This window comes from Ornithinibacillus caprae (assembly GCF_009728145.1).
GTDB classification, from domain to species: domain Bacteria; phylum Bacillota; class Bacilli; order Bacillales; family Amphibacillaceae; genus Ornithinibacillus; species Ornithinibacillus caprae.
On sequence record NZ_WOCA01000004.1, the window covers coordinates 115,344 to 173,014 of the forward strand.

The 57,671-nt window shown below is 33.1% G+C and carries 52 protein-coding genes and 1 pseudogene (2 of these 53 cut by a window edge); 31 read left to right on the forward strand and 22 right to left on the reverse strand.

Features of this window, described 5'->3' with window-relative positions:
* The 10 genes from rplI to GMD78_RS07195 form a co-directional block, all read left to right on the forward strand.
* Positions 1 to 248 carry the 3' portion of a 50S ribosomal protein L9 gene (gene rplI, locus GMD78_RS07150; RefSeq protein WP_155668144.1) on the forward strand. It extends 199 nt beyond the left edge of the window, so the window shows 248 of its 447 coding nt (coding positions 200-447); its start codon lies off the left edge, out of view; it ends in the stop codon at positions 246 to 248.
* 44 nt (positions 249 to 292) lie between these two features.
* Positions 293 to 1,663, forward strand: coding sequence for a replicative DNA helicase (gene dnaB, locus GMD78_RS07155; RefSeq protein ID WP_155668145.1), 1,371 nt, complete (start codon positions 293 to 295; stop codon positions 1,661 to 1,663).
* Between the two features lie 323 nt (positions 1,664 to 1,986).
* Complete coding sequence (locus tag GMD78_RS07160; protein WP_155668146.1) at positions 1,987 to 3,276, forward strand: adenylosuccinate synthase; 1,290 nt, start codon at positions 1,987 to 1,989, stop codon at positions 3,274 to 3,276.
* 407 nt (positions 3,277 to 3,683) lie between these two features.
* Positions 3,684 to 5,147 carry a peptidoglycan DD-metalloendopeptidase family protein gene (locus GMD78_RS07165; protein ID WP_343042176.1) on the forward strand — a complete coding sequence of 488 codons (1,464 nt, stop codon included), beginning with the start codon at positions 3,684 to 3,686 and terminating at the stop codon, positions 5,145 to 5,147.
* 199 nt (positions 5,148 to 5,346) lie between these two features.
* Positions 5,347 to 6,051: a response regulator YycF gene (gene yycF, locus GMD78_RS07170; RefSeq protein ID WP_343042177.1), complete on the forward strand. Its 705-nt coding sequence runs from the start codon at positions 5,347 to 5,349 to the stop codon at positions 6,049 to 6,051.
* 5 nt (positions 6,052 to 6,056) lie between these two features.
* Positions 6,057 to 7,889 (forward strand): cell wall metabolism sensor histidine kinase WalK, encoded by a 1,833-nt coding sequence (gene walK, locus GMD78_RS07175; RefSeq protein ID WP_155668147.1) that lies wholly within the window; start codon positions 6,057 to 6,059, stop codon positions 7,887 to 7,889.
* On the forward strand, positions 7,886 to 9,187 hold the full coding sequence (locus GMD78_RS07180) for a YycH family regulatory protein (protein ID WP_155668148.1): 1,302 nt from the start codon (positions 7,886 to 7,888) through the stop codon (positions 9,185 to 9,187). Before walK ends, GMD78_RS07180 begins: the two co-directional genes overlap by 4 nt.
* Positions 9,188 to 9,189: 2 nt before the next feature.
* Positions 9,190 to 10,122, forward strand: coding sequence for a two-component system regulatory protein YycI (locus tag GMD78_RS07185; RefSeq protein ID WP_155668149.1), 933 nt, complete (start codon positions 9,190 to 9,192; stop codon positions 10,120 to 10,122).
* Entirely contained in the window at positions 10,119 to 10,904 is a 786-nt protein-coding gene (locus tag GMD78_RS07190) for an MBL fold metallo-hydrolase (protein WP_155668150.1), read from the forward strand. The genes GMD78_RS07185 and GMD78_RS07190 overlap by 4 nt, the downstream gene beginning before the upstream one ends.
* 140 nt (positions 10,905 to 11,044) lie before the next feature.
* A complete protein-coding gene (locus GMD78_RS07195) occupies positions 11,045 to 12,259 on the forward strand; it encodes a S1C family serine protease (protein WP_343042188.1) in 1,215 nt (404 codons plus the stop codon).
* A 233-nt stretch (positions 12,260 to 12,492) separates the two neighbouring features.
* On the opposite strand, the gene GMD78_RS07200 is transcribed toward GMD78_RS07195, so the two are convergent.
* Positions 12,493 to 12,858, reverse strand: a complete 366-nt coding sequence (locus tag GMD78_RS07200; RefSeq protein ID WP_155668152.1) for a DoxX family protein — start codon at positions 12,856 to 12,858, stop codon at positions 12,493 to 12,495.
* Between the two features lie 186 nt (positions 12,859 to 13,044).
* Here GMD78_RS07200 and GMD78_RS07205 point away from each other — a divergent pair, with 186 nt between their 5' ends.
* Positions 13,045 to 14,760 carry an ABC transporter ATP-binding protein gene (locus GMD78_RS07205; protein WP_155668153.1) on the forward strand — a complete coding sequence of 572 codons (1,716 nt, stop codon included), beginning with the start codon at positions 13,045 to 13,047 and terminating at the stop codon, positions 14,758 to 14,760.
* A 128-nt stretch (positions 14,761 to 14,888) separates the two neighbouring features.
* Here the strand turns inward: GMD78_RS07205 and GMD78_RS07210 are convergent, their stop codons facing one another.
* The 6 genes from GMD78_RS07210 to GMD78_RS07235 form a co-directional block, all read right to left on the reverse strand.
* Positions 14,889 to 15,353, reverse strand: a complete 465-nt coding sequence (locus tag GMD78_RS07210; protein ID WP_155668154.1) for a DinB family protein — start codon at positions 15,351 to 15,353, stop codon at positions 14,889 to 14,891.
* A gap of 175 nt (positions 15,354 to 15,528) precedes the next feature.
* Complete coding sequence (locus GMD78_RS07215) at positions 15,529 to 16,350, reverse strand: formate/nitrite transporter family protein (protein WP_155668155.1); 822 nt, start codon at positions 16,348 to 16,350, stop codon at positions 15,529 to 15,531.
* Positions 16,351 to 16,627: 277 nt separating this feature from the next.
* Positions 16,628 to 17,617: a phosphotransferase gene (locus tag GMD78_RS07220; protein WP_155668156.1), complete on the reverse strand. Its 990-nt coding sequence runs from the start codon at positions 17,615 to 17,617 to the stop codon at positions 16,628 to 16,630.
* A 9-nt stretch (positions 17,618 to 17,626) separates the two neighbouring features.
* Positions 17,627 to 18,205, reverse strand: a complete 579-nt coding sequence (locus tag GMD78_RS07225) for a histidine phosphatase family protein (protein WP_155668157.1) — start codon at positions 18,203 to 18,205, stop codon at positions 17,627 to 17,629.
* A gap of 19 nt (positions 18,206 to 18,224) precedes the next feature.
* A complete protein-coding gene (locus GMD78_RS07230; protein WP_155668158.1) occupies positions 18,225 to 18,608 on the reverse strand; it encodes a nucleoside 2-deoxyribosyltransferase in 384 nt (127 codons plus the stop codon).
* A 1-nt stretch (position 18,609) separates the two neighbouring features.
* Complete coding sequence (locus tag GMD78_RS07235; protein ID WP_155668159.1) at positions 18,610 to 19,164, reverse strand: GNAT family N-acetyltransferase; 555 nt, start codon at positions 19,162 to 19,164, stop codon at positions 18,610 to 18,612.
* Between the two features lie 181 nt (positions 19,165 to 19,345).
* Here GMD78_RS07235 and GMD78_RS07240 point away from each other — a divergent pair, with 181 nt between their 5' ends.
* On the forward strand, positions 19,346 to 19,900 hold the full coding sequence (locus GMD78_RS07240; RefSeq protein ID WP_155668160.1) for a hypothetical protein: 555 nt from the start codon (positions 19,346 to 19,348) through the stop codon (positions 19,898 to 19,900).
* A gap of 117 nt (positions 19,901 to 20,017) precedes the next feature.
* On the opposite strand, the gene GMD78_RS07245 is transcribed toward GMD78_RS07240, so the two are convergent.
* The 5 genes from GMD78_RS07245 to GMD78_RS07265 form a co-directional block, all read right to left on the reverse strand.
* Complete coding sequence (locus tag GMD78_RS07245) at positions 20,018 to 20,428, reverse strand: bactofilin family protein (RefSeq protein ID WP_155668161.1); 411 nt, start codon at positions 20,426 to 20,428, stop codon at positions 20,018 to 20,020.
* A gap of 29 nt (positions 20,429 to 20,457) precedes the next feature.
* Entirely contained in the window at positions 20,458 to 21,354 is an 897-nt protein-coding gene (locus GMD78_RS21840; RefSeq protein WP_155668162.1) for a peptidoglycan DD-metalloendopeptidase family protein, read from the reverse strand.
* A 35-nt stretch (positions 21,355 to 21,389) separates the two neighbouring features.
* Positions 21,390 to 22,637, reverse strand: coding sequence for a polysaccharide deacetylase family protein (locus tag GMD78_RS07255; protein WP_155668163.1), 1,248 nt, complete (start codon positions 22,635 to 22,637; stop codon positions 21,390 to 21,392).
* 38 nt (positions 22,638 to 22,675) lie between these two features.
* Positions 22,676 to 23,416, reverse strand: a complete 741-nt coding sequence (locus tag GMD78_RS07260; RefSeq protein WP_155668164.1) for a hypothetical protein — start codon at positions 23,414 to 23,416, stop codon at positions 22,676 to 22,678.
* 139 nt (positions 23,417 to 23,555) lie between these two features.
* A complete protein-coding gene (locus GMD78_RS07265; RefSeq protein WP_155668165.1) occupies positions 23,556 to 24,359 on the reverse strand; it encodes a DUF2935 domain-containing protein in 804 nt (267 codons plus the stop codon).
* A 142-nt stretch (positions 24,360 to 24,501) separates the two neighbouring features.
* Between GMD78_RS07265 and rlmH the strand changes: the two genes are divergently transcribed.
* Positions 24,502 to 24,981 carry a 23S rRNA (pseudouridine(1915)-N(3))-methyltransferase RlmH gene (gene rlmH, locus GMD78_RS07270; RefSeq protein ID WP_155668166.1) on the forward strand — a complete coding sequence of 160 codons (480 nt, stop codon included), beginning with the start codon at positions 24,502 to 24,504 and terminating at the stop codon, positions 24,979 to 24,981.
* Here the strand turns inward: rlmH and GMD78_RS07275 are convergent.
* Positions 24,916 to 26,637, reverse strand: a complete 1,722-nt coding sequence (locus GMD78_RS07275) for a recombinase family protein (protein WP_246187594.1) — start codon at positions 26,635 to 26,637, stop codon at positions 24,916 to 24,918. The two genes, rlmH and GMD78_RS07275, sit on opposite strands and share 66 nt — an antisense overlap.
* Positions 26,638 to 27,122: 485 nt before the next feature.
* Here GMD78_RS07275 and GMD78_RS07280 point away from each other — a divergent pair, with 485 nt between their 5' ends.
* The 3 genes from GMD78_RS07280 (at position 27,123) to GMD78_RS07290 (ending at position 28,297) form a co-directional block, all read left to right on the forward strand.
* The gene (locus GMD78_RS07280; RefSeq protein WP_155668167.1) at positions 27,123 to 27,671 is read left to right on the forward strand and encodes a nucleotidyltransferase family protein; all 549 of its coding nucleotides are present in this window, start codon (positions 27,123 to 27,125) and stop codon (positions 27,669 to 27,671) included.
* A gap of 68 nt (positions 27,672 to 27,739) precedes the next feature.
* Entirely contained in the window at positions 27,740 to 28,057 is a 318-nt protein-coding gene (locus GMD78_RS07285) for a DNA-binding protein (RefSeq protein WP_196493747.1), read from the forward strand.
* A gap of 24 nt (positions 28,058 to 28,081) precedes the next feature.
* Positions 28,082 to 28,297, forward strand: a complete 216-nt coding sequence (locus GMD78_RS07290) for a hypothetical protein (protein WP_155668168.1) — start codon at positions 28,082 to 28,084, stop codon at positions 28,295 to 28,297.
* Positions 28,298 to 28,681: 384 nt separating this feature from the next.
* Here the strand turns inward: GMD78_RS07290 and GMD78_RS21845 are convergent.
* The 8 genes and pseudogenes from GMD78_RS21845 to GMD78_RS07330 all read right to left on the reverse strand — a co-directional run.
* Positions 28,682 to 29,060: pseudogene (locus tag GMD78_RS21845) on the reverse strand (DsbA family protein); the annotation flags it as partial.
* A 17-nt stretch (positions 29,061 to 29,077) separates the two neighbouring features.
* Positions 29,078 to 30,559 (reverse strand): recombinase family protein, encoded by a 1,482-nt coding sequence (locus GMD78_RS07300; protein WP_155668169.1) that lies wholly within the window; start codon positions 30,557 to 30,559, stop codon positions 29,078 to 29,080.
* The gene (locus GMD78_RS07305) at positions 30,556 to 30,732 is read right to left on the reverse strand and encodes a hypothetical protein (RefSeq protein WP_155668170.1); all 177 of its coding nucleotides are present in this window, start codon (positions 30,730 to 30,732) and stop codon (positions 30,556 to 30,558) included. The genes GMD78_RS07300 and GMD78_RS07305 overlap by 4 nt, the downstream gene beginning before the upstream one ends.
* Before the next feature lie 549 nt (positions 30,733 to 31,281).
* Entirely contained in the window at positions 31,282 to 32,187 is a 906-nt protein-coding gene (locus GMD78_RS07310; RefSeq protein WP_155668171.1) for an HNH endonuclease, read from the reverse strand.
* Positions 32,165 to 34,051, reverse strand: coding sequence for an AAA family ATPase (locus GMD78_RS07315; RefSeq protein WP_155668172.1), 1,887 nt, complete (start codon positions 34,049 to 34,051; stop codon positions 32,165 to 32,167). Before GMD78_RS07315 ends, GMD78_RS07310 begins: the two co-directional genes overlap by 23 nt.
* Positions 34,052 to 34,270: 219 nt before the next feature.
* Positions 34,271 to 34,537, reverse strand: coding sequence for a hypothetical protein (locus GMD78_RS07320; RefSeq protein WP_155668173.1), 267 nt, complete (start codon positions 34,535 to 34,537; stop codon positions 34,271 to 34,273).
* A gap of 388 nt (positions 34,538 to 34,925) precedes the next feature.
* Complete coding sequence (locus GMD78_RS07325) at positions 34,926 to 35,183, reverse strand: hypothetical protein (RefSeq protein WP_155668174.1); 258 nt, start codon at positions 35,181 to 35,183, stop codon at positions 34,926 to 34,928.
* A 355-nt stretch (positions 35,184 to 35,538) separates the two neighbouring features.
* Positions 35,539 to 35,682 carry a hypothetical protein gene (locus tag GMD78_RS07330; RefSeq protein WP_155668175.1) on the reverse strand — a complete coding sequence of 48 codons (144 nt, stop codon included), beginning with the start codon at positions 35,680 to 35,682 and terminating at the stop codon, positions 35,539 to 35,541.
* 332 nt (positions 35,683 to 36,014) lie between these two features.
* Here GMD78_RS07330 and GMD78_RS07335 point away from each other — a divergent pair, with 332 nt between their 5' ends.
* The 3 genes from GMD78_RS07335 (at position 36,015) to GMD78_RS07340 (ending at position 37,693) form a co-directional block, all read left to right on the forward strand.
* Positions 36,015 to 36,587 (forward strand): HNH endonuclease, encoded by a 573-nt coding sequence (locus GMD78_RS07335; RefSeq protein ID WP_155668176.1) that lies wholly within the window; start codon positions 36,015 to 36,017, stop codon positions 36,585 to 36,587.
* A gap of 167 nt (positions 36,588 to 36,754) precedes the next feature.
* On the forward strand, positions 36,755 to 37,117 hold the full coding sequence (locus tag GMD78_RS21940) for a DUF7695 domain-containing protein (protein ID WP_425495048.1): 363 nt from the start codon (positions 36,755 to 36,757) through the stop codon (positions 37,115 to 37,117).
* A 330-nt stretch (positions 37,118 to 37,447) separates the two neighbouring features.
* The gene (locus GMD78_RS07340) at positions 37,448 to 37,693 is read left to right on the forward strand and encodes a hypothetical protein (protein WP_155668177.1); all 246 of its coding nucleotides are present in this window, start codon (positions 37,448 to 37,450) and stop codon (positions 37,691 to 37,693) included.
* Positions 37,694 to 38,238: 545 nt separating this feature from the next.
* Here the strand turns inward: GMD78_RS07340 and GMD78_RS07345 are convergent.
* On the reverse strand, positions 38,239 to 39,225 hold the full coding sequence (locus GMD78_RS07345; RefSeq protein ID WP_155668178.1) for a replication-relaxation family protein: 987 nt from the start codon (positions 39,223 to 39,225) through the stop codon (positions 38,239 to 38,241).
* 579 nt (positions 39,226 to 39,804) lie between these two features.
* Between GMD78_RS07345 and GMD78_RS07350 the strand changes: the two genes are divergently transcribed.
* From GMD78_RS07350 to GMD78_RS07405, 12 genes are all read left to right on the forward strand, one after another.
* The gene (locus tag GMD78_RS07350; RefSeq protein ID WP_155668179.1) at positions 39,805 to 40,755 is read left to right on the forward strand and encodes a DeoR/GlpR family DNA-binding transcription regulator; all 951 of its coding nucleotides are present in this window, start codon (positions 39,805 to 39,807) and stop codon (positions 40,753 to 40,755) included.
* Entirely contained in the window at positions 40,655 to 41,506 is an 852-nt protein-coding gene (locus GMD78_RS07355) for an ATP-binding protein (RefSeq protein ID WP_155668180.1), read from the forward strand. Before GMD78_RS07350 ends, GMD78_RS07355 begins: the two co-directional genes overlap by 101 nt.
* 223 nt (positions 41,507 to 41,729) lie before the next feature.
* On the forward strand, positions 41,730 to 41,942 hold the full coding sequence (locus GMD78_RS07360) for a helix-turn-helix domain-containing protein (protein ID WP_155668181.1): 213 nt from the start codon (positions 41,730 to 41,732) through the stop codon (positions 41,940 to 41,942).
* Positions 41,943 to 42,194: 252 nt separating this feature from the next.
* Positions 42,195 to 42,461, forward strand: coding sequence for a recombinase family protein (locus GMD78_RS07365; protein ID WP_155668182.1), 267 nt, complete (start codon positions 42,195 to 42,197; stop codon positions 42,459 to 42,461).
* A gap of 313 nt (positions 42,462 to 42,774) precedes the next feature.
* Complete coding sequence (locus GMD78_RS07370) at positions 42,775 to 43,233, forward strand: hypothetical protein (protein ID WP_155668183.1); 459 nt, start codon at positions 42,775 to 42,777, stop codon at positions 43,231 to 43,233.
* Positions 43,234 to 43,251: 18 nt separating this feature from the next.
* Entirely contained in the window at positions 43,252 to 43,554 is a 303-nt protein-coding gene (locus GMD78_RS07375; RefSeq protein ID WP_155668184.1) for a DUF2325 domain-containing protein, read from the forward strand.
* A 72-nt stretch (positions 43,555 to 43,626) separates the two neighbouring features.
* Positions 43,627 to 45,564, forward strand: a complete 1,938-nt coding sequence (locus GMD78_RS07380) for an N-6 DNA methylase (RefSeq protein WP_155668185.1) — start codon at positions 43,627 to 43,629, stop codon at positions 45,562 to 45,564.
* 175 nt (positions 45,565 to 45,739) lie between these two features.
* Positions 45,740 to 47,524: a type I restriction-modification system subunit M gene (locus GMD78_RS07385; RefSeq protein ID WP_155668186.1), complete on the forward strand. Its 1,785-nt coding sequence runs from the start codon at positions 45,740 to 45,742 to the stop codon at positions 47,522 to 47,524.
* Complete coding sequence (locus GMD78_RS07390) at positions 47,514 to 48,845, forward strand: restriction endonuclease subunit S (RefSeq protein ID WP_155668187.1); 1,332 nt, start codon at positions 47,514 to 47,516, stop codon at positions 48,843 to 48,845. The genes GMD78_RS07385 and GMD78_RS07390 overlap by 11 nt, the downstream gene beginning before the upstream one ends.
* 14 nt (positions 48,846 to 48,859) lie before the next feature.
* Entirely contained in the window at positions 48,860 to 51,874 is a 3,015-nt protein-coding gene (locus GMD78_RS07395) for a type I restriction endonuclease subunit R (RefSeq protein ID WP_343042180.1), read from the forward strand.
* A gap of 154 nt (positions 51,875 to 52,028) precedes the next feature.
* Positions 52,029 to 55,673 carry an nSTAND3 domain-containing NTPase gene (locus GMD78_RS07400; protein ID WP_155668188.1) on the forward strand — a complete coding sequence of 1,215 codons (3,645 nt, stop codon included), beginning with the start codon at positions 52,029 to 52,031 and terminating at the stop codon, positions 55,671 to 55,673.
* A gap of 78 nt (positions 55,674 to 55,751) precedes the next feature.
* On the forward strand, positions 55,752 to 57,671 hold the 5' portion of the coding sequence (locus GMD78_RS07405) for a hypothetical protein (protein ID WP_155668189.1). 36 nt of this gene lie beyond the right edge of the window; 1,920 of the gene's 1,956 nt are visible here — the first part of the coding sequence; it begins with the start codon at positions 55,752 to 55,754; its stop codon lies beyond the right edge, outside the window.

A 57,671-nucleotide genomic window follows, 5' to 3' on the forward strand; every position in this document is an offset into this window, starting at 1 on the left:
AATTAAAAGAAACATTAGCAGAACTAACCGTTGAAATAAAAGCTAAATCTGGTGAAGGTGGCCGTTTGTTTGGTTCGATCACGAGTAAGCAAATAGCTGAAGTATTAAATAAAGAGCATGGCCATAAAATCGACAAACGTAAAATTGAATTAGATCAACCGATTCGTGCATTAGGATATACAAATGTTCCAGTTAAACTTCATCCAGAAGTAACAGGAACTGTGAAAGTTCATGTTGTTGAACAATAGAAATCGAACTGGAAAAGGTCTCTCAAGTAAAGGAGGAACAATGAATGAGTGAATGGAATGATCGCACTCCACCACATAATTTAGAAGCAGAGCAAGCGGTTATCGGTGCAATCTTTCTTGAACCAGAGGCATTTTCAACAGCGTCTGAATTACTGGTGCCGGAGGATTTTTATCGTGCAAGTCACCAACGCATTTTTGCTACGATGTTAAGTCTTGCCGATAAAGGGGAACCGATTGACCTTGTGACAGTAACCACGTCACTTTCAAATAGTAAACAATTAGAGGAAGCTGGAGGAGTATCTTATTTATCAGAGGTAGCCGAAAGTGTTCCTACTGCTGCTAATATCGAATATTACAGTAAAATTGTTGAGGAAAAATCCGTTTTAAGACGATTAATTCGTACGGCTACAGATATTGTTACCAATACCTTCGATAAAGAAGATGAAGTAGAAGACGTTTTAAATGAAGCGGAAAAAAACATCTTAGAAGTATCAGGGCGAAAAAATTCAGGAGCCTTTAAAGCAATAAAAGATGTCCTTATTGAAGTGTATGATAGTATTGAACAATTGCATCATAATGATGCGGAGGTAACAGGTGTCCCAACAGGTTACCGGGATCTAGATAAAATGACGTCAGGATTCCAGCGAAATGATTTAATTATTATTGCGGCTCGTCCTTCTGTTGGTAAAACAGCTTTTGCATTAAATATTGCCCAAAATGTTGCCGTAAAAACAGATGAAAATGTTGCTATCTTTAGTTTGGAGATGGGAGCAGAACAACTTGTTCAGCGTATGTTATGTGCTGAGGGAAATATCGATGCCCAACGTCTACGTACGGGGTCATTACAAGCAGATGACTGGAGTAAATTAACAATGGCAATGGGATCATTATCGAATGCAGGGATCTATATTGACGATACTCCAGGTATTCGCGTAAGTGAGATCCGTTCGAAGTGTCGTAGATTAAAGCAAGAACATGGATTAGGAATGATTTTAATTGATTACTTACAGCTAATCCAAGGAAGTTCAAAGAATGGTGAAAACAGACAGCAGGAAGTTTCAGAGATTTCTAGATCATTGAAAGGTCTTGCACGTGAATTAAATGTTCCACTAATTGCTTTATCACAGTTATCACGTGGTGTAGAACAACGTCAGGACAAGCGTCCAATGATGTCCGACTTACGTGAATCTGGAAGTATTGAGCAGGATGCTGATATTGTTGGATTCTTGTATCGTGATGATTACTATGATAAGGAATCAGAAAAACAAAACATTATAGAAATTATCCTTGCAAAGCAACGTAATGGTCCAGTAGGCACCGTAGAACTTGCCTTTGTTAAGGAGTATAATAAATTCGTAGATTTAGATCACCGCTATCAAGAAAGCGATGTTCCACCAGAACCAATTCAAGTTTAAAAACAGCCATATGGCTGTTTTTTTATGCTTTTTTAAGATAGGTTCATTTTTATCTAAAACAGGCGAGAACCCCCCATCTTCAAGGTACAGTACATTACACCTCAAATTTTCACCAAGTTTCTCATACAATAAGTTACTTCGCATTCTACACCCATTACATATCAACACTCACTACGTAAAACCATTTTAAATCGAACAATACCGAACAATAGATTCATATATTAATATATTATTCGTATTTACATTGACTATGAACAAAGATACTGTTAAAATTACACATGGAAATTACAAAAAAACAAATGATTTGAAGGTGGAGGTGCGCTATGTCCTCAGTAGTAGTAGTTGGAACCCAATGGGGCGATGAAGGAAAAGGAAAAATAACTGATTTCTTATCGCAAAATGCAGAAGTAGTCTCACGTTACCAAGGTGGTAACAATGCAGGACACACGATTAAGTTTGATGGCGTTACATATAAATTACATTTAATTCCTTCAGGTATATTTTTCGATGATAAAATTTGTGTACTTGGTAATGGAATGGTAATTGATCCAAAGGCGTTTGTAGAAGAACTAAAATACCTACACGAACGCAATGTTTCAACGGACAACCTAAGAATTAGTAACCGTGCACATGTTATTTTACCTTACCATTTAAAATTAGATATTTTACAAGAAGAAGAAAAAGGAATTCATAAAATAGGTACAACGAAAAAAGGTATAGGTCCAGCTTATATGGATAAAGCAGCTCGCAGTGGAATCCGAATTGCTGACTTAATGGATAAAGAAACATTCCGTAGTAAACTTGAACAGAACTTAAAAGAGAAAAACCGTTTATTTGAAAAAGTATATGAGGTAGAACCTTTACAAGTGGAAGAAATCCTTGAGGAGTACTATGAATATGGACAGCAGCTTGCACAATATGTCTGTGATACATCCGTCGTTTTAAATGAAGCATTAGATGATGGACGTCGTGTTTTATTTGAAGGAGCTCAAGGAGTAATGTTAGACATTGACCAAGGTACGTATCCTTTTGTAACCTCATCTAATCCAATTGCTGGTGGTGTAACAATTGGTGCAGGTGTTGGACCAACGAAAATAAACCATGTAGTTGGTGTTTCTAAAGCGTATACTACTCGTGTCGGAGATGGACCATTTCCAACAGAGCTCCACGATGAGGTTGGAGATCAAATCCGTGAAGTTGGTCGTGAGTATGGTACGACAACAGGAAGACCACGTCGGGTAGGCTGGTTTGATAGTGTGGTTGTTAGACATGCGAAGCGTGTTAGTGGAATTACCGATTTATCACTAAATTCTTTAGATGTACTAACAGGGATTAAAACGTTAAAAATATGTGTTGCATATCGCTATAAAGGTGAGTTAATGCATCAGTTTCCAGCTAGCTTATCTGTATTAGCGGAATGTGAACCGGTATATGAAGAAATGCCTGGTTGGGATGAAGATATTACTAATGTAAAAAACCTACATGAACTACCTGAAAATGCAAGGCATTATCTAGAGCGTATTTCACAGTTAACAGAAATTCCACTCTCTATCTTCTCTGTAGGACCAGATCGCTCACAAACAAATATTGTACGAAGTGTATATAGCAGCTAAACGAAAAGGGATCGCACTAGGTAAAATAGTACGATCCCTTTTCATTTTCCTATTCCATACAATTGAAATAGACAAGCTTTCTAAATATCCTTACATAATTAGCTAAAATTCAGAGCGATTTCATGCAAATCATGATACATTTCGTAATAATTATGTAAAATAAATGTCATATTATGGATTAATCATTGCTTCAAATGTGGATTTTCTACCTCATTCGATGGGAAATTAGTGTCTTATAGTAAAAATATGTAATTTATTATACATTTTCTTTACATTATCTTAAATAAGGTTCCCTAATACTAAGGTCCTATGGTAGATTAGTAGAGGAGAAATTGAGAAAGTCTATTAATCTAAACGATAATTATTTATATATATAATAGGAACAATGGTAAGGGGGAATTACCAGCGTGTTTGATCGAAAAAACAAACCAAAGAGTATGTTTAAACGAATTACAATTGCAACATCGTTAGCATTAATCTTTACATATGGAAGTGTTTATGCTGATGACGAAAAGCTAGAAACGGTTTACCATGTGTATGTTGATGGTGAACATATTGGTAAAGTGAATGATAGAACGATAGTTGAAGATATATTAGAGGATACATTAGCATCTCAAGTTGATAAATATGAAGAAGAAATAGACATCACAATTGGTGAAGATGTCTCTATCGTATCTGAAAAAGTATTTAACCCAAAATTTAATAATGACTATGTTACTAGTTTTCTAGAGGACGAGCTAACGATAAAAGCGGAATCCGTTCAACTTAAAATTGGTGATAATGTTGTAGGTTATTTTAATGACCAAGAAACTGCTAAACAAGTTATAGAAAACTATAAAGCGAAATACGTTGGTCAAGAGATCTTAGATAAGATTCAATCCACTGACCAAGCAGTACTAGATGCAGACGTACCTAAAACTGCTAATGTTCCAAAAGAGATCAATGATCTCAAAGTAGGTGACTCTATTATATTAGACGTTACATTATCAGAAGAAGTTTCATTTTCTGATGAAAAAATTGAACCGGATGAGATCTTAACGGTGAAACAAGGATTAGAATTACTTGAAAAAGGTACGTTAACCGAGGAAACACATGAAGTACAAGAAGGTGAAGTACTTGGTGAAATAGCTAGTAATTATAATTTAACAACGAAAAAATTACTAGAATTAAATCTAGATTTAACAGAGGATTCTCTACTACAAATAGGGCAAGAACTCAATGTAACAGAACTTAAGCCTTTTGTTGATGTTGTTGTGATCAAAGAAGAAAAACAAGAAGAAACAATTAGCTATCAAACAGAAGTAGAAGAATCAGATGAAATATATAAAGGTGAAGAGGAAGTTAAACAAAACGGTTCTGATGGTAAAAAAGAAGTACATTACCAAGTGGTAATTCGAAATGGCAAAGTAACGGAACGTGAAGTACTAGAAGAAAAAACTACAAAAGAGCCAGTAGATGAAGTAATTGTAAAAGGAACAAAAGTCATTTCATCACGTGGTACTGGATCGTTGAGTTGGCCTGCTGTTGGTGGTTATGTTTCCAGTCATGTTGGACAACGCTGGGGAAGAATGCATAAAGGAATCGACATTGCAAGACCGAGTAATCGTTCCATATTAGCAGCAGATAATGGGGTTGTAACGGAAGCTCGTTATGATGGTGGATTAGGAAACAAGATTGTAATCAATCATAATAATGGTCTTAAAACTGTTTATGGTCATTTATCCTCTATCGATGTTAGTGTTGGACAAACGGTTGAAAAAGGTATGAAAATAGGGGTTATGGGTTCAACCGGTAATTCTACAGGAGTTCATTTACATTTTGAAGTATATAAAAATGGATCCCTACAAAACCCAATGGATTATTTGAAATAGGAAACAGGCTAGTTTCAGGAAAGCTGAACTAGCCTGTTTCATTTCATTTTTATCAAGTTATCCGTTCACGAAAACACTTGTAAAATCAAGGAAAGACATTTCTCACAAAGTACGATAAAATAGATACTATACGTGCATAGTAATAACAAACTAAATTCTATAGATAAAATTTTACCTAAAAAATAAAGGATGTGTTATTGTGTCTCAAAAAATATTAGTAGTAGACGATGAGCAACCAATTGCAGACATATTGAAATTTAACCTGGAAAAAGAAGGATATGAGGTTGTTTGTGCTTATGATGGAGATGAAGCAGTAAATTTAGCTAATTCAGAAACACCTGACTTAGTTTTATTAGATATTATGTTACCGAATAAGGATGGTTATGAGGTTTGTAAAGAAATTCGTAAAACCCAAATAATGCCGATTATCATGTTAACAGCAAAAGACTCGGAGATCGATAAAGTTCTTGGATTAGAATTAGGTGCAGATGATTATGTAACGAAGCCATTTAGCAACCGTGAATTGATCGCACGCGTAAAAGCAAATCTCAGACGTCAACAACACGCTCCAGAGGATTCTACTAGTGGAACAAAGGATATTAGTATTGGAGCACTAGTGATTCACCCAGATGCATATACGGTGACACGCGATGGCGTTCAAATTGAACTTACACATCGTGAGTTTGAGCTATTACACTATCTAGCTCGTCATATTGGACAAGTAATGACTCGTGAACATTTATTAGAAACCGTTTGGGGATATGACTATTTTGGTGATGTGCGAACAGTCGATGTTACTGTGAGAAGGCTACGTGAAAAAATAGAGGAGAATCCAAGTAACCCAGTGTGGATCGTAACCCGCCGTGGTGTTGGTTATTACTTGCGTAACCCTGAGCAGGAGTAGGTATTATGCATAAGGTAGGTTTCTTTCGTTCGATACAATTAAAGTTTATCATAATTTACGTTTTACTTTTACTTGTAGCTGTTCAAATAATTGGTTCGTACTTTGGAACACAATTAAAAGAAGAACTAGAAGGCAACCATGAGGAAGCAATTGATAATCATGTTGAAATATTAAGCTATTATTTACGGGATGCGTTTATGAAGGAACGCCCAGAAGATGATAATGTGCCAACACTAGTTGAAGAAATTCAAGGTACAATACGTGATATTGATACAGATAGTAAATGGAGTGTACTGGTAGTAAATAATCAAAGCACAGTACTAGCGACAAATGATTTTTCAAAAGAGAATAATATTGGGAAGAAGATATTTCGAGATATTATCCAAAAATCCATATTTGTAAAAACGGAGCAATCTAGTCGTTATATTGAGCGAGAAACAGATAACCGTTTGTATGTGAAGTCGGTTCCTATTTTAGATGACGAAAATAATGTATTAGGTGCTATTTATGTGGAGTCTTCATTGGAAAATGTTTATAAACAATTAGATAGTATCAATACGATATTTTTTAGGGGATCTGTATTAGCAATTTTTATTTCTGCGTGTATTGGTATTTTAGTTGCAAGAACCATTACAAAACCGATTAAAGAAATGAGAAGACAAGCACAAACTATGTCAAGAGGGGACTTTTCTCAAAAAGTTAATGTATATGGGTTGGATGAAATTGGCCAGCTTGCAATGACCTTTAATGATTTAAATGATCGGTTGAGACTTTCCTATGCAAAAACGGAAGAGGAAACTCGAAAGTTAAATTCTGTGTTAGAAAATATGTCTGATGGTGTAATAGCTACCGATGAAACAGGTGCTGTAACTTTAATGAATGAAGCTGCAGGAATATTATTAGGGCAGAGCCCTGATGAGAGTCACGGCAAGTTTCTATTGGATGTATTAAATTTAGATGAAAAAGTAGTAGATATTACAGAATTGCAAGATAGTGGATCGATGATTATTGATTTTAGCGAAGACGACTCTATCTTTATGATCCGAGCGAATTTTTCAACTGTCACAGATGAAGAAGATGTGATTACAGGATTTATTACAGTAATTAGTGATGTAACTGAACAGGAAAAACTAGAGCAAGACCGTCGTGAGTTTGTTTCGGATGTATCTCATGAATTGCGAACGCCTTTAACAACCATGCGTAGTTATATTGAAGCTTTAACAGATGGAGCATGGCAAAACAAAGAAATTGCCCCGAAATTCCTAGAGGTTACACAAAATGAAACAGAACGAATGATTCGAATGGTTAATGACTTGTTACAGCTATCAAGGATGGATACGAAGGATTATACGTTACAACGAGAGCGTACGGAATTCATTACGTATTTCCACCATATTATTGACCGATTTGAAATGAATATTCCTGAACATATTACGCTTGAAAGAGAATTACCGAAGGAGAGACTCTACGTATTAATTGATCAAGATAAACTAACACAAGTATTAGATAATATTATTTCTAATGCGATTAAATATTCACCAGAGGGTGGAAAAATTACCTTTAACGTAATGAAGCAAAAATATCAATTAGTAGTTGCAGTAGAAGATCAAGGTATTGGAATAGCCTACGATAAACTGGATAAGATATTTGATCGTTTCTTCCGAACAGATAAAGCAAGGACTAGAAAGTTGGGTGGAACTGGCTTAGGATTAGCTATATCTAAAGAGTTTGTAGAAGCACATCACGGTAAGATTTGGGCGAAAAGCAAAGAAGGTAAAGGAACAACTATTTTCTTTACACTACCGCTACTAGGCAAGAAGCGGAGGGTTAAGTCATGAAGTTTGAAACAATAAAAACCTATGTATTATTTTTATTAATAGGAATTAGCTTGCTTCTTACGTTTAGTTTGTGGAGTAACGAATTAGATGGAGATTATTTATCATCTGATGTACTGAATGAGGAAGATTTTAATTTGGGTGGCAAGGAGTTATCCAAAAGAGAAATAATTACTCCTTCTAACATAATATTTGAGAAATACCATCATTATTATGGATTCTCACACCCACAGGATAGTCTAGCACTATATCGTGATATGCAGTCCTGGGTACTGTATGATTATAGAGAGGCTGAAGCAAATGGACGTCCTAATGATAATAATCAAGTTGAAATTATATTTCCAATGGAATTACCAATGGAAATCGTTCCAAGCTTATTTAAGTTAAACGATGATGATGATGAAGATTTGATGCCTTCTTGGTCGTTCCAACGTGCTTTTATTACCTTTGAAAGCAGCAAGACATTGACCATCCAATTTTTATCGGTCGATGGCCGTGAGCAAGTAAAGTTTGATATAAATAGCCCTACAAAGCACGATATGCTTATGGATTATATCACTAACTTAGAGGGACTTATTGAATATACGGTATTACAAGAAAAGGAAATGCCAATTTACTTTCCAAATGGTGAATTAACAATGTCAACCCGTTCCTATGCATTTGATACCGTTGATTCACTTAAATTAGTGAATGCTCTATTTACAAATCCAAAAGAAGTTATAACAAATCCTCGGGGTAGTGAAACGTATTATCAAGATGGACAGCGTACCATGATGATTTCAGAGGATAAAAGGAGTATGGAGTATACGAACCCTCAAGAAACTAGTTATGACATCATAAGTCCAATAGAATTGCTTGATAATAGTATTACTAATATTAATGAATATAAAGGCTGGATTAATAATTATCGGTTGCAATCAATTAATACGGCAGAAAATATTATTCGATATCAAATGTATGTGGATGCTTATCCAGTCTTTGATCATAACAGCGTGCTAAATATTATTGAACAGCAATGGCGTAATAATGGGCTTTATCAATATAGTAGTCCATTAATTTCTCTTAATAATTCATACCCGTCTCTAGAAGAAGTTACGCTGCCTTCAGGTAGAGAGATTAGTCATGCAATAAAAAGCAACGATAAATACAATTTAGATGATATAAGAGATATACAAATCGGTTACCGTATCTATGTTACAGAGAAAACGATCGTAAAATTAGAACCCGCTTGGTTCATAGATATTAATGGGCGCTGGGAAGAAGTTAGTATAGACGATACACACAGTAAAGGGGTGAGCTGAGGATGCAATGGGGTCAAATAAAAACATTATTTATCCTCTGCTTTCTACTTCTAGATATCTATTTACTTTTTCTATTTATTGAAAAGGAGAAAGTGGATAATTTATCGACTTTAGATTCACCTGAATTGTCCATTGAAGAGACACTTGAGTCAGAAAATATAACGATATCAGATGATTTACCAGAAGACCAGCCAGATGAAGCATATTTATCTGTTAGACAAAAGCAATTTTCAGATGAAGAAACAGAAATGTTAATGGACTTAGACAATCAAGTTAGTGAGATTATAAGTAGAAATTTTATCGTTTCACAATTTGAAGATCCAATACCAATCCCTGAAGATTCTACAAATGAAGAAGTAAGTCAAATTGTACAGAGTAACGTTTTATTCGCTGGAGAATATGCGTTTGAAAGCTGGAACAAAGAATTGAATATAATAACTTTCTTTCAAAAGAAAAATGACCGAACCATTTATTTTAATCAAAATGGGTTACTTCTAGTCTATTTGAATGATGATAATGAAATGATTGCTTATTCACAGTCATTGTTGGATGAGCAAGAATCTAATAATGAAAAAAGATCCCTTATTGAACCTCTTTACGCAATAGGAGCATTATATAATGATAATCTATTATATCCAGGTGAAGAGGTAACAGAAGTAGAAATCGGCTATCATACAATGTTGCCGCTAGATAATGGAATTCAAGTATTTGTTCCAACATGGAAGGTTACGGTTAATGAAAATCGAAATCATTATGTAAATGCATCGGAAAGTATTATATTCTCCAATAACGAAGATGAGTTCATTGAAGAAGCGATTAATAGAAGTTTAGAAAAAGTCCGGACAATAGAAGGTAAGACAGAGTTAAAAGAGAGTATGGTACGTATACTCCTCGAAAAGTATGAAGAGATAAATAATCGGAGTGAAGAGGAATGACATTACGTTTTAGTGTATTAGCATCCGGGAGTTCAGGTAATGCTTTTTATATCGAATCGGAACAAGAAAGATTCCTAGTTGATGCAGGACTGAGTGGGAAACAGATGGATCGATTGTTTAGTGAGGTGAATGTCGATCCATCTAACCTCTCAGGTATTTTAGTTACACATGAACATAGTGACCATATTAAAGGGTTAGGAATAGTTGCTAGAAAATATAACCTTCCTATATATGCAAATGAAAAAACATGGCAAGCAATGAATGGATCGCTAGGAAAGCTAACACTGGATCAAAAGTTTACGTTTGCAACAGAAGAAGTAAAAACGTTTGGAGATATAGATATTGAATCGTTTGGAGTTTCCCATGATGCAGCTGAACCAATGTTTTATGTGTTTCATCATAATGGGAAGAAGGTAGCTCTAGTGACTGACTTAGGGTATGTATCTGAACGGATTAAAAAGACGGTAGAAGATGCAGATGCCTATATTTTTGAGTCGAATTACGATGTAGAAATGCTACGAATGGGCAGATACCCTTGGAATGTCAAACGACGGATTTTAGGAGACTCTGGCCATGTTTCCAATGAGGATTGTGGCTTAGCATTAGCAGATGTCATTGGAAACCGTACGAAACGAATTTACTTGGCACATTTAAGTAAAGATAATAATATGAAAGACCTTGCACGTATGTCAGTAGATCATGTTTTGCAAGAGCGTGGAATAAACCTGGACTTATACGATACAGATCCTAACAGACCAACTGCGATGTATGAAGTAAGTTAATCTTTTTCAAAAATAAAAGCGAAGAATTCTAAGTTTAATATAGGGAAGTTAGCGGAATACTATCTCATATAGAAAGCATATGTAATAAAGTACGTAATAGAAATTACGTACTTTTTACATAGTAAAAGGGGATGGTTGAGATAGGCTATTATAATAATCACTACCCTCCTAATCCACACCGTAATAAAGGAAATCGTTGGTTAGTACCATTATTATTAGGTGTAGTGATTGGGATTTTGCTAGTATCTGTCGCACTTCCTGCTGTATTAGATTCTAATCTTGTATCCAACCAGCAAGGGAACCAAGTTGCAGATAATAGTAGTAATAATGGGGAGAGTAATCCTAGTTATATGTCTGTGGACATTACGACACAAATAACGGATATTGTTCAGCAAGTTGCTCCAACCGTAGTAGGAGTAACAAACATTCAAAGACAAAATAGTTTATGGCAACAACAAGAAGGAACAGAAGCGACAGAAGCTGGGACGGGGTCTGGAGTCATATATAAACATGATGGGGAGCATGCATACATTGTTTCTAATTACCATGTGGTAGAAGGTGCAGACGAGCTTGAAATTGTATTATATGATGATACCCATGTGGAAGCGGAGCTGCTTGGCGGAGATTTGTTTTCTGACTTAGCTGTTTTACGTATGGATGGGTCAGCAATCGACCAGACAATCGAAATGGGTACGTCAGCTACTATTAAAGTTGGAGAACCAGCAATTGCAATTGGAAATCCACTAGGTCATATGTTTGCTGGTTCTGTGACACAAGGGATTATCAGTGGAACCCAGCGAACGATTCCCCAGGACTTTGATTACGATGGGCGAGCTGATTGGCAAGCTGAAGTCATTCAAACAGATGCAGCCATAAATCCAGGCAATAGTGGTGGCGCATTAATTAATATGGAAGGACAACTAATTGGAATTAATTCCATGAAAATTAATCAAGAAGCAGTAGAAGGGATTGGTTTTTCCATTCCAATTGATGTTGCCCGACCAATTATTGATGAGCTTGAAAAAGATGGAAGTGTCACTCGTCCGTTTATCGGTGTAGAAATTTATTCCTTAGACGAAGTACCACAAGCCGAGTGGAAAGAGACATTGAATCTACCCAGTGAAGTAGAGGGTGGGGTTTATGTTTGGAGTATTGATCCTGTATCACCAGCTGATCAAGCAGGTTTAGAACGATTAGATGTGATCACCCATTTAGATGATGTTGCGGTTTTAAATATGATTGACTTAAGAAAAATCCTTTATCAAGAAAAAGAAGTTGGCGATGAAGTGAAAATTACGTATTATCGTGATGGAGAAAAACAAGAAACAACACTGAAATTAGGAGTTCAACGATAATAGCAAAAGGCTATCTCTGTGGATGGAGATAGCCTTTTTGGTGCATTTGGAGGTAGATTTATCCACAATTTTAGAAAGTTATTCACAATATGTGAATAAAAAAGAATTAAAAACTATATTTTGTGGCGTATATTTGTTCGGACACAAAATAAATACGAACATTTGTGCATATGTGGATAATATTGTGGATAAGGAATGAAAAAAGAATTTTTTTACCGTTAGCTATGCACAGCTCAAAATGTCTTTCCACGAATATTTTTCCATATGACAAGCAATAAGATTAACATTACAATATCCAACCGAGCATTAAAAGCAAAGGCTAGAATCCCTTGGTTGATTAGGATTGGTAGTTTAGTTAAAAAGAGCGCACCACATATAATAACCGTTAAAGTAATAGCCGCTTGCTTAACATACATGCCACCAATCAGAAGTGTTCCACATGCAATTTCTACAATGGCAACGAAAAATAAGGTTGTTTCTGGAAAGGGTAATCCCAAGTCATAGAATGTTGCTTTAAAGTCTGGAATAAGCAACTTCATTACCCCTGAAGTAATAAATACATAACCAACCGCATAACAAATCCACCTAGACATGTTCATCGAAAATGGAATAAAAATCGCCCCCTATAAAGTAAGAATGAGTTCTATAAATCTTATGCTTTAAATAGGACAATCTTGCCAAGCCATGTAAAGAAACTTATAATTTTCTTTATAGTTTGCAAAGATGTATAGTATATAAGGGTGTATATATAATAATTGATTTGTTACATAAAGGAAGTGCAGGACATGTTAAAACGTTTTTTCTCCTATTACAAACCACATAAGCGGCTATTTATCATCGATTTTACGTGTGCCGTTTTTGTTGCAATCCTAGAGCTAGTTTTTCCAATCGCTGTTCAACGGTTTGTGGATGATTTACTTCCAGCGGGTGATTGGAATCTAATCATTTCCGTAAGTGTATTACTACTATTTGTTTATTTACTCAGTACCTTTTTACAATATATTGTTACGTACTGGGGACATAAGCTTGGTGTGAATATAGAAACAGATATGCGACAAGATTTATTTAATCATGTACAAAAACAATCCTTTCGCTTTTTTGATAATACGAAAACAGGTCATGTCATGAGTCGTATTACTAATGACTTATTTGATATTGGTGAATTAGCTCACCATGGGCCAGAGGACTTTTTTATTGCCATCATGACATTCGTTGGCGCGTTTTTCTTTATGTTTAATATTAATTTTCATTTGGCAGTGACATTGCTAATTATTGTACCGATCTTAATATGGTTAATTGCCTACAGTAATATTAAGATGAACAAAGCATGGAAGTCGATGTATGAAGAAATTGCTGAAGTAAATGCACGGGTGGAAGATGCTGTTTCAGGTGTACGGGTAGTGCAGTCATTCACCAATGAAGATTATGAAATGAAACGTTTTACAAAAGATAATTATAATTTCCGTAAAGCAAAGATTGCAGCCTACCGAGTAATGGCATTTGTCCATTCCAATATTTATATGATGATGAGATTAATGGTGCTTATTGTACTGGTCGTTGGTTCGTGGTTAGTATTTGATGGTCAGTTATCCATGGGTGAACTCGTGCTATTTGTATTGTTTACCAATGTATTAACAAGTCCAATTCAAAAGATCAGTGCATTGTTAGAGTTGTATCCGAAGGGAATGGCAGGATTTAAACGCTTTACAGAGATTTTGGATGTCTCTCCAGATGTGGTAGACCGAAAAAATGCCAAGCATGTAAAAGGGTTAAAAGGCTTTATATCCTTCCATAAAGTTACGTTTGGCTATGAAAAAACACAAGGACCTATTCTAAAGGCAATGAGTTTTAATATCAATGCTGGAGAAACTGTTGCTTTAGTTGGACCATCAGGTGCTGGAAAGACTACAATATCCGCACTAATTCCAAGGTTTTATGATGTAGACAGTGGCGAGATAACGATTGATGGAATGGATATACGTGACATGACGAAGAAGTCGTTGCGAGAGCATATCGGTATTGTGCAACAGGATGTTTTTCTATTTACAGGAACACTCCGGGAGAATATTGCATATGGGAACCTAAATGCATCAGAAAGAGAGATCCGAGAAGCGGCTCGTCGTGCCCATCTAGAAGAGTTTATCAATGAATTACCAGATGGATATGACACCCAAGTTGGTGAACGCGGATTGAAGTTGTCTGGAGGGCAAAAACAGCGTATTGCAATTGCTCGTATGTTTTTAAAAAATCCACCGATCTTAATTCTTGATGAAGCTACATCAGCATTAGATACCGAGACGGAAACAATTATCCAACAAGCATTAACCGAACTTGCAAAGGATCGGACGACTATCGTAATTGCACATAGACTGGCAACAATTAAAAATGCGGATCGCATCATGGTAGTTACCAAGAATGGAATTGAAGAAGAAGGAACCCATGATGATCTATTGAAACGTGATGGATTATTTGCACATTTACATGGTGTACAGATGCGGTAAGGATGAACAGGCTGTGTTGCTACTTTAGTAACACAGCCTTTATTTTTTAATAGATAAGAAAGCTATTTTAAATAGATACATGATAATTTAAGTATCTGTCCTTAAAGGCTTGGCATACGCAAAATCTACTAAGATGAAAACAATCCCCGACCAATTAAATTTGCCGATACCGGATTTAAACCTAATTCTCTCGCCCAAATAGAAAGCTGACCGATATGATGTATTTCATGGGCAATAACATGTTGTAGAACTTCTTCTTTAGTAAATGTATCATCAATCCAAGCTGCTTTAACTGAATGATCTTGTTCGAATGGGTGATTGTTGAAAAATTCCTTGATATCTTCTCGATACTTATGTGAAAGTGACACAACATCTTCTAAGGTGGTAAAGTCATTAAAGTCATGCAATATGTCATCTTTTCCTTGAATCGCCTGGATCCAGCTGTGCTCCACATCAACAATATGAAGTAACGTATGTAAGATACTACCAATTCCACCTACTCGTTGCTTGAGTAGCTCCGATTGATCCAGCTGCTGACACCATTCAAACCACTGATCCCTTACTTGCCAATTATAAAGAAAAAAGGTATACAAGTTTATTCCTCCTCACATAATACTTCTCATATCCATAATAGAACAAATGTTCCTTATAATCAATGCTAAACGGAGGATTTTTTTGAATATATTAAAAAATCAGCGCTTGGTAAAGTAAATAATGGTAGTAGGCACATCAGTGCGGGATCTTGGGACATCTGCTGATCAACAAGATTTACGCACTTTTTTTCGTATTTCCTAATGAAATAGGACGCTTTTGTTTTGTTACAATGTGTAAAACGAAACCAGTTAATATAAAACCACTTAAGAAATTTCCAACAGTGACAGGTATTTGATTCCATAGCCACCAGTCTCCAAAGCTAATATCTGCCCCGATCATCATTGCAGTTGGTATAACAAACATATTTACGACAGCATGCTCAAATCCTTGTGCAAAAAAGATAAAAACAGGAATCCACATGGCAGCAATTTTCCCTATAGTAGATTGGGAAGTAAAGGCCATTACAGCACCTAGGGTAACCATCCAATTACAAAGCAATGCCTTGATAAATAATACGATCATTCCGTCTGACCCATATCCTTTATACTCAATCGTTTTGCTTTCAGCCACAGCTATAATTTTATCAATCATTAATGATTCCTCTACATGCCCAAATTTCGTAATGTAAATCGAAAACAATACACCATAAAAAATACTTCCAATTAAATTTCCTATAAATGCCCAGGAAAAGTTTCGAAGGATGAGAGGAGTAGTAGTTTTACCTCGTAACCTTGCAATTGGTAGCATGGCAAAAGAACCAGTTACTAATTCCAGGTTAAGTAAGAGAATGAGAACAAATCCTGTAGGAAATATAAGTGCTCCAATAATATCTAATCCTGTTTGTGTAGAAGCAGTAAAAGCAAGTGTTGTTGCATACCCAAGAAAGGCACCAGATAATGCTCCTTTAAGTAAGATGTGACTAACTGGTAGTTTAGCCTTTTTTCTACCGGCAATCGCAATAGACTCAACTACCTCATGTGGCTTTACATAGTCCAAAAAAGATCAACTCCTTCAATTAAACGTTTCCATTAGTTTACGTGAAGGAAGGATCCTAACCTATGATGACCATCACTTAATCAAAAAAAATAAAAGATAATTATGTCAACATTGTGTATGCCCCCTATTATCACCATGATAATGAAGAAAAGCACCCTTGTTAGATAACCCATAGATTCGACAAAATCCACGAAGGAAATGTCGATATTTCCCGGGAAATGGAGTGAAAATAAAAAGAGCACCTTTTTATGGTTGCTCTTCAACTAAAATTATAAACTTAATGATGTTCCAGGATCTCGTGCAAGTATGGCAAGTGATCAGCTAGCCAAACCATTTCTTCTTTAAAGCGCTTTGGTGGCCCAGTTTTATACTCTAGTCTTGGATCAATCCACCACGTACTTTCCATATACCATAATAACCTTAAGGCATTTGTTAAGTACATAGACGGAATTGGTTGATAATATCGATATCCCTCTATGAATGAAATGGCAACAGATGTATTCAAGTCATTTCCATCTAAAGCTCCTGATAGGACAGCTCTCCCAACATCAAGCTGAGGGTAATCGTATTTCATTCGGTCAAAATCTAAGATCGCAGAAACATCATTTCTATCAAATAAAACATTATCTACCCATAAATCACGATGAGCCCAACCTGTATCATGTAAATGAAGCTCATGAAGCGGAAGAGATCTGGTTGCGTTATATTGTTTTTCAGCTAAAGATTGAAGCTCCAGATTTCCTATTGAATCGGCATCCTTACAAACAGATTCCCAATACGCTAAACGGTTGTTTATAGTTGGTGCTTGGAACTCAGGGTGCGTTTTTCGTACTAACCTGCCATCATTTAATAGCTTATGCATGAGTGCTGTTTCTTTTCCGAAATCATACATTTGCTGTTCGGTTAATTTACCAGGTTTAACTAAAGATCCATCACAAAATTCCATCAAAATAAATCGTTCACCCTGATCAGATTCTAGAAATAACTGCTCCTGAAAGGATTGTATTTTGGGGCAACGAACCCCTTCGGCATGCAACTGATTTTGATAGGAAAAAACTTTGGAAAGCTCCTCTATAGAATATTTTTTTAATCGATTCCGATTATACTGCTTTAATAAGAAAACACCTTCATCAGTTATTACTTTCCATTTTAAATTTAGCCAACCTCTATGAATGGGTTCAATATCTATTAGTTGAAAGTTAAACAGTTTATTGCAGGCTAATAAAAGATCATCTAAAATAGCCTTTTCTAGTAATTGATTTGTCATGGAATATCCCTACACTTTTTTAGTAAGATGATCGATTTGATTATAATTTTTAATGATCCACTTTTCCTCTTGGTAATGAATATTACTAATACATGTATTTAGGAGCTTGGTTTTACCAGAGCCAATTTCTCCGTTAGACAGTGTATGTAGGATCTGGTTGATAACCGCACCATGAGCTACGACTAATACACGTTTGCCTGGATACATGCTTGATACCCTGTTCACTGCTCCCATAACCCGTTGGTTAAAAGAATGCCGGTCCTCTTTGTTCGGATAGTTACCATCTGGAAATAAGCGTGTTCTTTCTTCAAACGTTAGGCCCTCTCCATCACCAAATGAACGTTCAGCAAAGTCTTCCATCTCAATCATTGGTAACTCTAGATAGTTGTTCATTATTTCTGCGGTAAGCTTTGCTCGTTGTAATGGACTGGTAACCAGTACATCATAATCATTTGGATTTAACGATTCACCGCAAAGCTCTGCTTGTTCCCTGCCTTTTTGATTCAGCGGAATATCTGTCTTTCCTTGCACTCTTCCTTCTGCATTCCAGTCTGTCTCCCCGTGTCTTACTAAACAGATTAATGTCATACACGTTCTCCCCCTATTACTATTTATTGGTTGTAATTATTTTAGTAATAAAATCATCAATCTCTCCAACAAACCTTTCTACACCATCAACGTAATAAAATGTAGTCATCTCAGACAGGTTCATGGTGGTTGGTGAGAAAAGATATACAGGCTTTCCTAATGCGAGAGCCATACCGAATTCGGTGTGCGTTCCCTTTCCTCCAGGAAGTAGAAGAATGAGAAAATCACTTTCGATGACGGCTTGTTTTTCTTGCTCTCCGATCTTACGTAGACCTTCTTCATCGGTCGCACGTTCATTTTTCGTCCAATCATATGTATGCGAAAAACCCACTTCCATTAGTTTTTGGCGTACATAGCGGACTTGCTCCTTGTTTTGTAATCCTGACGCTATATAAATTTTCATTCTAAAAATTCCTTCCAGTATACCAATCATTTGCTAGCATTCCGTAGACAACATGGTCGACAAAATGATCATATAGCCATTCTGCTTGGCGTATCTGTCCTTCTATTTGATATCCTAATCTCTCTGGTATAGCTCTGCTTTTTTTATTTTCATAGGCTGCACGAATATCCATCCGATTTAGTTGAAGTTGCTCGAATCCATAATCGGTTATAGCACTAACTGCTCGTGTCATAATCCCATGCCCTTGGAATTCCATATCTAACCAATAGCCAACAAAACCAATTCGATTTCTCCAATCAAAGCTATTGAATCCTACAATACCTGCAAGCATGCCTTTATAAAAAATCCCAGCATTCAGACCTAAGCGTTGCTCGTATAATTGCTGCGAATGGCGTATAAATTCCCTTGAATTAGCAACCGTTTTATTTTCATCAACCCATGGCAACCACTCACGTAAATAGTAACGAGATTTATCGATAATATGAAATAAGGCAACAGCATCTTGATCAACCAGTGATCGTAAAGAAACTTCCTCATCAACGTGGTAAACAAACATGGAACCCCTCCAGAATGATATCAAATTAGTTAGATAATATGATATCATACATTTAAGTGAAAAGAGTAAGAAAATTAAGAAGACAAGCATTAAAGGTTCAATAAGTAAAAAATAAATGAAATACTTCAAATAGAGCCAGTGACAAAAATTAATACCTTAAAAGAAAGGGGGACTATATTTCGTGTCAACGAAACCATTTAAAAACAATAGATTAAGAGTAATGTATTTTTGGTTTTTGACTTTAATTATTATACTAATCTCAGTGTTGTACATTGCTGAGAAATTTAAGTATGCCAATGAAAAAGAGAAATTAGATAAGGTAAACATGCACCTATATGATATAGAGGTTGAAGATCCATTAAAAGAAATATTACTTTTTTTAGGGACACGGCCAATTGAAACAGTTGACTGGGAGGAACAACAGTTTCGAGAAGAGCTTTCATCTATTTTTAATAATATAGAAGACGGAATAACTAATATAAACAATTCAGAGGTTGAAGCAATACCTGAAAAAATACACGAACTACTTCAAACTTTACAAAAAGAGATTACATCTATTCAAGATAACACCCACATTGAAAAACCTTTAGAACAGCAAACGAAAGAAAAAATCATGGATTTTTCAACATCTATCTCGTCCTGTAAAGTGGATGAATTAAACAGGAATTGGGAGCAAGCTGAATCAGAGGTTGAGTGTTTGAATGAGCAGCTATTATTTAATAACGAAACATCATAAAACAATTTCGTGTAATACGCTGCCAGTAAATTGGAAGATACTTGAAAACTCATAAGTTAGTGACAATGAAAAGAACGTGAAAACCCCCTAGCTCCATGTCTAGGGGGTTTCATTCTCTTATCCGTTAGCAACCTCTTGCTTCGGTTCTTTTGCTTGCTTTTTCTTTTTCTTCGAAGATGTGGCATCACTTTCTTCAATCGTACTGTTACCGTTAAATACGCCACCATCTTCAATAATTATACCTTTTGAAATGGCGCTACCTGATAGCTTGCCACTTGGCTGTATATGTATTTTTTCAGAAGTAACCACGTCGCCGTTTACTTCACCGGAAATAACGATATTCTTTGCTTTAATCGAAGGTTCAGCGTAACCATCTTTTCCAATGAATACATCACCACTACATTCAACTTCACCATAAATCTTACCGTCAATTCGTAGGCTTGTAGGAAGACTTATTTTCCCCTCAATGACGGTTTCCGTCCCAATTATCGTATCAATAACAGTTTCATCCTTCTTTCCCTTTAACATAAAAAAAATTCCTTTCTAAAATTAGCTAGCTATTCATAAATATTGATATATGTTTTTGGATCAACAGGTTCATTATCCTTAATAATCTCATAATGCAGATGGGGTCCAGTACTGCGCCCTGTGCTTCCGATAGATCCAATGGTTTCCCCTTTTTTGACCGTTTCTCCTTGATCAACGTTTATTTCTGATAGGTGCGCGTATATGGTTTGATACGTATCGGAGTGACGGATCATAATGGTATTCCCGTATCCCCCATAGTATTCTGCCTTTGTAACCGTACCATCTGCTGCCGCATATACCGGTGTTCCTATGCTTCCACGTACATCAATCCCACTATGTATGGCATCATTCAAATGAAATGGATCACTACGGACACCAAAATCAGAAGTAATCGTATCAGGAACGGTCGGCCAAGCCGTTGGAATATATCTTAATGCTTCATTTACTTCTTCGACTTCTTTAATGGTTTCTTTATACCGTTCAATTAAGTCAGATGACTGAGAAAATGAAAAACCTTCCCCTTCATCTATATCCATTTCCGGTACTGGAATATGAAGTCCTCCACTTGGTTCAACACTTACTGGTAATTCCGTTATGTAATCTAGCATTTGTGTTTCCAATTGGTTCAGTTCTTCCATTTTTTGTTCTACTTCGCTTGTTTTTTCTTCAATATGTTCAACCTGTGCTAGTAAATCCTCTGATTTACTAGTTTGATGACGTAGCTCCGTAGCCAGTCTATGATTTTCCTGTTGCTGTTGTGAACTAAGTGTCATAAAGTACACTAATAGAATAATAGGAATAACAGCTAAGAAAAACATAAAAAATATACCAAGCTTTGGTAATCGAAACTGTGTGACAGCCTTTTTTGCATCATTTGATAGGATGGTAAAGGTTAGCACACTAAATCTTTGTTTCTTCCTCCTCACCTTCTATAGTACTCCTCTCTCCATGAAAAGGTTGATTAGAGCAAGTTAACAATTTCTAAATCTAATTCTTGTAAATATTCGATAATCTTAGGCAATGCTTGTATTACCGCTGGAGATTCATGCAAAAGGATGATATCACCTGATACGTCGGTACTGCGAATGCTTTCTACTATTTTATCTGGTTGTTGAGATTCCCAATCTTTGGGATCATTATTCCATAGAACCATCTTATGATGATGATCATGGATTAGATTCTCTGTATGTACATTGGTTGCACCATATGGCGGCCGAAATAAAGTTATCGCTTCACCGATGATTGATTCAATTCGTTGACTAGATTCTATTAGTTCATTTTCTTGCTTTTCGTACGACAACGTTGCAACATTCACATGATTCATGGAATGAGTACCGATCGAATATCCATCTGAGTAGATTTGTTGAACATAATCAGGGTGTTTTTCAACATTATGACCAATAAAGAAAAATGTACCACCAACGTTATATTCCTTTAAAATCGTTAATATCTCTATGGAATACTTGGATGGTCCATCGTCAAACGTGAGTGCCACAGTCCCTTCTGGAAGCTTATAGGTGATCTCGTCTTCTAGTTCAACATAAGGAAGATTTGTCTGATTGTCACTTGATCTATCTTCTATCATAACAGATTCTTTGACAAAATGTGACTTCTCTTCTGGTTCATTTATTTCTTTTACCAATGTGGTGTGTTTTATAGGTGTTGCTTCTTCAATGACCGTTTTATCTAAATAAGCATGACTGGAATAACCGAATAGGATAGCTGATATCAAACAAACGGCTGCAATGGCCATCCAAGTCATTTGATTATTCATCTTTTTTGGTCGTTTTTTTTCTTCTGGTACGGCTTCATCTTCTTGATCATGAGAGGTTGGTAGATTCATAGAAAGGAAGTTTAGCTTGTCCAAATCAGTTATGGCTTGAATCGATTTCATTTCTTGCAGTTGCTCTATGTAATCTTCTGAACAAGAAAATGGGGTCCGTTCACTTTGATTACGTTGTGTTCTTGTCAGTATGCTGGTATGTACCTGTTGATCAGAAACGTTGGTGTTGGGATGAAAGGATATCCGATATTTCGCTAGTCCGGAAAAATTCGTCATATCCTTTATACTAGATACAGTAAAATCATCTACCTTCCAATAGGCTTCGATCGAATCTTGCTCGATTGTAAATCTAATATGTAAAAACGAACCTTCATCTTTTTCAATAATTGCTAGTAGTTCAATTAATTTCCTCTGATAAACTGACATGTTTGCCCCCTTTCTCTCCAGTAGTAAGCAGTTACATTTTATGATTCAGAAGAATTGGATGCAGATGCTTTTGGTGAAAATGAAATAGACATTCTCTCTGTGAAGTCATTAATGGTTTGCATTAATTGTGCTTTTTCATCCAAAATTTGTTGATGTTGATCTGCATATTTTTGATTTTCAATTTCTAACTCACGAATGCGTTCTTCTAGTTCATTAATCTTTAACATGCTTTGATATTGTGCGTTTTTAGACTCTTCATGTAGTTTATTGTATTTACTAGTTTCTGTTTCAAGCTGGTCAGAGATTTTTTCGTATTCGTTATTGGAAGTGTTTTGATACTCATTATAATCTTCAAGAAGCTGATCATAGCTCATTTGCTTATTAGTAAGATTCGTTTCTAAAGCATTGATCTCATGATTTTTTTCTTGTATGAGTTGATCTTTTTTCAGATGTTCCTGCTTTAATCGATTAATGGTTTCATTTGCTGTATGTAATTGATCTTCAAGATCGTTGTTTTTATACTGGGTTAACTGACGATCCTTGAGCATGTTTTCTAAAGAAACGATTAAATCCAATGAAACCTTATCCTGGTTTTCTTTTGAAAATACGTCTTTACTAGGTGTTTGTTCATCTTCTTGCTCTTCTACCTTACTATTTTGTTCCTCTTTTTCAGCATAAGCGGTAATCGTTTGTTCAATCATATCCTCTTGCTCTACGGCAGCTTGGCTGCGAGAGTTTTTAAACCAACCGATCCCCTTTTTTTCTATATCCTTTGCCATATTATCATCTCCTATAAACCGTTTAGATAATCTTCTACTATATTACATATCGGTTCATGTCGAAGAATATCAATAAAAGTCGGCGAATTCTTTTGGATATAAGAAAAAGAGAGGGAAAATCCCCTCTCTACGTACGATATTATTCCGTTGTCCTTGGCTTAGTGGGATCACAATCAGGTGGTGTTACGTTCGTGGATTCAGCAAGCTTCATTAAGTAGTAACATTCCTCACGGTACATATGGTCAGCCATGAGGGCTGAAAAGGTGCTTAGCACGGTGTCTGAGAGTTCCATTTCTTCCACTTCATGGAGAAAGGTTTGAAATAATTTTATTTCTACTTCAACATCATTATTAAAGCGATTCAATGATGGGAAGGATTGAATGTTTGCCCGTAAATAACCAGTCAGTTCCACAGCCTTTATATAAAAGTCGTCAAAATGCTTGGCAAACTCATTACTCTTTTCCTTTAGACGTTGTTCTACTTTGTCTAACTCATCATTAATTGCCCCTGCATGACCAGCTGCATCTGCTAGCCAAACCAAATGATGGTGTAATTCGTGGAATATAGGTGGAGCCTTCCCTTCTTTTAAGTAGCTCATCACCAGCTGATATTCTTCCAGCTCATTAACCATATGATTAATAAATGTTGGTGATAAATGAATTCCAATATCCCCATTCAATTGCCGTTTGATGATGGAGAATTTAAATTTCTTTAACTGTTCAGCAGCGGTCTCTGCATTCTTGGTAAATGCAATCACATTATTATTGGTTAATGACTTCGATTGTTCTAATAACATATCAAAGTGTTCTACAAAGTCTTTTGCTATGTCAACATCATTTTCCTCCGTAGGATAAAGAGAATCACGGATAAATCGGGAGTGGTCCCCCAAAACCTGTAACCAAAATTGATGTTCAAACGAAGCACTTTCTAACAAATCTGCCAATAGACATCATCCCCCTTAGATCGTCATCATAGTAAATATATTCATGGCATGCGTGAAATATTAATCGTTGAGTGATTTACATTCCAAATATGAAAATGTATTTGGTAAAATAAGATAAAAAGATGGATAAAGGACGGAAACCATGAATTTAACGATTATTGCAGTTGGAAAATTAAAAGAAAAATATTTAAAACAAGGTATTCAAGAATATTTAAAACGACTAAGCGCATATGCAAAAGTAACTATTATCGAGGTTGCAGATGAAAAAGCCCCAGAAAATATGAGCGAGGCAGAAATGCTGGAAGTCAAGGAGAAGGAAGGAGAACGAATCCTTTCTAACATTGGACAAGATACCTATGTGATCACATTGGAAATAAACGGTAAGATGCTAAGCTCGGAGCAGCTTGCGAAAAAGATGGACGAGCTAGCTACATACGGAAAGAGCAAGGTTGCGTTTGTAATTGGTGGATCCCTTGGTATAAGTGAAGCAGTACAGAAGCGGAGTGATTTGGCATTGTCGTTTTCGAAAATGACATTTCCTCATCAGGTCATGCGGTTAATTTTGTTGGAGCAGGTTTATCGGGGGTTTAGGATAAATCGGGGGGAACCGTACCATAAATAGAGGCAAAAATTGTTGTAGATATGGTGGTAATTTATCATTAGAAACTGTTGTTTGAGGAAGGATTATCCCTTCTTCATCCGTTTCTAAATATAATAAGTGAATTAACGCAAAAGTTTTTGAGATGTTAACCTCTGAGAAATCAAAATCGAGTTCTATTTTATCCACTACTCGTGTTTTATCTTTAGTTAGAGTAATGTTAATGTTTTCTATTAAAAGTTGTAGTAATTGTTTTTGTTTATTTCTAGATGATCGTTTATATGTTTCAATAAATTTTGTTAAAAGTATATCAAGAAGCTCAGGCTGTATAACCTTAGTATCGGTTGAACTGAGTTTAGTACTGAGTTCGCTTTTCCTTTGCTCTAGCATTGACTTTTCATCTGAGACATCCTTTAGTCGTTCTTGTAAAATATCCACAGGAAAGAGGTTTTGTTCATATGCTTCAAAATATTTATCCTGAAGTTCTTTCAATTCCATAATTCTTTTATCAATATTCTCTAATTCTAATTGAATTTCCTTCGTTGAATTAACGGAGTCTTTATTAAGTGAATTGACTTTTAAGGCGAAATCCTCTTTATTATTAATCACTTCCTGAATCTTTTCTATAGTGGTATTTTCCGCAAAATAAGCTTTAATTGAATTAGCCCGACAAGCGGAAGAACCTTTGTTATGAAAATCACTACAAACATAATATCGATGCTTCCTTTTTGTACCGTCTTTACGGGTGTAGGTTGTAATTGATGGAACCATACCTTGTCCACAATCTGGACATCTTAGTACGCTGCTTAACAAAAATGGTTCATTTGATTGTCTTTGTTTAAAGGATTTACTTTTTCTTCTAGTTTGAACAATGTTCCATAATTCATCATTGATAATCGGTTCGTGTTTCCCTTCTACCAGTATAGGGTTTGGATTTTTCCCTTTTCTACGCTTTGTATCCCAATTTTCTACTTTAAGCCAACTAATCTTTCCATTATATACTGGATTGTCTAAAATGGTTGCTATGCCGTTAATTGAGAAGTAACGATCTTTCTTTGTTCGATATCCTTGTTTGTTTACATAGTTGGCAATTGCCTTTAGTCCTTTTCCTTTTGCATACTGATCAAAGATAAGTTGAATAACCTTTGCTTCCTGTTGATTAATAATAAGTTCCTTTTCAATAGAATCGTAGCCAAATACAATTCCACCGTTCCATTCACCTTGTAGTGCGCGTTGTTTCATACCTAGTTTTACGTTTTCTGAGAGTGTGTTTCTTTCCATTTCAGCTATTGAAGCCATAAGCTGTAGAACTAGTCTTCCAATAGGGCTACCAGTATCAAAGTTTTCCGAGTAGGAAATGAATTTCACATTGTATTTTTCAAATTTATCTAGAAGTACAAGTGTATCAAGCATGTTACGTGAAAGACGAGAAATTTTCCACACTAATACAGCTTGAAATTCCTCATTTTCAATGTCGGAAACAAGTCGTTGCATTGCGGGGCGGCCTTTAATCGATTTACCACTGATTCCTTCATCAATATATTCGTGACCTACTTTCCAACCATATAATTTTGCATATTGACGCAGTAAATCAAGTTGAGCATCAATACTATAGCCCTCACTCGCCTGTTCTTCGGTACTTACACGACAGTAGATAGCAACCTTTTTTATTTCTGTCATTTTTGTCCCCCTTTCATCCTTATATTACTATGAAAATTAAAGGAGGACAAAAGTGACTTTTCTATAGTTTAAGTTATGGTGTTAGCATAGAAAATGTAATTAACTACAATGAAGACCAACTTAATTGAGTAAGTAGTTCCGTTTCTGTGGAGAAACATATGAAATAACATACTAATTAGAATACTCAATCGCATAGTGCTTGGTCTCTTATTTTTTCCATATATTAACGATTGCAGGATATTAGCACTTGAATCATACAAAAACGAAACCGGAATATCATAGTGACATTAGCCGTTGTCAAAGCGATTTTCACTCTGTATAAATGATATGATATTTTCTATGTTAACTCTTATAAAACCAAGCAGGTAATTGTAATTTCATGTTAAAATATTGGTATAAGATTTAGAATTTTTTGGTCTTCAACAAACGAAGCAGGTTAATGGAACAAGAAGTGAGTTTTGAAATAACTTTCGGTATTATGAATTTTGAGGGGAGATTGCTTTAATGGAGAGGTTAAACACGATACTAATATATTATCAATTCTCCAAGTAGTTGAGAATTTAAACTTAAACGATGCTTGGGTATGTGCAGGACTTATTCGAAATAAAGTTTGGGATATTTTACATAATACAACTACACCTATAAATGATATTGATGTTATATATTATGATACTTCGGAAACCTCTTTGGAAAAAGAAAAGCGATTAGAAACAAAATTAGGGGGTTTACTTCCAAATCAACCTTGGTCAGTGAAAAATCAAGCCCGTATGCATTTAAAAAGTGGGTTTGATTCTTTTAATTCATCATATGATGGTGTTGCTCATTTTCCAGAAACTCCAACTGCAATAGCTGTAAAATTGTGTAATGAAAAGCTTGAAATAATGGCTCCTTATGGATTAAAGGATTTGTTTGAATTGAAGGTGAAGCCCACACCATTTTATCAAAAGAATAGTGAATTTTATTCAATATATCTTGAACGTATTAAAAGGAAAAAATGGGATGATATATGGAGTAGTTTATCTATAGAACTTTAGAGTTGAAATATCCAAGTGCTATTTCAACTAAAGGGGGCTTATTTGGAATAAGGTAAGGTGATGTGTTCATGAATGAACCTAATATGAAAGAAGTCATTGCAAAGCTAGAAAAGGTGCTTTCAGGTGAATTAAATAGAGAAGAAGTATCAGAATGGGCTGAATTTTATGTTATGGCTGATAAACCAAACGTTGATGATGAAAATGTTTGGGAAATGTTGCAGACTATTAGTGGAATAGATATTTTAGACTCACCCACAACCTATCTTTATAACCAAGAAGACATAAAGCAATGGATAGAAAAAGCGAAAGGGTGCGTTAGCACAAGAGGAATAGTGATGAAATATTTATCTTATTATATTAGGAATTTCCCATATCGGGCCAGATAATTGAAAAGCGAAGGAGGTATTTAATTGGATAAATGTAAAAAATGCAAAAAAACAATTGACAATTCACTCCATAAAGAAAATCGTTTCCTTCCGAAAAGAGAATACTGTTCAGAGTGTGAGGAAAACATTGCTAAGTTGTTTATGGAAAGGGAAGAAGAAGGTCGAGAGTCCCAGCGAGGAATGGATAGATACAGGTCGAAAAATACGAAAATGTACTTTAATAAAGTAAAAAGAAGATAAAGTAAACTAATTTTGTCAAACAAATCACATTTGTGTTAGCAGTTCTTTCATAATAGGGAGCTTTACTTGAACAAGGCGAATGCAACCTTGTTACACTAACGAAGCATTTAGTATAAGAAGGCAATAGGATTTAAATAGAAAACGTATATCAAACCTGTTATTTATTTTAATGGACCTATAGTTATCGCAGTAAGTTTAGAATTAATGCCAAAGATCTTTGAGTTTACATCTGTTATTCAGAACCCAGATAATCTTTTAGAATGCATATCCTTATAAACTTTCAGCAGTTTCTTTTGTTTCGAAAATATAAATTCCACGGCTCCGATTGTTCAATATCATACATCACTTCAATTTCTTTTGAGAATAAGAACTTTTCTTCTATGTTTCACCAATGTTCTTATTGAACACAAACAGAGCTTCTCTAGCACAACGTAGTTATTTAAATGCTTTTCCCACCATGGTATTTTTGAGATCATTTTAAAAACACGAGATGGTGGGTAAGAGGACTGAACTGGATTGTCAATCATAAGGGAACCATCAATAGGCATGCGATAATGTTCACTTACTTCTCTCCTGTGACCTGCCACATCAGCAGGTCCGTTGATACCGTTAGCAGGGTCAACAGGTCCCCAATGCCATTTTTCTAATAGTCCACCCATGGCAGTTTAGTTTGGAAGTTGAAATAGTGTTCATATTGCTTCATAAAACGACGAAGTTTTGGTTCTATTGCTCAGCAATGAGAACAAATAGTATCAGTCACATATCATGTTATTTGCCCTACTACGCCGAATGGCTGATATCCTCATAATCAAAGAGGTAAATAACATCCTTAATTTCACGCTCTTTTGGTCTAGCCCCTTGAGAGACATGAACTTCTTTAATAATAAAATGAAATAAAAACTTCTTTTCCTCATCGGAAATAATATTTATAAAATCTTTCAAATGATTCGTAACATATTCAACATTGCTTTTAACATTAAAGTTGTTTTGTAGATTAATTTGCTTATTCAATCTATCTAATTTAGTTAATGTCTCTTCTTCTTCATCTTCTAGTTCACCAATAAGGTAAGAAAAAGTTTTATCCTTAATTTGCTTTGAATCCTCGGCTTCTTCAAGATATAGATATGCTATTTTTTTTATTTTTTTCTGTATAGATTTTAATGAATTATTTAATGAATTAACTTCATCATTTAAGGATTTAAGATTATTTCCTAGGTTTGAATTTATTATTGTAGACAATATAGCAGATACATTTAGCTTATTAAGATGGGGAATTAAAATATCCAGTACAGCTTCTTCTGCGTATTCCTTAATTATAAGGTTTGAAGAACAAGCCTTACTACCACTACTTTTATTTTTATTACACTGGTAGTATTTATACTTTTCGCTGCTGTTTCCTTGTACCATTGGTGATCCACATTGGGGACACTTTAGTAATCCTGAAAGTGGAAAAGTTCCCGGATGTATTTTAGTCGGTGTATATGATTTTTTTGCTTTAAGATTCTGTGCTTTATTCCAAAGATCTTCAGAAATAATAGGTTCATGTTGTCCTTTCGTATATTCACCTTTCCACTTTGTAAATCCAATATAAATTTTATTTTCTAATATAGTCTTAACAGCATTAATTGTCCAATCGTTATTTTTTTTCGTTTTAAATCCTTGAAGATTTAAATTGTTAGCTATTTTTTTGTAGCCCCACTGATTATAGACGTACTTATTGTAAATATACTGTATAACTGCAGCTTCCTCTGGTATAATTCTGAGGCGTTTACTAACGGATTCATAACCAAATACTATTCCACCTTGAAAATAACCAGCAGTAGCCTTTTTCACCATGCCGGAAACTGTATTTGTTGAGATATTTTCCCTTTCTTTTTCAGCCTGAAGAGCATTTAGTAAATATAACATTTTCGCATTTGGATCTTTTGTGTTTATATTGTCGGTAATACATATAATAACTTTTTTTGCCTCTTTTACCCTTTCTAAAAAAAAGATGGCATCTGAAAAATTCCTGAAGAGACGGTCTAATTTATAAGCGATAATAAACTTAATTTCTTCATCTTCCATTAGGTGTTTATACATTTTTTTGAATTGTTCTCTACCCTCAATATTTTTTGCCGAAGCCTCTTCTTTATAAATGGAGACAGTTTTAATATCGTTTGCTTTACAATATTCTTGCGCACTTTCAACCTGCTTTGAAATAGAGGTATTATCAGCTTGTTTATCTGTACTCACCCTTGCATATACAAGTGCTTTTGTCATTTCGATGCCCCCTCTAAGTTTTTGATTCTATCATTAATACTATCGCTATATTTAAGTGTTAAATCAGATAGATAATTTAAAAATTCTGCTGCTATTACTTTTCCCATTTCATCCTTGGTTTTCAAAATTGAATCATAATGGCTTTTGTGATCAAAATTTATATTTTCATTCATTTATTAACCCTCTTTTATTCGTTAAAATTGACCAAAAGTTTGCCGGCAACTTATTTGGTTGCAATACATAGTACCTTGAAATTTTAATATTTTAAGAGGAAATAGAAAAAAATAAAAATTTATATTTAGATATTGTTTTGAAGATCAAAAGTAAAAAGTCGCAATATGGGTTTTGGGTTATTTTGGAGAATTGGGGTTGAGAGAAGAATTAATAGGCTTTTTAAATTAAAAGGTATTAAAGAAATTAAATAATAGTTCTACTTATTTAACACCGTTAGCTTAAAGTTGAATGATATAAAGTCTATATTTATGAATAGGAGAGTGAAAGAAAAAAGAGGATATCATCAATATAATCGACTGATCCATCTGTTTTAATGTAGCAACATATGGTACAAAATCAAAGGTTCAATTAAGCATTTAAAATCACTTAATTTAATAATCTTGGCTTTTGACCTTAAATGAAAGTGTGATATTTAGTGGCTGTTTCATATTTATTTAGCAGAAGTAGGAGTGCGAATAATTAAATATCCGCACCCAGATTAACAGTTACTAGCTATCCATTTCATGATAAATATCACTTATCAGTTTGGAGAGGGGCCTTTTATGTAAGTCACTTTCATTTAAATAACTTCCAAAGATGGTTCTTTTCATTTCATCTTCATCATTAAAGAGTCCTTCAAAATCTCTGTGAATTTCATTTAGTTTGGATTCCGTATAAAGTAGCTTTTTTTTAAAAAGTTCCTGAACGACATCATTATGAATTTCGTATTGTGAATCTAACTTGAAAATATTGATGTTGCTCTTAATTCGTTTATGCAGAGGTGTCGTTACGACTTCCAAGTAGCTTGAATCATGGATAAAGTCTATTGATTTAAGTTTAAAATTAAAACGAAGTAAATCACTAGAATTAAACCGTCTATCATAAGGAGAATAGTATATTGTTTTATTACTCTTGATATGATTGCAACTTGAACATGAAGGAATAAGGTTGTAAAATGACATCGCTAAGAATGGGTATTTCTCTTTAGGATAATAGTGATCCATTTGACTAGTCCGTTTAAGACCGCGATTTGCATAAGTTACATTATTTATAAAGTTTCTATTGCAGTAAGGGCATACTACTATTTTAAGTTTTTGTACTAATTTAGCAGCGTTATATTCTGTATCAATTAAATATTTGGAAGACTTCGCAAAGTATGAACTATATAGATTATCCCTAATATATTTAATTTCATCAGAGACAATACTACCGTAATAGGCATTTTTTATACGTGGTAATTCCGACATATCTGCAAGGATAACGTCTTCAAATGCTAAACGAGAACCATTTCCCCTGAACCAGTTGTTAATATCATCGTAATTATATTTTGTCAGCGGATTGTTTAAGTGACTTAAAATTGCTTCTAGATGTTCTTGGGCATAGGTAGTCAATTTATTGTTTTTTATAGGGATCATCTTTTTCTAACTCCATTATTCTGGCCTTTAACTTTCTAATTGTATCATCTTTATGTACTACTTTTTCTGTCATTAGCTCTAATCTGCTTTTTATAAGTGGTTCACCAATAATACTTATAACATAATCAATTTCCTCCTTATTTTTCGTTGAAAGATCCTTAGAAGCGTTTAGTAAATTTATAATTTTATTAATTTTATTCCGAGCAAATTCTCCTGTAGTACTTGTCATAAAAAAATCATTAGCAAGTAAGCTATGAATATTCGCTGCAAAAGGATCTGTAGTAATTGGTACTTGTTTGCATTTGCCTGTTGCAACATCCTTTTCAAGTGCAATGACATTATCCTTAGAAAGATCAGATATTATAAAAGGAGAGTGTGTGGTAACAATTATTTGATATGAACTGTAACCATTTTCTAACCTATTTAAATAGGAACATAGCTCGTTTATTAATAACCGACTCCATTCAGGATGCATAAAGTTGTCAGGTTCATCTAATAGTATAATTGCTTTATCTTTTGTTCCGTTGTAATTTAAACTTAAAGAATAGTGAAGAGCAGAAAAAAGTGATAAAAGAGCTTCCTCACCAGCACTAAATGGATAAAATTCTAATGAAAATATTTTAGTCAGTGTTTGTAACTCTTCATCAACAAAATTTAAATCGTCAAATAAAAAGAGAAAATTAGTAATTGCTCGGTATGACTTAGTGTCTTCACTTAATGGGATTGTTATATTTTCTCTATTAAACCAATCTTTACTGAATCCTGAAATCTCGTTGATAAATCTCTCTAATTTTTCGATTATTTGCTCTTTATATTGAAAATACTTGTCTTTTTCTTCTTGATAGTTTAAAAGTGTAGAGATAATTTCAATGTAATAAGAATAAAAGTTATCTCCTTTCACATTAATGTCCTTAATATTAGTTATAAATTCTGATAGTTCGGATTCCATTTTAGGCAATAAGAAAAACTGTGAGGCCAAGCAGTGACAAAAATCATATAAAATTTTATTAATAAAATCTTGTTTTTCATTAAATTTAGTTTGGTTTTTATGACTACCAAGATTCAATAAATCAATTTTTTTTTCAAAACCCTTTTCAATTTCCAAATTTATTTCGTCATTGATGTACATATTGGGTGTGATCTTGAGATACATTTCATTTTTAAAAGTGAACATAAAGTTGTTATCATTATTAGAACTTGTTTTATTATTAAGATCATTAATCATCTGGAAAATAGCTGAGTAACCAGTATTTTGTGGACTTATATTAATTCTGTTAAATAAATGCGAAGGTTCATTTTCAATTTTCATACTTTGATGATGACGGTATGTCTTTTTTGAATATCGATATCGAAAGCTAAAATAGTTTATATCTTCCTTGTAATCCCTTCCCTGAGATGATTGTAAAAAACCCCTATAAAAAAATTTATCGCCTATTTTTTCAATGACAATACTATATGGTTCAGAGATGTGACTTCGGCTATTATTAGTAGAATAGTTTTCAATGCTGTTTTTAATATAATCAAAGTTACTCCCTTCAAGAGCGAAAAGGTTATCCTCTAAGTGATAGATTAGAAAGTATTTTTGTGTTTCATAGTTACCAAAACTAGAACGATCATAGCGTTTTGCACCAAGAAGATCTAATATATTTGTTTTGCCACTCCCGTTTTTACCAATAATACCTGTTATATTATTTACTTTTTTTTCATATAGTTTTAAATGAAAACTATTCTTATTAATTATTAAGTTTGGGTGACTAGATTCATCATTTTGTCTTTTAAAATCAACATTGAATTTTGATGATAAGTTAAAACCCATATTTTCTATATTACGGAAATTATCGACCCATAAATATATAAGTTCCATTCAAGTTCCTCCAATTTGGCGATGTGAAAATTGCTTGTAGAAAGACTTATCTATCTTAATATTAGCATCTAGAAATGGTTAAGTCACAAAGGATAAATATTAACAGAAGTCAATTACGTTATTAAAGATTGAAAATCAATATAAGGATAGTGGGAAATTTGCCTTATCGCACACTTTTTTTATTGAATAATAATAAGTTAATTACTTAGTAATGGAGTTTTATAACAGCAATTTCTTTAATACCAACCTGATTTTATCAAAATCTTCTTCTAACTTTTGGGTTGAATAGGCATTGAGTTCATAAGCTTTTCCGTATATTTCGATGCTTTTATGAATAGAATTAACTTCATTTTGATACTCCTCTGATGTCATATCCTTATAAGCTTTACCCTTGTTAATATATTCTTCTATGCCTCTAATAGCTTTTTCATATAGATGATTAATATTACCAAGAGAATTATAGTTAGGTTTATTATTTGTACTCAAATTAACACCTCCCTGTTTTATTAAAGAAGGAAATTGAAAACAGTCCGCTGTTGTGGGCTTGTTTTATTAAATAGATTGGATTTTTAAGTAGATATCCCACCTAAGTATATCAAAAAATAATTACAGCTTTAGATGATAAAAAATCCAATAGCGCCTCTACTGGAAAAAATGTTGCTTAATTTATAAAGATAGAAGAAAAGCCCGTCTATTTTTCATACTTAGAATCTGAAAAAGGAAAATCTAACTCATATTTTATAACACGTTAAGGGTTAGTAAAAATTTACAAGCATCTATTGGAAGCTTCTACGTTCTAATAGATGCTTATACTTTATTTCCAATGGCTATCGTATCCGCACTAACCAGCCCATTCATTCTGCAATACTTATGTTTACACTAATTCAGGAAATAGTAATGTCCCTTCTTCCGTAAAATATAGGTAGGGTTCTTTGTACCCAAGATAACGAACATAAAGTGATTTTCCTTTATATAGATTGGCTGTTTCGGATAGCAAATTACAATACGAAACAAAACCTAAGCAATCATCTTTGGAACGTGTGTACACTTCTATTCCTTTATTAGTGAAATTACATACTCTAACCTTTGTTGTTTGATAGATAAAAAAATCGGTTTTATCTAAATAATTCATTAAGCAAATCTCCTTTTTGTATTATTAGTACACAATTATTAACGTTAACCCTTGTAATTACTTTATAGGGATGTAATCCATCTTCTCGAATATTTCAACATAACCCATAGCCAATAATAAAACTAACAATCTGAACGGGATATATAGGCTGATTAAAATGAAGATTTACTATAACTAACTAAATATGTTCCCGCAACATTAAGACTGATTGCCATTGCATTGATTGATGAAAAAAGAAGGTTTAAAGAAATACAAATAGCTTCCTGCTTTGAATAAAATTATTTCCGAAACTATTCATTTTCTTGGTGCCTACAACTATGTATTGGTTAAAAAATACAGTGATGAGTGTTTTACTCTATAAACTAAGAACACCACTCATAACACAATCGGTAAGTGGAGTCGAGTCTCTCATTAAGTATTGTTCCTTATGGGTTTGAACAAGTGAGCTAGTGGAATTTGTTTCTAATGTATTTACAAAACCAAAAATATAGAATGTCACATTTATATCCCTCCCTAGACTATTCTTTGCTGCGTTCATACTCTGGGTTTTATACCGTTTTTAATTTATTTATTAATTTATGCTATTATAACTGCTATCTTATGAGATTTATATGCTTTATCCTTATCAAGTCGATTTACAGTCATAAAAGGTCAGTTAGTGGTCATAAATGATCATTTTATAGACATAAGAAGTAATTTTTCTAGGTGTAGTCATTTGAATGTATTGTTAAAACGTGTTAATAAATAATTAACTACCATCCGGATTATAAGTTTTGAATACTGACTAAAGGATAATTGAAACAAGTAATGTCGATCTAGGAGGAGATTACATTGGGTGTAAGTATTGGGGACACTTGTATGCTCTATAAAAAATGCAAAATATGTAAAGAGACTAAGTATTTAAAAGAGTTCCAAAGTACAGGGGGAAGAAGGAGTAATCCTTCTAAGCGAAAATCATTTTGCAGAGATTGCAAAGATCGTAGGCATGAAAGATTACTAAGCCCACGACAAGATTATAAATTTGATACGTCTTTGTTAGATCCTTTAAAAGAAATCGTTATACGTGGCCGCAGTATAAGTGGTTATAGATATGAAAATATAATAAGTTATGATAGAGCTAAGAAGCTAGTGGAAGAAGGAGCTGCAGGCATAGTACATAGTACATTGATTCACAATTTCTTCAATTGGAAATCACTAAGAAAATTTGTCTTGGAACGAGATAGTTATACATGCCATTACTGTGGGTTTTACGGCGATACAATTGATCATAAAGTTCCTAAATCAAAAGAAGGAGCAAGCACACCGAGTAACTGTGTTTGTGCTTGTATCGAATGTAATAGAAATAAGGATGATATTTGGTATGAGGAATTTATAAATAAAGTGGAATTGATTGAACAAGGTTAAACGGATAATGATGTACTGATACTAAATTACAAAAGAAATTATAATACCATGAATGTATGGACGTAAAAACCATTTACACCTTCTAATACGTTTTGTAATCTCAGATTTTATTGTTAATTATATTGACCAGTCGAACGCACCTAATAGTTGAAAAGGAATGATATTTAGTGAAAAGAGTATTAATAAACAGGGTTCGTTGTAAAAAGTGTGACGATATTATCGAATCAAAACACTGTTATGACTTTAAAAGGTGTAAATGTAGGGCTATTTTTTTAGATGGAGGGAAGGATTACCAGCGATATGGTTGGGGGAATCAGACTGAAAATGCAAGGCTTGAGGTTTTTATTGATTTTAGTTATACAGTATCAAAATACATTTGGTTATATTCCATCTCTGTCACTAGGAACTCGATGGCTTGTCAATTCAATTCCTCTTCGGATGCCCGTTCACTCTCAGCTAGAAATCTATCTTCAATCGTCTTCATTGAAATATATTATACAAGTTTCTATTTCGTATTCAAAGAGTGGTAAGAAAAAGTTAGTAAACTCCTTGTTGTTATCAATAACTGGGGATGTGTATAATTCTATTTTTTCCCGTAGTAGTTACGTTAAGTTCTAATCAAACTGCAGATAGTTATTAAAAATCTTAACTAAAGGGTTAAAATGAGTTTGAGCGTAAGATAGAATAATAGTGTAACGTTATTTTTTATTTACTTTTATTCAACAAACAACAAAATAAGAGACCTTTTGGGTCGAGGAATCGGTTAAAAAATCATCGGTAGGATGCTTGGCGATAACAATCGTTAGTAATCCATCGATGTTTTTTTATATATAAATCAAGGAAGGGGGGGAATAAACTAAATGGAAAAATTTTATGTAATAAAAAGAACAATAGGAAAAGATGAACAATTTATAGTGATTGATGCAATGTCACTTGATGAAGCAGATGCAATTTTTCTAGTTCGGCATAAGGGAGATAAAGATGCTATGAAAAAAGGAGAGGAATTCCTCGTTTTTGAAGCGAATGGAGAACTGAAATTTGATGAAAACAATCGAGTAGAATTACCGATAAAAGGAGAAATGATGATTCATAAAAAGTTATCGTAAAAAGAAAAAATGATAAAAAGATGGCTTCTGTTAATTCTAACAGGAGTCATCTTTTTCTTTTCCATTCTAATAACAGAGTTGGACTAAGCGTTGATTGTGATGATTATGTCTAGGAAGTTTTATCCTAGACATCCAGCGGCTCTGTTATGCTTTTTAATTCTTCAGTGTCTTGTCTAAATAAAATATGGTAACGATTAAAAGTAACTAATACTAGGTACTATACAGAGAATAGAACAAACAAGTCAATGAAATACAGTGCCTACCTATGTTTGTCATGGTATCTATTATTGGTTACCGTCATCTGATAATGGCTATTTTTGGTGCGATTAATTATTGTATAAGCGCATTACTTTGTATAAGGTTACTATTAATCGTAACGAATAGTAAAAAGGCGTAGAGATTTAATGAAGGTTAAGGTCGAGAAAGAGAAGATCTTAAAGAGATTTATCGTGGTATCTTTTAATGGTGACGAATAAAGTATTCTAACCAATATATTTGTAGTTTAGTATGTATGCAGTCATTCGAAATGAATGACTTAGTAGAGTTTAAAACCTTGTTAGTACGTTATAAATTGTCTTCTCATTATCTCTTAAAGGGTGAATAATGAGTTTCAATCCGGATTCATTTAATCTTTTCTTTATTGCGGGATCTGCGGCAAATCTATTAACAATGTTATGCGCTCTTTTTACACCGTCCGTAAATTTAGAGCGGTTAGAGAAGCTATTATCTGCAATAACAAGGTCCATGATATGAAGTTCTTCTTTATTTCTCTCAGCTAAAATTGCATATTTAAAGACTTTTTCTATCAATGTTTCGATGGGTTCAGTTCCCATATCCAATTCTATGTTAATATAGGCTTTTTTAGCCTTTTTTGATTGTAATTCAATGATCCAATCGGGTTTTACAAAGGTCATAGTTTTACCAAATGTACTAGAATTTCCATTCATATTTTTTGCTATATTAGAATGATAAGCCCCTTTATTTTGACGATGCAAATTTTTCTCCTTTCGTATCCATTCTGTGTATTGAAAGACGGAAGGTGAATGGGAAAATAAAGTTAGATCATAAAAGTTAGGATATTTAGTTTCATTTGAAACTTCATCCTTAATGACTTTGGTGTGAAGACTATTCAATATGTTAATGGCTGCCTGCTGAGTAGCTAAAAAGTGCATCAAATTCTTCTTTTGGTTAAACTTGTAGATTTTTGATTTGTTATATTCTGAATCCAATAAGTTATATTTAATAAGCAAACTAATGCCCCTACTCCCTATTACTAGATATTTGAGCCGTTCTCCATCAAAACCTTCACTATATTTATAACCACGAATCAAGAAGTAATCTTCGAATTTACGAAGACGGTTTTTAAAACTGTATTCCTTTGTTCTAATTTCAAATATTTCTGTAGCAACTTGATATAATTGCTGAAGTGTTAACATTCTTTGTTGTTCAAGAAAAGCTAAAAGTTGTAAGTCCGTTTTAGATAATTCTAATCGTTGTTTTGCATTTTTCTTTAATATTATCCTATCAGGCATAATCTTTCTCCTTTCAAATTTAGGGGTAAAGTTTTTTTCTATTGTAGAGTCCTTTTTAGTCCTCCTATCTACCTACTATTGTTAGACCTCAAAATGTCAGCTTAGGCCATGATAAATCCACAAGTAATCCACTTCCTGCAAGTAATGAGGTTGGAATGCTATATTGAAAAGATAAAACTACATTACTTGAGTAGTTGATCGTAAAGAGGAAGTGTTCTTTAAATAGTGTACTTTCAAATTTTGATATTTCTAGTGCTATGAAAGAAAACAAATAAAATCAAAACATAGTGGTTGCTAATAAAAGAAATGTAAAAATAGACTTGCAAAATAAAATGATAGTTGTATAATGATATTCAAATAAATATTTTGATCGACTTTCTCAACAACAAGGGAAAAACCCACGAGGAAGTAGTGAAATATGCACATACATTTGTGTATAGATTTTACTACGTCTGTCTTGGGTTTTTCTCTTTTTTATTTTAAAAATTCAAATGGCAGACATAGATAGGGAGATGATGATTGGAAAAAATGTTCGAGTTATATTCGGAGAGTAAACTATATTAAGAGGAGAGTATTAAATTGCGGAAAATAAAAAAGGCTGTCATCAGAGAAGATCTGGTGGAATTAACAGGTAGTATGGAAGAAGCTGTAATCTTAGGGCAGCTAATTTACTGGATAGATCGTATGAGAGATGCCAATCTATATAAGATTGAAGAAAGAGAGCGCATAGATAATGACTCAGCATATAAAGGTTCTTTTAAACACGGTTGGATTTACAAGAAAGCTGATGAGTTAGCTGATGAAGTGATGCTTGGTGTATCAGCAAATACGATTCGAAAGTATCTAAGTAAAATAGTAGAAAAAGGTTATGTTAAAAGACAAAATAACCCTCGATATAAGTGGGATAAGACATTGCAGTATCGTGTGAACTTAGTAAAAGTAATCCTAGATTTAAGCAATTTGGGATACCCGATAAATGATTACAAGCTTTTATTACGAATTGAAGAAAATGATGCTTCGAGTAAACAAACGGTTTCTCCGAATGAAGAAAAAGATGAATCGAAGTTCAATGATTGCGCTGCAATATCAGAGACTACTACAGAGACTACTCCAAAAATTAATTCAGAGACTTCTTCATCAAATGAATGGATTGAAGATGAAATTGATAATTATGATACAAATCAATTTGAATTAATTAGTAACACCTACTTGAGTCTTAGCAAAAACAAGCAGTTATCACCTAATGACCAGAAAGCGATTAAGGCCGTTGTTGGGGAAAACTGGGAGACTCATCGTGTTATTGGTTGGATAAAGGATTGTTTTAATAATTTTAAATCAAAACACAAGCTAGATAATATCCGGTCATTTCGGTATGTTGCAAATTTTATATTTGATCAAGCTTATAAAAATGAACAGGAGGTATTAGAGAATGAACAAGCTTCAGGATATATTGCCCAAGATGAATATTTCCAACGATTCGGATCGTCCATTATACAAGATGCCGGGGAGATTAACGAAGGCGACAGATGATTGTATGTACAGAGAATGTGACGGTTCTGGACTAATTCATGTCATCAAAGAGAACGGATATGAGGTTATGATGGTATGTAAATGCAAAGAATATAAAGAACTATTAGAACAAATAAAAACAGCTAGAATACCAGCTGACTATTTGGATAAGAGAATTAATGATTTCGATATAAAAATGTATCAGGAAAAAGACAGTGTAAGAGTAGCACAATATGCTAAAAAAATTGCTACAAGTTATGTTACACAATATCCAGAGATGGAAGACATGGGTAAGGAGTTATACTTTTACAGTAATACAAAAGGATCTGGAAAAACACTTTTATCTATTGCTATTACCAACGAACTCATCATTAAGTATCAAATCAAGCCGATATATATTTCGGTAGTAAATATGCTAAATGAGATGAAGCATTCGTTTACTAATAAAGACTCTAACAGAAATTTTTATAATTTAATGGAGTCCTTTAAGCAAGCCCCAGTACTGGTAATGGATGATTTAGGCGTTGAAAAAACAACAGATTGGTCAGAGGAAGTGTTGACACAAATTTTAGATGAGAGAATGAGTTATAAAAGGCCAACTATTATAACATCTAATAAGCCAATACAGTTACTTCACAAGATGTATCCTGCTGGTAGGATAAAAAGTCGAATTGAAAAGATGACCTTTCCAGCTCTTATGCCTGAAGAAAGTGTAAGAGAAATAATAGCAAGACAGGAAAACGAACAGATTGCAAAATTATTTTTAAATTAAGTGGAATAATGTGTTTAAACTCTTAAAATATAGAAAAAGATTGTTAGAATATAATTGTGACAATCAAAAGATAGAATTTAATATAGTACTGAAGAGGGAGAACCCCATTTTTATAGAGCGACAGCGATATGTGTGAATGCTGCAGTCTTTTAAAGGTGGTTTTCTCTTTTTTTATTTATCTTGAAGAACAAGCATTTAATCAAAAGGAGGGAAAAGTTAAAACGTGAAAATCATTGTTAAAAATTCCGATAAACTACGGTCCATGTTAATTGAAAAAGGGTTTTCTCAACGTGAGTTTTCGAGACATACTGGATTAAGCGAAAATTACTTTAACCAAATTGTTAATCATAAGAAAAATCCTAGCCCAGAGGTTGCAAAGAAAATATCACACCAGTTAGGTCTAGAGTTTCATGATGTTTTTCAAATTACTAAATAAACAATTGGAAAGAGGACATGGTTCAATTATATTAAATATCTATAGTTACACAGTGTGGATGTTGTGGAATGGGTGTTTTTAAGGAAATTTTATTTCTAAATAGATGTATTTAAGTTAGAGTCAAAAACTCTTATAAATTCTTCTAATATCCCCTTCAAATATAAAAATCGAGGATACAATGCGTCACACAAGTAGATTAAATACTTTATTAATAACAATTAATAAAAAAATAAAATGAAGTGAAACAATAATATGAATTGTTTTGCTTACGTTCGAACTGCTAATGGAAAAAATAAGGATGCGTCTTTACTAAAACAAACTGAAATGAAAAACGCTTTTATTGCACAAAATAATTGGCAATTAGAATCTGTTTATACCGATATTGATTCTGGAAATGATATGAATGAGAGTCTTCTTAAAATGATTGAAGATGCTCAACAAGGAAAAATCGATGTTATTATTACAAGTGATCCAACACGAATTTCAAGAAATCGTGATTATCTATTTAAAACTACGTGAACAAAATAATGTTCATATTATTACAGTAGATAATCAAATTAATACTGTTTTAAACGGTAGCAGACATTAATAGTAATTAAATAAACCATAATGTATGTGCAGTTTTATATAAAGAGAAGGCAATTCGTATTTTGATAGTTGTCTTCTCCTTTACTACTTTAACGCAGGAATAGCTAAGTTTTCAAAGTAGAAATCGTAAGTGTTTTTAAAAGGAATTTTAAATACCCTTTACAAGTATTGGTGATTTATGGTATAACTGTTTTAGAGGAAAGATGAAATTAAAACTTTATAACTTATTAGGAGGGTTTCTACTATGGATAGAACAATCACAGAAAGAAGTAGAAAGACAACAAATAATCAAAGAATGTTTCAGCGTGATTTATTTTTGCGGGATCAAAAAAAGAATTTAGAATACCTTTCGGAAGTATTTGAAGAAATTGGGTTTATTACTGAAACTATAGAAATAGATTCTAGATCGATTTTTTCGCCGATTGTAAAATTCGTTAACCATGAAAAGAAAGCAGTAAAGTTCAATACCCTGTTAACCGTAATGGGATTAAGTAACTTTAGAATAACACCTAGAGGGAAATTAGTTAAATTCGAGGCAGTCCTGAAAAAGCATGTTAACAGAGAAGGTAGTAGAAGAAAACAACACATTAGTAGAATAGCAAAGGTAACAACTTCAGATGTTAAGTTATTAGCAGACTTATTAAGTAGTAAACGTTCACAGATTACTACATATTTAAATGTTACTAGGGAATTGGAAATCTAAGAAATGGAGTGAGTAAATATGAAAAGGGTTGCCATTATTGGTGGTGATAATAAAAAAGGATACGAGGACAAGTTAAAGACATTAAATTTTGAGTTAAAATATCATGATGGAAGAATGAAAAGAAAAGGAACCAAAAATTATTTCACCAACTTATTAAAGGATGTTGAATGTGTTATAGTTATACTATCAGCAGTATCTCATGGTACAATGTATGCAGTTAAAGGTGCTGCAGAGAAATTTGGAATTAAAGTGATTTATCACCGTAGTAAAGGAATTTCTAGTGTAATAAACGCTGTCCACGAAAATGTGGCTTTTTATTAAAACATAAATAAAAGGAATTAAGAATACCTTATTAAAATAAATTCAATACATTGATGAGGAGTTATTACTTATATGGAGAACATTGAGTTAAGAGCAAATAAAGCAGGTAAGGCACTTGGCGAAAGACTTAGAGGTGAGGTGCAGCCTTTTCAATATCATGAAGTAGCGAGTAGAATTTTTACAGCAAAATTCTTATTAGTAAATAAAAGTCATTCAATAACTATACCAGATGATATATCTTGGGAAAGAATCAGTTCTTCTCACTATGATATTGGAAATCTTATTGATGAGTTATTTTATAAGACCGTGCATAATAATGGGTTTAACATGGAGTCATTAAGTAATTTTTCTCTTTCAAAGATAGGAGATCATATTCTGTATGACTGCTTAATGATTATTGATCAAAGTTCTTTAACAATAGAAGAGTTTCAAGATACAAATTTAACTGGTCGATATTTCTTACAGCTCATACAACGATTTATGGAGAGTGAAGGAAAAGAATTAGGAACATCTGTAACACCAGAAGGATTAAATCGACTTATGATAGAAATACTAAATCCTTCTAATGGTTGTGTGTTCGATGGAGCAGCAGGAATTGGAGGATCGTTAATTGAAGCTTATCGTTTCAATAATGACATTTCAATGTTTGGGCAAGAGATAAATGAATCTAATGTTGCTCTAGCTTATATGAACGCAATTATAAATGGTATAGATTTATCACGATTTCAAATTGCAAAAGGTGATACATTATTCTCTCCTGCATTTATAAAAAATGATAGTAACTTAATGCAGTTTGATTATATTGCGATGAATCAACCCTTTGGATTGAAATTAAACAATATACAAATGATGGACTATGATCCCTATGGTCGTTTTAGCGGTAGAATGGGAAAAACTAGTAAAATGCATGGTGACCTAGCGTTTTTACAACACACTGTCTCATCATTGAATGAAACAGGAAGAGCCGCAGTAATAGTTCCTTTAGGAGTGTTATCAAGAAGCTCTCATGCTGAGAGGGCATTTAGAGAATATATTGTCAATAATGATATGATCGAGACTATTGTATTATTACCAAATAAACTCTTTTCGTACACAGCGATTCAAACTGTGTTGCTAGTATTAAATAAAAATAAGCAATCAAGTAGAATGCAACAAGTTTTGTTTATAAATGCTGAAGAGCAGTTTACAAGTAGAGGACGATCACAAAATTATTTAACACAAGATAATATTGATTCGATTATTGCTATGAATGAACAATCTTCAACAGATACAGAAGATGTGAAAATCGCTACCCTGCCGGAGATTATAGAGAGTGAATTTAATCTAAATCCTAATCATTATTTTACAAGCCAAACTGTGGATACCCAATTTGGAGAGGTCATAATAAATAAAGCTGTATATGATGATAAGGTTAAAAATAAGAGGACTTTAAAAGAGGTTGCAGAATTATCACGGGGAGTTAACTTACCTTCTAAGAATACAATTAAAGAAGGTCAAAAAGGATATAAGGTTATCCAATTAAAAGATGTAGAAAATGGTAAAATAGACTTAGAAAGTGTTGAAGTAATCCCAGTTAAAAATGCTGACCGTTATTTGGTTGAAAGTGGTGACATTATTATTGCTAGTCGTGGAACGGCTTATAAAGTAGCAATAGTTCCCGACCATAACGAAACTTTAGTTCTATCTAATATGTTTATAAGAATTAGAATTAAGGATAAGGCATATAAGCCGGAGTACATTAAAGTTTTCCTTGATAGTCCAGTTGGTGTGGCTCTCATTGAGGGAATGAAAAAGGGTGGAACGGTAAAAGCATTAACTACACAGGATATTGAGGATATTGAGTTTCCTGATATTGAATTAAATGAACAAGAGGAAATAATACGGACAGTAAAAGACGCTGAACTCAAATATATGGAATTGCTCCAACAGGCACATGATGTATTAAAGGAAAGTAAGTTAAATGCTTATACTAAAATGGGGCTAAGAGATGTTATTAAGGGACTAGATTAATATAATTTCCAGCCTGACATCTTTCTATAGGTTGCTATTTAAAAAATATATAAAGTTAAAGTCCACCATTGTATAAGGTGTTCAAGAAATGGGGGCAATATAAGGTAACCTTTTAGCCTATTAATTTAAAATATTAGGTAAATAATTTCATGAGCCAAGAAAGGAAAGAACTATAATGACAGAAAATCAACGTAATACCCAAACAACGATAAACGTACAAAAACAAGCAAATTTAATTTGGAACGTTGCAGATATATTAAGAGGACTATACAAACCACATGAATATGGAAAAGTTATTTTACCTATGACCGTAATTAAGCGTCTACACGACACATTATTGCCAACGCGAGAAAAGGTTTTAAAAGCATCAGAGCAACATAAAGACTTGAATGAGGCTTTTCGCCATCGTTTTTTAACACAAGAGTCAGGCTATTCATTTTATAATACGAGCGTTTATACATTTGATACATTATTAGCGGATCCAGCAAATATGGAGACAAATTTCAGAGCTTATCTAAATAGCTTCTCAGGGAATATGCTGGATATTTTAGAGAGCTTTAAATTCGATGTTGAAATATCGACGTTGGCTGATAATGATGCACTATTTCATGTTATTCAGGAATTTAATAAAAAGGAATCATATCTAGGTCCAGATAAAGTAACGAGTACAGATATGGGATATGTTTTCGAGGAATTAGTGCGTAAGTTTTCAGAGAGTTATAACGAAGAAGCGGGTGAACACTTCACTAGTCGAGATATTATTTATTTAATGACAGATTTACTATTGATTGAAGATAGAGATACGTTAACAGGTGAGGATGTCGTAAAAACGGTGTACGACCAAACGATGGGAACATCACAAATGTTATCAGCAATGCAAGAGCGTATCCATGATTTTAACGAGAATGCAGAAGTAAGAACATATGGACAAGAATTAAACCCAGAAACCTATGCAATTGCCAAAGCTGATACGATGATTCGTGGCGGAAACCCAGATAATATGGCATTAGGAAGTACACTATCAAATGACCAATTTGAAGGATATGAATTTGATTATAGTATTTCCAATCCACCTTTTGGTAGCGATTGGAAAAGGGATCAAAAAGCAGTAAAAGATGAGCATGCATTAGGTGAGAATGGACGTTTCAGTATCGGGCTTCCCAAAATAAGTGATGGTCAACTACTCTTTCAATTAAATGGGATATCTAAATTAAAAGAGACAGGAAGAATGGCAATTATCCATAATGGTTCTGCACTATTTTCGGGCAATGCAGGTGGTGGAGAGAGTAATATTCGTCAATATGTCATTGAGAATGATTGGTTAGAAGCGATTGTCCAATTACCGAATGACTTGTTTTACAACACAGGGATTTCAACGTATATATGGGTCATAACAAAAACTAAATCACCTGAACGAGAAGGAAAAGTCCAATTAATTGATGCCTCAAAAATGTATGAAAAACGAAGAAAAAACATTGGTGAAAAACGCGTCGATATTTCTGAAGAATGTAGAAATATGATCGTCCAAGCATATGGTGAATTTGATAATAAGGAATATAGATTGGATGAAAAAGTAGTAGAGTCTAAGATTTTTGATAATGAGGACTTTGGCTATACACGTGTTACGGTTGAAAGTCCACAACGTGATGAGGAAGGAAATATCGTCTTAAAGAAAAATAAACCGGTAGCAGATCCGAAATTACGTGATACAGAAGAAATTCCACTAAAAGAAGATATTAATAATTACTTTAAACGAGAAGTTTTACCTTTTAATCCAGACGCATGGATGGACCGTAAGAAAGATAAAATTGGTTATGAAATTCCATATACTCGTTTGTTCTATAAATATAGTCCACCGGAACATTCTGAAGTAATTGCAGAACGAATAAAAAAGCTAGAAGAATCGATTGTTGCAAACTTCCAAGCGTTATCAGGTAAGGATGTGAGTAATGTTGACTAGAGAAATGAAAGACTCAGGTGTTGAATGGATTGGAGAGATACCTAAGTATTGGGATTTAAAAAGGATGAAATACATTCTTACCGAACGTAAAATGAAGAATGATCCAATTATTACAGAAGAAATTCTATCGTTATCAGTTGAAAGAGGTGTATTCCCGTATTCTGAAAAAACAGGTGGCGGAAATAAGGCCAAGACAGATTTAACAGCATATAAAGTGGCTTTTCCCAATGATATTGTTATTAATAGTATGAATGTATTAGCAGGTGCTGTTGGTCTGTCTAGATACAAAGGAGCGGTTAGCCCGGTATATTACACGCTTTATGATGATACTGGTAAAATTGATATAAATTATTATTATTATCTATTTCAGACTGAAGCATTTCAACGTAGCTTATTAGGGCTGGGGAATGGAATAATGATGAAAGAATCTTCTACTGGTAAATTGAACACAATTAGAATGAGGATTCCAATGGAAAAACTATTTGCACTAAGATTACCTTTACCACCTAAAGATATACAAAATAAAATAGTAGAATTCATTGGTACAAAGGTAGAAGCTATAGATAAGATAATTACTAATACGAAACAATCCATTGGAGAATTAAAAAAATATAGGAAAACCATTATTACAGAAACAGTAACAAAAGGGATAGATGCGACTGTTCAAGTGAAAGATAGTGGGATTGAAGTATTAGGGAAAATAAATGTAAACTACAATGTAATTCCATTAGGGTATTTAGGAACGCTTCAAAACGGAATTAGTAAATCAGGAGAATATTTTGGAGAAGGGTATCCTTTTGTTAGTTATGGTGATGTTTATAATAATAGAGTTCTTCCTTTTTTAGTTAAAGGACTAGTTAGATCAACTAAGGAAGAGCAAAATCTATACTCAGTTAAAAAAGGAGACATATTTTTTACTCGTACTTCAGAGATTATTGAAGAAGTCGGAATGGCTTCAGTCTGTCTAAGCAGCATTGAGCAAGCAACTTTTGCTGGTTTTTTAATCCGATTCAGACCAAATTATGATAACCAGTTAATATCAGAATATGCACGATATTATTTAGAGTCCACATTTATAAGAGACTTTTTTGCAAAAGAAATGAATTTAGTTACTAGAGCATCTTTAAGTCAACCGTTGCTAAAAAGGCTTCCAATTATCTTACCTAATTTAAAAGAGCAAAAAAGAATAGTTTCCTATTTGGATATTCAAACAAAAAGAATTGATACTTTAATTCAAGATAAAGAAAAGGTAATCATAGAACTGCAAAAATATAAAAAATCTCTCACCTATGAATATGTAACAGGTAAAAAAGAAGTATGAGAGGGGTATGAGATGTGCTTGAAAACAAAGAAAAGCGATTCGAAAGTGATATTGAAACTATCTTAACTAATGTAGGCGGTTGGGAGTCTGTAGCCTTCAAAAATACAAACTATGATTCGCAACAAGGGTTGGATGTTTCTATATTATTATCTTTTATCCGTGAAACACAACCAAAAGCATGGAAACGTTACGAAAAGATTTACCGTGAAGATGCAAAAACAAGGTTTTTAAAACGATTTAATGAAGAAGTTAATACACATGGTCTTTTGCATGTCCTTCGAAAAGGGATTAAAGATCGTGGTGTGTCTTTTAAAGTTGTTTATTTTCGACCAGTTTCTTCTTTAAGCTATGAGAATATTAAACAATTTGAAGCAAACCGTTTTCAATGTATTCGTCAGTTTGCATACAGTAGCAAAAGCCGAAACACAATTGATATGGTATTGGCCGTAAATGGTATTCCTCTTGTCGCTTTAGAATTAAAAAATCAATATACAGGACAAAATGTTGAACATGCAAAAGTACAATTTGAAACTAATCGTGATCCAAGTGAAATTGTTTTTCAATTTAATAAACGCTTTTTAGTTTATTTTGCTGTTGATCACTTTGAAGTATATATGACAACCAAACTAGAAAAAAACCAAACATACTTCTTACCATTTAATCAAGGGTCAAATGGTGCTGGAGAAGTTGGTGGAAAAGGAAATCCACATAATGCAGCTGGATACCCTACTGCATATTTATGGGAACAAGTTCTACATCGTAATCAATTGATGGATATTATTGAACGATTTATGAATTTTGAAGTAAAAAAGAATATATTAATATTCCCACGCTACCATCAATTGGATGTCGTAAATAAGCTTGTAGAAGATGTAGCAGAGCGGGGTTCAGGGAAGAATTATCTCATTCAACATTCTGCAGGTTCGGGAAAGTCGAATAGTATTGCATGGTTAGCGTATCATTTAGCTTCTTTACATGATAGAGGGAACAATCCAATTTATTCATCAATTATAATCGTGACAGACCGGACAGTGTTAGATCGACAGTTACAAGACACGATTACAAGTTTTGAACATACAATAGGACAAGTAGAAACAATTGGTGACAATAAATCGTCTCAAGACTTAAAGAATGCAATTAACGATAAAAAGAAAATCATTATTACAACACTACAAAAGTTCCCTGTCATTTATCAAGAAGTAGATGCGGTAGAAGGAAGAAGGTTTGCGGTAATAGTCGATGAAGCACATTCTTCGCAAACTGGAAGAAGCGCACAAAAGCTAAAAGAAGCACTTGCAGATAAAGAAGCATCTCTTAAAGAATTCCAAGAGATTGAAGAGGGTATTGAAAGTCAAACATTAGATGACCAAGACCAACTTGTTAAAACGTTATTATCACAAGGACAACATTATAATTTAAGCTTCTTTGCTTTCACAGCTACTCCGAAAGAGAAAACAATTGAAATGTTTGGTACAAAACAAGCTGATGGAAGCTTTAGGCCATTCCATATTTATAGTATGAGACAAGCGATTGAAGAAAGATTTATCTTAGATGTATTAAAAAACTATATGACGTATAAAACTTCTTATCGAATTGCAAAAGAAATTGAAGAAAATCCTGAGCTACCAAAAACTGAAGCGGTACGAGCTATTGCACGTTATCAATCGTTTCATCCTTGGGTATTAAGGCAAAAAGCCGAAGTTATGGTCGAACAGTTTAGAGCGGTAACTAAAAAGGCTATTGGTGGTAGGGCTAAGGCAATGATTGTTACTCCGTCCCGATTACATGCTGTTCGATATATGAAAGAATTTAAAGATTACATTCAAGAGAAAGGCTATAAAGACCTTGATGTTCTTGTTGCTTTTTCAGGTTCCGTTACAGACGATGACAGAGAATATACAGAGTCGAATATGAACGTAACAAAAGATGGCGAACGTGTTAAAGAGAATCAATTAAAAGAAACATTCCATGGGGATGATTTTAACTTATTGATAGTAGCAGAAAAATATCAAACCGGTTTTGATGAGCCGCTACTTCACACGATGTTTGTCGATAAAAAATTACGTGGAGTAAAGGCAGTACAGACACTTTCCCGTTTAAACAGAACCATGCAAGGGAAGAAAGATACATTTGTTTTAGACTTTGTTAATACTGAGGAAGAAATATTAGACGCGTTCCAGCCTTTTTACGAAGCGACAACGCTAAAAGAAGAAGTAAATCTAAATTTAATTTACGATACGCAAAGTAAATTACGTAAATTTGCTCTTTACAATGATGATGATATAGCACAAGTAATGAAACTAGTGAAACAAGCTCAAAAGAAACAAGATGAACGTTTATTAGGTCGCTTGTCCAGTTTATTCAAACCTGTAATTCAGCGTTACGAAGACTTACCAGAAGATACACAATATGAATTCAGAGTAACATTACGAAACTTCGGTAAATGGTATAACTATGTCGCGCAGCTAGATCGTACATTTGATATGGAATTATTAGAAGAAAATATTTATACGAGTTATTTATTGAAATTTATTCCTAAAGTAAAGCGTGAAAAAGTAGATATCGCAGATAAAGTGAAACTTGAATATTATAAGCTTCAAAAAGACTTCGAAGGCGATATTATGCTAGTTGCTGAAAATGAAGAAGGTGGCGAATTAAAGCATCCCGAAGAATTTAATGCAAATGTAAAACCGGTTGAAGAACGTGATTCGTTAGAAGAGATTATTCACCGAATTAACGAGCGGTTCCCAGATGATTTCTCACCACATGATAGAGTTATAGTAGAAACATTGCATAAGGCATTTACAGAAGAACGAGATGCAAAAATAGTAAATATGGCTAAAAATAATAGCCAAGAAATGTTTGAAAATAGCTTATTTAAAGACGTATTCCTTGATCGAGTAATGGATGAGTACACGAAGAATACAGAAGCTTATCAACGATTAATTGGAGCTGACGATTCCTACTTTAAAACTGTCTATGCATTTATTGCTGCGGATGTTTATAAGACATTGCGGTCAGAAGTGTAATTTGAATGGGTTAACACAAATTTAATTAGAAAGAATTAATAATCTATGACAGAATTTCTACCACTGCCATTTATAAACCTCATGAATGAAATTAAAATATTTATTTATTACATTACTTTATAAAAACTTTTGAAATAAGAAGGAGGGACTCTGTTTGTCTAGACTAAATAGAATTCAAAATGAAATTAAACAATTAGAAGGTGGCCGATTTCAGAAATTGTGTGATATGTACCTTTATCGTAAATATAATTGGGAAAATATCATGTCTTTAGGTTCTATGGAAGGAACAGATAAAACAACAATAGGAGTCCCTGACACTTATTATTACGATGAAAATTCAAACAAATATATTTTGGTGATGTTTGGCACGAGAAAGGATTCAACCCAAAAACTAGAATCAGATATAAAAGAAGCAATTGAAAAGTCACTTTTGGACGAAAAAGAAATTAAAGAAATCATTTGTTGCCATACTTCTTCAAATATTAAAGTTGAAACGGATAAAAAGTTACGTTCATTGGCCTCCCCGATTAAACTGACACTGATAGGAATTGATTCATTATCCCAAGAACTATTAAAATTTGAATATCAAGATATAGTAAAAGAATTTTTAGGAATTGAACAAACTACTGAACAAGTGTGGAAGGTAAATGAATTTGTTTCTATACATGATAAGAGCAAGACTAATGCTAAGTTATCAACTCCGTTTATTGGAAACCACATTGAAATATATAGCATAATAGATAAGTTAAAAGACTATCAAATCTTTGTAATTAAGGGTGAACCCGGAACAGGAAAGACTAGACTCGCTGTAGAAATTTGTAACAAATTACAAGATGATTCTAATGTCATATCTGTTAAAAGCAATAATTTATCTGCATATCAAGATATTAAAGATGCATTAGATATCAATCGATTAAATTATTTATTTTTAGATGATGCCAATACAATAACTTCATTGAAAGCAGTTTTAGATTTATTATTGTTACCAGAGTTTGAAAATAACTTAAAAATAATAATGACGATTAGAGATTATGCTTTTAGTTATATTAAAGATCAATTAAAATCTTTTAAAGTGCAGATTTATGAGCAAAAAACTATGGACGATACCCACATTGAAAAACTTATAAAAAAGCTTTATATAGATATACCAAGTCATATGTTAACAAGGATTAAGAAAATGTCTCGATATAATCCTCGATTAGCAGTATTAGCTGTAGAGATGATTAAAGAGCAGGGTTATGAAAGTATTAATAATGGAAAAGAAATACTTGTAAATTATTATGGTCATATTATCAGTGAGAATGGGATTAGTGATAATGAAATATTAACTTTATTTGTTTTAAGTTTTTTTCAAAAGATAAAATTGGATAGAGAAGAAACCCTAATTGACTTATTAAATTTCTTTGAAATGAATTACAATAGCTTCTTAAAAAGTTTATATATTCTACATGATAAAGAGCTGTGTGATATTTTTCAGGATAGAGCTACAAAAATAAGTGACCAAAGTTTAGCAGACTATATCATAGTAGATTTTATCTCAAATACAAGAAGGATAACAATGCGTAATCTTTTTGCTATTTTTTATCCAAAGTATGAAGGTGAACTAATTAATTTAATCAATGTTATCAATCAATTCGATACTACTGAAACATGGGATGACTATCTTAAATCGGAAATTAAATATGTGTATTATGAAATACTTGAAAAAATTAATCGAGAAAAGTTTTTGAATAGTTTTGCGGTGTTATTGCCTGTAGAATCATTAGATTTTGTCTATAATAAAATTCGCTATACAGACAATGTATTGTATTCTATTTCAGATGAGGAATTTACTAAGAAAGTTAATGACTCAAATATAAATGATCCTATAATATTAATATTATGTAGGTTATCAAATAGTAATAAAATGAATGCAGCAGTTCAATTATTATTACAATATCTCAATAAAAGGCAAGATAAGGTGTTAGAAGTATTTCAAGCAATTAAGGAATTTTTCAATATTGAAAGTGAATGGAATCATTATCTATTTAAAAGAGATACCGTAATTGAATCTTTCAAGGATTTAAAGGGCAAATCAAAGATTGCATCATTTTTATTTATTAAAGTCTCTGAGGAATATTTAAAGTATTCAGGTGAGAAAACTTCTTGGGATGGTAAGAACTTTTCAATTCAAAGATACAGTCTGGTTGATGGAGAGTACCTAATTAATCACCATAGACAAGTTTTAGATTTACTTTTACAAATCTACCGAGAAAATGATGAAGACATAAAGAATATGATTGAGACGTTAATTATGAATTATCCAATATATGAAGCGGAAAATGATTATATCCAAACAGTAACAACTGATTTGAAGTTTATAGAAAAAAACTTTTTTCCTAATTTAGAAAAACTAACTATGAGGCAAGAAAATATTGTTTCAAAGCTCAAATTGGAGGGGGTAAATTTAAAATTAAGTTACATACCATTTTCAAATTATGTTCAATCATCTAGACAAATGTTATATAATGCTTTAATCGCTAGAGAAGCAAAATTCACTCTACTACAGTTAGGATATGATGAATATGAAGAGATTAGATTGAACAAATTGATAGAAACAATGGAAAGATATAAAGGAAATTATATAAAGATGTTTAACCAAATTGGTGACTTTATTAATGATTCAATAATGAAGAATAAGGAAAGGGAGATAGAAGAATCTTTATTTCTAGTGTTTTCAAATTTAAATAAAGATAAAAGAGTAGACCTTTTAAGAGGCTTGTTTCAAAGTAACTATTCAATAAAATTATATCACCCAAAATATTTCATGGAAAAATTAGATTATAATGATGGTGTCAAACTATTAGAATATACAAATGAAGATTCAAAAGAGAAATGGAAATTAGCTAATTTGTTGACAAATAAATATATAGATGATGATCAACTTTATGAGATTCATCATTTCATTAATGATAATGAGAAGAGCAAGTTGTTATCTGATTACTCTATTCTAGAGTTTGGAAACTTCATAAATAGAGATGAAAATATTATAAATAAATTATATGGATACTATGAAAGCGGAATCCTTCCAAATAACTTTTTTATACCTTATTTTATTAATGAAGAAAAGGCAAAAATGATTGTAGATTTGGTCGGAGAAACAATTATTAGAAAGATATATTTAAACGGTTTATCTGAGCAAATAGACCGAAGAGGAATTTTATTTAAGATGGTAATAGATGATACATTTGTTTATAATTTTTTAGTTAGATTACATTCGAATGTTTCTATTTTTCTTATTGATAAATACGGATATCATTTAGATTTTATTTGGAGAAATGAGAATAGCGAAGAAGCAATTAAATTATATATCAATCATTTAATTGATGAGAATAAGCTTATATATGTAGGGGTTGATCCAACTCTAAAGAAGTTATTTGAAAAAAATATTAATAAGTCAAAGTTGTTCATTGAAAATGAAATTATGAATTCCAATAGTGAAAAATATATTGTAAATGTTATGAACTTAGCAACAGAAATATTCAGTGAAAAAGTACTTCTTGAATTTTATAATATACTTAGGGATAAACGAATTGGCAAAGAGGCCTTTGAAAGTATGAATTTTATAAAATTGTCTAAAAGTTGGTCGGGCAGTCTTGTACCTCTTCTTGATCAGGAAATTGAATTTTTGGATAGTCTCTTAGAAATATTTAATGGTATAACATTTATACCGCATAGTTCAATCCTTATGAAGAGGCGAGATTACAAACAAAAAGCAAAAGAAAAGGAATTGCTTAATGATTATTTAGATGAGATGTAATTCGATGAAATAATTATGATACTTTACAGTCAATTTTTTGTAGCTTTAGCATAGTTAACAAAGTGGGGGTAAGTTGATTTGAGTAGGAGGGTAAAATTTTTTGCGACTAATGACCTAGCGTGTGGACCTAATCTAAGAAAAAGTGAAAAGGTTATACAGGAATACGAAAAAGGAAAAGAAGTAAACGATATTAACGATATTATTGAGCTTAACAATATTAAGAAGTATTTTGATAATAAAATATACCTTTTAGAATGGGAATCTGAAGAAATTGAACGGTATGAGTCTTTCATTAAATCATCTTATAGTGAAATTGCAATATATATAAAATCCATTAATGAAGATAATTTCCAAGATTATTATTGTACAGTAGATAAAGATTATATTGATGAATATTGGGAGTTAATTGATAGATTCAAAGCTTATGAAAGTATTACTAAGGAGTTCTTTAAGGAATTTATAATTAATTTTAAAATACCCGTTTATAAATTATTAAAGCATAAAAACATTGTAAGATATTATGAAGAAATAATTAGAGAATGTTTGCTAATAAATCCTTCATCTGCAGAAATATTATTGGACCATTTTGAAATGGAACACATTTCTGAAAGGGCCCCTATATATATTCCAAAGAAGTTAAGCACACTAGATAAAGAAAGAATTATTATTAATTATATTGAAGGTAATAATCCAAATTTGAATTATCTGCAGCTTATATCGAATATACAAAGCAGTAAAGATAAACTAGATATTTCGCCAAAAACTTTGCTGAAAGCAAAAAGAAAAGCAGAGGAATTAGAAGCAGAACTCTTTCAGAATAACTCTGGGGTTTTAATGGAAACATCTGTTTTATTTACTAGTTCACAGGAAGAAGAGTATAAAGTAAAGATAGAGAATTCATCAGTAACTGCTACATATAGCAAAGAATGGATTGAAGAAAATAAAGATTATCCCACTCTATTAAATAATTTCATTTATTTATTTGGATTTGTAGATTTCCAAATGAGAAGCACTCATGTTAGCAAACTGAGTAATATGGGCGTATTTGAAAGGTATCTTCTTACATCATCCAAGAATGCTTATAAAAAAGGTGTAGCATTTGAACAAATGAATTCATTATCATTACTCCAATTAATGGGTTATTACAATGTATTATTTAGCATCGGAATTAGATTAGAGGAAGTTATTGAATGGTTTTTTAAACATTACTTATCAAGTGAGTTTAATGCTCAGAATTTTAAAACCACTATGCCGTCATCAAGCTCTACAATACTTGAAAAATGTACAAATATAATGCCAACAATGGAATCTGTATTAAAGCAATTTACATTATTTGTTGATGAAGGTTATATAGATTTTGAATTGCTTGAAATTCGTTCAGAACATCTAATATACAAAAATATTCCTTCGTTAGTAGAAAAAAAGTATGCCTATGGTTATGGGAAAGAGTATGGAACTGCAACATTTTTACTTTTTTCAGATCAAAGTGGATTAGGTTATTACGAAAGGTCTAAAAAATCTTACGGTAGTTTTTATGAGTTACTTAGCAACGAAAAGTTAAGGTGGAGCGAATACCCTGAGCATGTGCATTCAAGAATAAATTGGCTGATTGAGCATAATTATTTGTCAGTAGATAAGGAAGAGTTTATTTCTATTAGTAATAAGCCATTAATTATAATCTTAAAGGAGTTATATTTTAATGAAGTCATCAGTTATTGGAAATACCCTATGAGTTTTAGAAAGATAATTGATGAATTAGAAAAGAAATATATAATTGAATTCGAAAACTCCCTTTTTTCGAGGCCAGAACAGGACTATATAGATTATTTTCTTAACAAATCAAAATTTAATAATGGATTAGATTTAAGAAATAAATATAGTCATACACAGCCTTTCATACAAGAAGATGAACAAATACACCACCAAAATTATATGACATTCTTACGTATCTTTGTTCTATTAGTAATAAAAATTAATGACGATTTTTGTATTTCTGAA

Excerpts from the sequence above, each read along its gene's own strand:
- GMD78_RS07205 (WP_155668153.1), top strand. The coding sequence starts at position 13,045 with ATGTTAAAACGTTTTTTCTCCTATTACAAACCACATAAGCGGCTATTT.
- GMD78_RS07355 (WP_155668180.1), top strand. The coding sequence starts at position 40,655 with ATGAACAAGCTTCAGGATATATTGCCCAAGATGAATATTTCCAACGAT.
- GMD78_RS07275 (WP_246187594.1), bottom strand. The coding sequence starts at position 26,637 with ATGACAGAAATAAAAAAGGTTGCTATCTACTGTCGTGTAAGTACCGAA.
- walK (WP_155668147.1), top strand. The coding sequence starts at position 6,057 with ATGCATAAGGTAGGTTTCTTTCGTTCGATACAATTAAAGTTTATCATA.
- GMD78_RS07390 (WP_155668187.1), top strand. The coding sequence starts at position 47,514 with ATGTTGACTAGAGAAATGAAAGACTCAGGTGTTGAATGGATTGGAGAG.
- GMD78_RS07380 (WP_155668185.1), top strand. The coding sequence starts at position 43,627 with ATGGAGAACATTGAGTTAAGAGCAAATAAAGCAGGTAAGGCACTTGGC.
- GMD78_RS07305 (WP_155668170.1), bottom strand. The coding sequence starts at position 30,732 with ATGAATGAAAATATAAATTTTGATCACAAAAGCCATTATGATTCAATT.
- GMD78_RS07160 (WP_155668146.1), top strand. The coding sequence starts at position 1,987 with ATGTCCTCAGTAGTAGTAGTTGGAACCCAATGGGGCGATGAAGGAAAA.
- GMD78_RS07370 (WP_155668183.1), top strand. The coding sequence starts at position 42,775 with ATGGATAGAACAATCACAGAAAGAAGTAGAAAGACAACAAATAATCAA.
- GMD78_RS07225 (WP_155668157.1), bottom strand. The coding sequence starts at position 18,205 with ATGACATTAATCTGTTTAGTAAGACACGGGGAGACAGACTGGAATGCA.
- dnaB (WP_155668145.1), top strand. The coding sequence starts at position 293 with ATGAGTGAATGGAATGATCGCACTCCACCACATAATTTAGAAGCAGAG.
- GMD78_RS07345 (WP_155668178.1), bottom strand. The coding sequence starts at position 39,225 with ATGCCTGATAGGATAATATTAAAGAAAAATGCAAAACAACGATTAGAA.
- GMD78_RS07365 (WP_155668182.1), top strand. The coding sequence starts at position 42,195 with ATGAATTGTTTTGCTTACGTTCGAACTGCTAATGGAAAAAATAAGGAT.
- GMD78_RS07245 (WP_155668161.1), bottom strand. The coding sequence starts at position 20,428 with ATGTTAAAGGGAAAGAAGGATGAAACTGTTATTGATACGATAATTGGG.
- GMD78_RS07325 (WP_155668174.1), bottom strand. The coding sequence starts at position 35,183 with ATGAATTATTTAGATAAAACCGATTTTTTTATCTATCAAACAACAAAG.
- GMD78_RS07385 (WP_155668186.1), top strand. The coding sequence starts at position 45,740 with ATGACAGAAAATCAACGTAATACCCAAACAACGATAAACGTACAAAAA.
- GMD78_RS07375 (WP_155668184.1), top strand. The coding sequence starts at position 43,252 with ATGAAAAGGGTTGCCATTATTGGTGGTGATAATAAAAAAGGATACGAG.
- GMD78_RS07235 (WP_155668159.1), bottom strand. The coding sequence starts at position 19,164 with ATGTTTGTTTACCACGTTGATGAGGAAGTTTCTTTACGATCACTGGTT.
- GMD78_RS07300 (WP_155668169.1), bottom strand. The coding sequence starts at position 30,559 with ATGACAAAAGCACTTGTATATGCAAGGGTGAGTACAGATAAACAAGCT.
- GMD78_RS07185 (WP_155668149.1), top strand. The coding sequence starts at position 9,190 with ATGCAATGGGGTCAAATAAAAACATTATTTATCCTCTGCTTTCTACTT.
- GMD78_RS07255 (WP_155668163.1), bottom strand. The coding sequence starts at position 22,637 with ATGTCAGTTTATCAGAGGAAATTAATTGAACTACTAGCAATTATTGAA.
- GMD78_RS07200 (WP_155668152.1), bottom strand. The coding sequence starts at position 12,858 with ATGAACATGTCTAGGTGGATTTGTTATGCGGTTGGTTATGTATTTATT.
- GMD78_RS07310 (WP_155668171.1), bottom strand. The coding sequence starts at position 32,187 with ATGATCCCTATAAAAAACAATAAATTGACTACCTATGCCCAAGAACAT.
- GMD78_RS07230 (WP_155668158.1), bottom strand. The coding sequence starts at position 18,608 with ATGAAAATTTATATAGCGTCAGGATTACAAAACAAGGAGCAAGTCCGC.
- rlmH (WP_155668166.1), top strand. The coding sequence starts at position 24,502 with ATGAATTTAACGATTATTGCAGTTGGAAAATTAAAAGAAAAATATTTA.
- GMD78_RS07285 (WP_196493747.1), top strand. The coding sequence starts at position 27,740 with ATGAATGAACCTAATATGAAAGAAGTCATTGCAAAGCTAGAAAAGGTG.
- GMD78_RS07340 (WP_155668177.1), top strand. The coding sequence starts at position 37,448 with ATGGAAAAATTTTATGTAATAAAAAGAACAATAGGAAAAGATGAACAA.
- GMD78_RS07180 (WP_155668148.1), top strand. The coding sequence starts at position 7,886 with ATGAAGTTTGAAACAATAAAAACCTATGTATTATTTTTATTAATAGGA.
- GMD78_RS07220 (WP_155668156.1), bottom strand. The coding sequence starts at position 17,617 with ATGACAAATCAATTACTAGAAAAGGCTATTTTAGATGATCTTTTATTA.
- GMD78_RS07190 (WP_155668150.1), top strand. The coding sequence starts at position 10,119 with ATGACATTACGTTTTAGTGTATTAGCATCCGGGAGTTCAGGTAATGCT.
- GMD78_RS07315 (WP_155668172.1), bottom strand. The coding sequence starts at position 34,051 with ATGGAACTTATATATTTATGGGTCGATAATTTCCGTAATATAGAAAAT.
- GMD78_RS07260 (WP_155668164.1), bottom strand. The coding sequence starts at position 23,416 with ATGGCAAAGGATATAGAAAAAAAGGGGATCGGTTGGTTTAAAAACTCT.